This is a genomic window from Novipirellula artificiosorum, assembly GCF_007860135.1.
In the GTDB taxonomy this organism is placed as follows: Bacteria; Planctomycetota; Planctomycetia; order Pirellulales; family Pirellulaceae; genus Novipirellula_A; species Novipirellula_A artificiosorum.
This window is the reverse complement of the sequence record NZ_SJPV01000005.1, coordinates 225,227-282,897: the sequence shown is the minus strand read 5'-3', so window position 1 is coordinate 282,897 and position 57,671 is coordinate 225,227. Positions and strand designations below refer to the sequence as shown.

At 55.6% G+C, this 57,671-nt stretch carries 48 protein-coding genes, 1 tRNA gene and 1 other RNA gene (2 of these 50 running past the window's edge); 35 read left to right on the top strand and 15 right to left on the bottom strand.

Annotated elements, in window-relative coordinates; all coding sequences use genetic code 11:
• The 6 genes from Poly41_RS15850 to Poly41_RS15825 all read left to right on the top strand — a co-directional run.
• Positions 1 to 350, top strand: the 3' portion of a protein-coding gene (locus Poly41_RS15850) for a hypothetical protein (protein ID WP_146527530.1). The gene continues 19 nt to the left of window position 1, outside the view; only the last 350 of its 369 coding nucleotides appear in the window; the start codon falls outside the window, past its left edge; its stop codon occupies positions 348 to 350.
• 33 nt (positions 351 to 383) lie between these two features.
• The gene (locus tag Poly41_RS15845) at positions 384 to 1,484 is read left to right on the top strand and encodes a type I restriction endonuclease (RefSeq protein WP_146527528.1); all 1,101 of its coding nucleotides are present in this window, start codon (positions 384 to 386) and stop codon (positions 1,482 to 1,484) included.
• A gap of 87 nt (positions 1,485 to 1,571) precedes the next feature.
• Complete coding sequence (locus Poly41_RS15840; protein WP_146527527.1) at positions 1,572 to 2,453, top strand: BRCT domain-containing protein; 882 nt, start codon at positions 1,572 to 1,574, stop codon at positions 2,451 to 2,453.
• Between the two features lie 46 nt (positions 2,454 to 2,499).
• Positions 2,500 to 3,204, top strand: coding sequence for an ion transporter (locus Poly41_RS15835; RefSeq protein WP_146527525.1), 705 nt, complete (start codon positions 2,500 to 2,502; stop codon positions 3,202 to 3,204).
• An 84-nt stretch (positions 3,205 to 3,288) separates the two neighbouring features.
• Entirely contained in the window at positions 3,289 to 3,756 is a 468-nt protein-coding gene (locus Poly41_RS15830; RefSeq protein WP_146527523.1) for a hypothetical protein, read from the top strand.
• An 11-nt stretch (positions 3,757 to 3,767) separates the two neighbouring features.
• Positions 3,768 to 4,895: a tyrosine-type recombinase/integrase gene (locus Poly41_RS15825; protein WP_146527521.1), complete on the top strand. Its 1,128-nt coding sequence runs from the start codon at positions 3,768 to 3,770 to the stop codon at positions 4,893 to 4,895.
• A 130-nt stretch (positions 4,896 to 5,025) separates the two neighbouring features.
• Here Poly41_RS15825 and Poly41_RS15820 read toward each other — a convergent pair.
• Positions 5,026 to 5,099, bottom strand: a tRNA-Ile gene (locus tag Poly41_RS15820).
• Between the two features lie 631 nt (positions 5,100 to 5,730).
• Positions 5,731 to 8,385, bottom strand: coding sequence for an aconitate hydratase AcnA (acnA, locus tag Poly41_RS15815; RefSeq protein ID WP_231615688.1), 2,655 nt, complete (start codon positions 8,383 to 8,385; stop codon positions 5,731 to 5,733).
• 3 nt (positions 8,386 to 8,388) lie between these two features.
• On the opposite strand from acnA, the gene Poly41_RS34145 reads away from it, so the two are divergent.
• The 3 genes from Poly41_RS34145 (at position 8,389) to Poly41_RS15805 (ending at position 10,912) form a co-directional block, all read left to right on the top strand.
• Entirely contained in the window at positions 8,389 to 8,712 is a 324-nt protein-coding gene (locus tag Poly41_RS34145; protein ID WP_197231403.1) for a hypothetical protein, read from the top strand.
• Positions 8,663 to 9,475, top strand: a complete 813-nt coding sequence (locus tag Poly41_RS15810; RefSeq protein ID WP_146527517.1) for a hypothetical protein — start codon at positions 8,663 to 8,665, stop codon at positions 9,473 to 9,475. Before Poly41_RS34145 ends, Poly41_RS15810 begins: the two co-directional genes overlap by 50 nt.
• Positions 9,476 to 9,589: 114 nt before the next feature.
• On the top strand, positions 9,590 to 10,912 hold the full coding sequence (locus Poly41_RS15805) for a Gfo/Idh/MocA family protein (protein WP_146527515.1): 1,323 nt from the start codon (positions 9,590 to 9,592) through the stop codon (positions 10,910 to 10,912).
• A 246-nt stretch (positions 10,913 to 11,158) separates the two neighbouring features.
• On the opposite strand, the gene Poly41_RS15800 is transcribed toward Poly41_RS15805, so the two are convergent.
• Positions 11,159 to 13,915 (bottom strand): RecQ family ATP-dependent DNA helicase, encoded by a 2,757-nt coding sequence (locus Poly41_RS15800; RefSeq protein WP_146527513.1) that lies wholly within the window; start codon positions 13,913 to 13,915, stop codon positions 11,159 to 11,161.
• A 197-nt stretch (positions 13,916 to 14,112) separates the two neighbouring features.
• On the opposite strand from Poly41_RS15800, the gene Poly41_RS15795 reads away from it, so the two are divergent.
• The gene (locus Poly41_RS15795; protein ID WP_146527511.1) at positions 14,113 to 14,304 is read left to right on the top strand and encodes a CPXCG motif-containing cysteine-rich protein; all 192 of its coding nucleotides are present in this window, start codon (positions 14,113 to 14,115) and stop codon (positions 14,302 to 14,304) included.
• A 12-nt stretch (positions 14,305 to 14,316) separates the two neighbouring features.
• Positions 14,317 to 15,090 (top strand): 2-phosphosulfolactate phosphatase, encoded by a 774-nt coding sequence (locus Poly41_RS15790; RefSeq protein ID WP_146527509.1) that lies wholly within the window; start codon positions 14,317 to 14,319, stop codon positions 15,088 to 15,090.
• A gap of 759 nt (positions 15,091 to 15,849) precedes the next feature.
• On the opposite strand, the gene Poly41_RS15785 is transcribed toward Poly41_RS15790, so the two are convergent.
• The gene (locus tag Poly41_RS15785) at positions 15,850 to 16,209 is read right to left on the bottom strand and encodes a hypothetical protein (protein ID WP_146527507.1); all 360 of its coding nucleotides are present in this window, start codon (positions 16,207 to 16,209) and stop codon (positions 15,850 to 15,852) included.
• Positions 16,210 to 16,461: 252 nt separating this feature from the next.
• On the opposite strand from Poly41_RS15785, the gene Poly41_RS15780 reads away from it, so the two are divergent.
• Together Poly41_RS15780 and Poly41_RS15775 are read left to right on the top strand one after the other, a co-directional pair.
• Positions 16,462 to 16,905, top strand: coding sequence for a thioredoxin family protein (locus Poly41_RS15780; RefSeq protein WP_146527505.1), 444 nt, complete (start codon positions 16,462 to 16,464; stop codon positions 16,903 to 16,905).
• A gap of 104 nt (positions 16,906 to 17,009) precedes the next feature.
• On the top strand, positions 17,010 to 17,744 hold the full coding sequence (locus Poly41_RS15775) for a hypothetical protein (protein ID WP_231615719.1): 735 nt from the start codon (positions 17,010 to 17,012) through the stop codon (positions 17,742 to 17,744).
• Positions 17,745 to 17,759: 15 nt separating this feature from the next.
• Here Poly41_RS15775 and Poly41_RS15770 read toward each other — a convergent pair whose 3' ends face one another.
• From Poly41_RS15770 to Poly41_RS15745, 6 genes are all read right to left on the bottom strand, one after another.
• A complete protein-coding gene (locus Poly41_RS15770) occupies positions 17,760 to 18,353 on the bottom strand; it encodes a hypothetical protein (protein WP_146527503.1) in 594 nt (197 codons plus the stop codon).
• Between the two features lie 166 nt (positions 18,354 to 18,519).
• Positions 18,520 to 19,563: an ATP-dependent 6-phosphofructokinase gene (locus Poly41_RS15765; RefSeq protein ID WP_146527501.1), complete on the bottom strand. Its 1,044-nt coding sequence runs from the start codon at positions 19,561 to 19,563 to the stop codon at positions 18,520 to 18,522.
• 197 nt (positions 19,564 to 19,760) lie between these two features.
• Complete coding sequence (locus tag Poly41_RS15760; protein WP_146527500.1) at positions 19,761 to 20,189, bottom strand: universal stress protein; 429 nt, start codon at positions 20,187 to 20,189, stop codon at positions 19,761 to 19,763.
• A gap of 670 nt (positions 20,190 to 20,859) precedes the next feature.
• Positions 20,860 to 21,735 (bottom strand): fumarylacetoacetate hydrolase family protein, encoded by an 876-nt coding sequence (locus tag Poly41_RS15755; protein ID WP_146527498.1) that lies wholly within the window; start codon positions 21,733 to 21,735, stop codon positions 20,860 to 20,862.
• A gap of 11 nt (positions 21,736 to 21,746) precedes the next feature.
• The gene (locus Poly41_RS15750; RefSeq protein WP_146527496.1) at positions 21,747 to 23,204 is read right to left on the bottom strand and encodes a sulfatase-like hydrolase/transferase; all 1,458 of its coding nucleotides are present in this window, start codon (positions 23,202 to 23,204) and stop codon (positions 21,747 to 21,749) included.
• A gap of 62 nt (positions 23,205 to 23,266) precedes the next feature.
• Positions 23,267 to 24,550 carry a CCA tRNA nucleotidyltransferase gene (locus tag Poly41_RS15745; RefSeq protein WP_231615687.1) on the bottom strand — a complete coding sequence of 428 codons (1,284 nt, stop codon included), beginning with the start codon at positions 24,548 to 24,550 and terminating at the stop codon, positions 23,267 to 23,269.
• Positions 24,551 to 24,772: 222 nt separating this feature from the next.
• Here Poly41_RS15745 and Poly41_RS15740 point away from each other — a divergent pair, with 222 nt between their 5' ends.
• Positions 24,773 to 25,207, top strand: a complete 435-nt coding sequence (locus tag Poly41_RS15740) for an NUDIX hydrolase (protein WP_146527494.1) — start codon at positions 24,773 to 24,775, stop codon at positions 25,205 to 25,207.
• On the opposite strand, the gene Poly41_RS15735 is transcribed toward Poly41_RS15740, so the two are convergent.
• A complete protein-coding gene (locus Poly41_RS15735) occupies positions 25,204 to 28,035 on the bottom strand; it encodes a hypothetical protein (protein ID WP_146527492.1) in 2,832 nt (943 codons plus the stop codon). The genes Poly41_RS15740 and Poly41_RS15735 overlap by 4 nt on opposite strands.
• A gap of 373 nt (positions 28,036 to 28,408) precedes the next feature.
• On the opposite strand from Poly41_RS15735, the gene Poly41_RS15730 reads away from it, so the two are divergent.
• From Poly41_RS15730 to folP, 16 genes are all read left to right on the top strand, one after another.
• Positions 28,409 to 29,359, top strand: a complete 951-nt coding sequence (locus Poly41_RS15730; RefSeq protein WP_146527490.1) for a GDP-L-fucose synthase family protein — start codon at positions 28,409 to 28,411, stop codon at positions 29,357 to 29,359.
• Between the two features lie 59 nt (positions 29,360 to 29,418).
• Positions 29,419 to 30,438: a GDP-mannose 4,6-dehydratase gene (gene gmd, locus Poly41_RS15725; protein WP_146527488.1), complete on the top strand. Its 1,020-nt coding sequence runs from the start codon at positions 29,419 to 29,421 to the stop codon at positions 30,436 to 30,438.
• 96 nt (positions 30,439 to 30,534) lie between these two features.
• A complete protein-coding gene (locus Poly41_RS15720) occupies positions 30,535 to 30,864 on the top strand; it encodes a co-chaperone GroES (protein WP_146527486.1) in 330 nt (109 codons plus the stop codon).
• Positions 30,864 to 31,844 carry a UbiA family prenyltransferase gene (locus Poly41_RS15715; RefSeq protein ID WP_146527484.1) on the top strand — a complete coding sequence of 327 codons (981 nt, stop codon included), beginning with the start codon at positions 30,864 to 30,866 and terminating at the stop codon, positions 31,842 to 31,844. Before Poly41_RS15720 ends, Poly41_RS15715 begins: the two co-directional genes overlap by 1 nt.
• A gap of 54 nt (positions 31,845 to 31,898) precedes the next feature.
• Positions 31,899 to 31,993: signal recognition particle sRNA small type (gene ffs / locus Poly41_RS15710), an RNA gene on the top strand.
• Between the two features lie 72 nt (positions 31,994 to 32,065).
• A complete protein-coding gene (dnaX, locus tag Poly41_RS15705) occupies positions 32,066 to 33,961 on the top strand; it encodes a DNA polymerase III subunit gamma/tau (protein WP_146527482.1) in 1,896 nt (631 codons plus the stop codon).
• Positions 33,962 to 34,150: 189 nt separating this feature from the next.
• Entirely contained in the window at positions 34,151 to 34,504 is a 354-nt protein-coding gene (locus Poly41_RS15700) for a YbaB/EbfC family nucleoid-associated protein (RefSeq protein ID WP_146527480.1), read from the top strand.
• 8 nt (positions 34,505 to 34,512) lie between these two features.
• The gene (gene recR, locus Poly41_RS15695) at positions 34,513 to 35,142 is read left to right on the top strand and encodes a recombination mediator RecR (protein ID WP_146527478.1); all 630 of its coding nucleotides are present in this window, start codon (positions 34,513 to 34,515) and stop codon (positions 35,140 to 35,142) included.
• Between the two features lie 121 nt (positions 35,143 to 35,263).
• Positions 35,264 to 36,754 (top strand): RNA polymerase factor sigma-54, encoded by a 1,491-nt coding sequence (gene rpoN / locus Poly41_RS15690; protein ID WP_456237822.1) that lies wholly within the window; start codon positions 35,264 to 35,266, stop codon positions 36,752 to 36,754.
• Positions 36,755 to 36,892: 138 nt separating this feature from the next.
• On the top strand, positions 36,893 to 38,731 hold the full coding sequence (locus tag Poly41_RS15685) for a sulfatase family protein (protein ID WP_197231375.1): 1,839 nt from the start codon (positions 36,893 to 36,895) through the stop codon (positions 38,729 to 38,731).
• Between the two features lie 129 nt (positions 38,732 to 38,860).
• Positions 38,861 to 40,453 carry a citramalate synthase gene (gene cimA, locus Poly41_RS15680; RefSeq protein WP_146527476.1) on the top strand — a complete coding sequence of 531 codons (1,593 nt, stop codon included), beginning with the start codon at positions 38,861 to 38,863 and terminating at the stop codon, positions 40,451 to 40,453.
• 25 nt (positions 40,454 to 40,478) lie between these two features.
• Entirely contained in the window at positions 40,479 to 40,808 is a 330-nt protein-coding gene (locus Poly41_RS15675) for a tetratricopeptide repeat protein (protein WP_146527474.1), read from the top strand.
• A gap of 130 nt (positions 40,809 to 40,938) precedes the next feature.
• Positions 40,939 to 41,721, top strand: a complete 783-nt coding sequence (gene recO, locus Poly41_RS15670; RefSeq protein ID WP_146527472.1) for a DNA repair protein RecO — start codon at positions 40,939 to 40,941, stop codon at positions 41,719 to 41,721.
• Positions 41,718 to 43,058 (top strand): tetratricopeptide repeat protein, encoded by a 1,341-nt coding sequence (locus Poly41_RS15665; RefSeq protein WP_231615686.1) that lies wholly within the window; start codon positions 41,718 to 41,720, stop codon positions 43,056 to 43,058. The genes recO and Poly41_RS15665 overlap by 4 nt, the downstream gene beginning before the upstream one ends.
• Positions 43,055 to 43,612, top strand: coding sequence for an LPS assembly lipoprotein LptE (lptE, locus tag Poly41_RS15660; RefSeq protein ID WP_146527470.1), 558 nt, complete (start codon positions 43,055 to 43,057; stop codon positions 43,610 to 43,612). Before Poly41_RS15665 ends, lptE begins: the two co-directional genes overlap by 4 nt.
• 178 nt (positions 43,613 to 43,790) lie before the next feature.
• The gene (gene folP / locus Poly41_RS15655; RefSeq protein WP_146527468.1) at positions 43,791 to 44,582 is read left to right on the top strand and encodes a dihydropteroate synthase; all 792 of its coding nucleotides are present in this window, start codon (positions 43,791 to 43,793) and stop codon (positions 44,580 to 44,582) included.
• Here the strand turns inward: folP and Poly41_RS15650 are convergent.
• Positions 44,570 to 44,761, bottom strand: coding sequence for a hypothetical protein (locus tag Poly41_RS15650; RefSeq protein ID WP_146527466.1), 192 nt, complete (start codon positions 44,759 to 44,761; stop codon positions 44,570 to 44,572). The two genes, folP and Poly41_RS15650, sit on opposite strands and share 13 nt — an antisense overlap.
• 576 nt (positions 44,762 to 45,337) lie before the next feature.
• On the opposite strand from Poly41_RS15650, the gene ftsH reads away from it, so the two are divergent.
• From ftsH to Poly41_RS15625, 5 genes are all read left to right on the top strand, one after another.
• On the top strand, positions 45,338 to 47,395 hold the full coding sequence (gene ftsH, locus Poly41_RS15645) for an ATP-dependent zinc metalloprotease FtsH (RefSeq protein ID WP_146527464.1): 2,058 nt from the start codon (positions 45,338 to 45,340) through the stop codon (positions 47,393 to 47,395).
• The gene (gene rsgA / locus Poly41_RS15640; RefSeq protein ID WP_146527462.1) at positions 47,395 to 48,537 is read left to right on the top strand and encodes a ribosome small subunit-dependent GTPase A; all 1,143 of its coding nucleotides are present in this window, start codon (positions 47,395 to 47,397) and stop codon (positions 48,535 to 48,537) included. The genes ftsH and rsgA overlap by 1 nt, the downstream gene beginning before the upstream one ends.
• 140 nt (positions 48,538 to 48,677) lie before the next feature.
• The gene (locus Poly41_RS15635) at positions 48,678 to 51,476 is read left to right on the top strand and encodes a serine/threonine-protein kinase (RefSeq protein WP_146527460.1); all 2,799 of its coding nucleotides are present in this window, start codon (positions 48,678 to 48,680) and stop codon (positions 51,474 to 51,476) included.
• 246 nt (positions 51,477 to 51,722) lie between these two features.
• On the top strand, positions 51,723 to 52,121 hold the full coding sequence (locus Poly41_RS15630) for a hypothetical protein (protein WP_146527458.1): 399 nt from the start codon (positions 51,723 to 51,725) through the stop codon (positions 52,119 to 52,121).
• 119 nt (positions 52,122 to 52,240) lie between these two features.
• The gene (locus Poly41_RS15625; RefSeq protein WP_146527456.1) at positions 52,241 to 52,897 is read left to right on the top strand and encodes a 3-keto-disaccharide hydrolase; all 657 of its coding nucleotides are present in this window, start codon (positions 52,241 to 52,243) and stop codon (positions 52,895 to 52,897) included.
• Between the two features lie 19 nt (positions 52,898 to 52,916).
• On the opposite strand, the gene Poly41_RS15620 is transcribed toward Poly41_RS15625, so the two are convergent.
• From Poly41_RS15620 to Poly41_RS15610, 3 genes are all read right to left on the bottom strand, one after another.
• Positions 52,917 to 54,155 carry a DUF1559 family PulG-like putative transporter gene (locus Poly41_RS15620; RefSeq protein ID WP_146527454.1) on the bottom strand — a complete coding sequence of 413 codons (1,239 nt, stop codon included), beginning with the start codon at positions 54,153 to 54,155 and terminating at the stop codon, positions 52,917 to 52,919.
• Between the two features lie 64 nt (positions 54,156 to 54,219).
• Complete coding sequence (locus tag Poly41_RS15615; protein WP_146527453.1) at positions 54,220 to 54,447, bottom strand: hypothetical protein; 228 nt, start codon at positions 54,445 to 54,447, stop codon at positions 54,220 to 54,222.
• A 230-nt stretch (positions 54,448 to 54,677) separates the two neighbouring features.
• On the bottom strand, positions 54,678 to 57,671 hold the 3' portion of the coding sequence (locus tag Poly41_RS15610) for an alpha-L-rhamnosidase (protein WP_231615685.1). The gene runs 435 nt beyond the window's last position; only the last 2,994 of its 3,429 coding nucleotides appear in the window; its start codon lies beyond the right edge, outside the window; the stop codon is at positions 54,678 to 54,680.

Below are 57,671 nucleotides of genomic sequence, written 5' to 3'. Positions count from 1 at the left end.
TCGAGAACGAAGCAACAGCGGCGGCGTACGAACAAGACGCCCTTGAAAAGGGGTGGATCTTGCCAAAACAAAAGGGTGGTCGTCCGAAAAGCTGGTCACCCTTCCAAGAGTTAGCCCAGCGAATTCGCGAAGCTGCTGCGACATTGGATGACAAAAAGAAGCAAATGCCCCAGATCCCAGGCGTCACCACGGCTTCTGAGTCAGGGATCCCCGATGTAGAGCCAGCCGGCCCTGCGAATCCCACCCCCGTTGGCCGCAAGAAAGCGGCCAAGAAGAAACCGCCCACCCCTGCGGAAATCAAGAAGAAGTTAAAAGAAGCCAGCAATGACAAAAAGAAGAAGCAGGGGTAATCACTCACCACCACTATCTCGGAAGCCTGTTTGATGGATCTTTCTGACTCACTTCAGTTGCTCGCATCGCGACTCGATCAACTAATCCCCCGTCTCGAAACCGAAGAGGCAACCAAGAACGCATTGATCATGCCGATGCTCAATGCACTCGGCTACAACGTCTTTGATCCAACTGAAGTCGTTCCTGAATTCACTGCCGATGTTGGCACCAAGAAGGGGGAAAAGGTTGATTACGCAATCTTCCTTGAAGGTAAGGTGATGCTTCTTGTTGAATGCAAGCCGGTTGGTGGGCAATTGACGCTTAACCACGCATCGCAGCTTTACCGCTACTTTTCTGTCACTGACGCAAGGTTTGCGGTTCTAACCGATGGAATTCGATACAAATTCTATAGTGATCTTGAATCCCCAAACCGGATGGACGAGAAACCATTTTTTGACTTTGATCTCCGCGACTTCAACGAGAAATCCGTTTCTGAGTTAAAAAAATTCTCCAAGAATCTGTTCAACCTTGAAAACATTCTCAGCAATGCAAGCGAGCTGAAGTACGCACAGCAGATTCAGAAGTTAATTGGCCAAGAGTTTGATAGTCCATCTGACGAACTTGTGCGATTGTTTACGAGCCAGGTCTACTCAGGACGAATCACGTCTGGCGTGCAAGAGCAGTTTCGTTCTCTGGTGAAATCCGCACTAAAAGAGTTTCTGCGTGAGCGACTCAATACACGTTTGCGATCCGCCATAGACGGCGCAACTCATGCGGTAGCCGCTGCTAGCGATGAGTCAGCTGATTCATCTGAGGAAACCGACGAAGAGTCAGATGGCATTGTGACTACGATTGAGGAGATTGAAGGCTTTCATATCGTCCGAGCAATCCTTGCAAAGTCGATCGACCCAACGAGGGTGGTTATGCGTGATACGAAAAGCTATTGCGGAGTTCTTCTGGACGACAACAACCGCAAGCCGATATGCCGCCTCCGGTTTAACTTCTCAAAGAAGTATCTTGGTATTTTCTCAGCTGACAAAAGCGAGAGACGAGAGGCAATTGAGAATTTGACGGACATCTACCAGTACGCAGATCATCTGATGGGTACCGTGCAAGGATACGATCAGGTGGCGACTTCAACCATGGACGATTAAAACAGCCCCAACACCCACGCCGACGGAAATCAAGAAGAAGCTGAAAGACACAAAACCCGAAGACAAGCGAAAGCAAGGGTAGCGATAATGTGCGAACTTGAAGAGTACTTTCATTTCACCGGTCCTGCGAGACTCAGCCGCGCGCTACACACTCTTGAAGGCCTCCTTTTGGGCATCACGATCGATCAAAAGATCAACGATCAAGAATTGATTGCCTTTACGAAATGGACAGCCGCTCATAAGGAATTTTCCAATCGCCACCCATTCAATGAACTTTTTCCGTTACTGAAAGAGGTACTTGCAGACGGACGGATCACCGAAGAGGAACGTGCGGACCTGCTCTGGTGTTGCGAGAAATTCACAAACAGCGACGGCTATTACTCCGGTGCTACAGCCGATATGCAGCGGCTTCAAGGCATCCTCGGTGGCATCATTGCTGATGGCGAAATCACCGATAGTGAAGCAAAGAACCTCGCCGAGTGGATGGATGAAAGACGAGAGCTCCAAACCGTCTGGCCCTATGCCGAAATCGATGCGGTACTCACTCAAGTCCTCGCCGATCACGTCATAGATGACAAGGAGCGAGCATGCCTCCTGCAACTATTCACCGAGTTCTCTGGAACCTCTTGCCGACCTAGCAAACCGTCACGAGACGATGAACAAGCGACGGTTCAGGGGATTTGTGCCTGCAACCCGGAAATCGTCTTTGACGATCGTCTTTTCTGCATCACCGGAAACTCTGAGAAATGGACCAAGAACGAGTTTGCGGAGCTGATTACAGCTAATGGTGGAAAGTATCACCCGCGAGTCACCAAGGCGCTTGATTACCTCATCGTTGGTGGCGCAGGTAACCCCTGCTGGGCATACGCATGTTATGGCCGCAAGGTCGAAGAAGCAGTCAACCATCGACGCGAAGGATCGCCGATGTTAATAGTCCACGAGTACGATATTTGGGACGCACTAGACTGATTATTCCAAAACAAAAACACGAGCGAACAGAAGAGCGGTTGCAGACATGACGTCTTTACGATCCGTCATTGAGGAATCCGACACCCCCTCCGGAAAAGCATTTGATTTCGCGATTCAGGGTTTAATCGTTCTTTCGCTAGTCACGTTTTCAATTGAAACCATGCCTGGGCTATCGCCATCGTGGGTAAAAATCCTTCGCGTGTTCGAGGTCATCACGGTAGCTATTTTTACTGTGGAATACGTGATCCGCTTCTGGTTAGCCAAAAACAAGATCAGCTTTGCAACAAGTTTCTTTGGACTCGTTGATCTAATTGCGATCCTTCCATTCTACCTTTCGCTCGGGATTGACTTACGGTCAGTTCGATCGTTTCGTTTACTTCGTGTTTTCCGAATCATGAAGCTTGGTAGATATAGTGTCGCGGTTCAGCGATTCCACAGGGCGTTCATCATTGCGCGGGAAGAACTCGTTTTGTTTTTCTTCTCAACACTAATCATGCTCTTCATCGCTTCAGTAGGGATTTATCATTTTGAACACACCGCACAACCTGAAGCATTTGCATCAGTTTTCCATAGCCTTTGGTGGGCTGTCACGACACTAACGACCGTTGGTTACGGCGACATTTATCCAATCACTGTTGGTGGTCGATTTTTCACTTTCCTAGTTTTGCTGGTTGGGCTTGGGATCGTTTCAGTTCCGGCGGGCTTGGTGGCATCTGCATTATCTGAAGCGAGGAAACTAGAGGAAAAATAAACAATCTGGCTCGAGAGTGACCACACTTGTCAAATCGCTAGCAAAAAATGAAACCCTTCAACTATCACCAGTGAGGGCTATCGCATGTTTGAACGCAATGACCGAATCGAGTTTCACTACCCAATCACCACGCACGTCCGATATTTCACTAGCCAAATCGCCATGCGGCCACGTCGATTGGTTGTCTACCAGCTCCGGGATCTCGTGGCAGAGCCGCTGACGCCGATCGAATACCTTAATCGGCCGTATGTTCGCCGATCGCGTTGGCTTGTACGTGGAACGGAGACTGGAAAGGACCACCCCCAGCAGTTTTACCTTGGTTGCTCGCCTGAATTTCGAGCGCCGAGCCAACTGAGAGTTGCTTTGTACAGACCGGATGCAATTCGTCCGAGCAAGTTGCTACTGCGACCATTTGGACCAACCGTGCATGATCGTGACGCGCTTAGACGATGGATCCACCGGCACCACGATGATGACTTCGATGGACTGGAGTTACGGATTTTTGCGGATGACCTTTACTTGCATTCCAACTACGAAAAGCCGCCATTCTGAATGAGCCAATCATGGGAACCCTCTATCGCCGCACCAAGAAAGGTAACTGGCAAGCCGAGTACACCAACCACACTGGCGAGCGTATCCAGAAATCGACCAAGACGGCCGACAAACGTACCGCCGCTCAGATTATGGCCTACTGGGAAACCGAAGCGGCCAAGCGATCCAGCGGCTTCATTGACCATGCACTCGAGCGGATCCAGCAACAAGCAACCCGACCGATTGCCGAGCACAAGGCTGAATGGATCCGATCGATTGAGTCCAAAGGAAATGCCAAAGTCCACACCAAGCGTCATGGCGAACGACTGCAAGCGATCATCGACCATTGCGACTGGGCAATCGTCGCCGACATCACACCCGAATCCGTCGACAAATTCACTCAATCGCTGCGTGATCTCAATCGTTCCAACCAAACCGTTGCCCACTATGTCCAGGCCGTGAAGCAATTCACACGCTGGCTATCGCGCACTGGCCGCATACCACGGAACCCACTGGAAACTCTCACCAAGCCAAACCCAAAAGCCGACCGGCGACGTATTCGCCGGATGCTCTTGCCTGACGAATGGCACTGGCTTCGGCAAGCATCAACCAATCGAGCCATCCTGTACGAACTGGCCATCCAAACCGGTCTGCGGTCCAACGAGCTCCGATCACTTCACCCCAGCCATCTCAAGCTAACCGGCAAGCACCCCCACGTACTCGTCAGCAGCGGCAACACCAAGGACAACGAAACGGCTCGCCAGTACATCACCCGGGACTTCGCCAAGACTCTTGCGAACCTGGAACCCGCCAATCGTCAGACGGTTTTCGCCCTGCCGGATGCCTACTACATGGCCAGCATGCTTCGCGACGATTTGGCTATCGCCCGGGCGTCATGGCTCGAGCGACCGGACCACACCGATGACGACCTTGAAAACGACTTCTTGCTCGCCAAAAACGATGCTGGCGAAGCCCTCGACTTCCACGCCCTTCGCCACACTTGTGGGGCCTGGCTTGCGATCAAGAACGTCCACCCCAAAACGATCCAAACCGTGATGCGTCACGCGAGCATCACACTGACGATGGACACCTACGGCCACCTCTTCCCGAACGCCGAGCCCGAAGCGATCGAGAAACTAGGCTCACTATTATGTCAGTGATTATGTCAGTCCCTCGGAGCCTGAACGGCACTGGCAGAAACCCGGTTATAACTCATGCCGAAAACCATCAAGGAGAGAAATAGACTGCAAAACACGGCAAAAACAACTGTTCTCCCCGTGTATTCCGCAGTAGGGGTGGCAGGACTCGAACCCGCGACAAAGGGATTATGAGTCCCCTGCTCTAACCGACTGAGCTACACCCCCGATGGCGATTTACTTCATCAAAAATATCATGTTTCGCTTGGTCGTGAAATCGCTAACAGCCCGCGGGGCACCAAATGGGGCACCATGGCAGCGGACGAATGTGGAACCGATGTGAGTGATTTTAACCGCAAGGTCGCTTCTCAGCACGGGGACCGAATTGGCACTGTTACCGAGGCTGGACAGCGCCACTTTCCTCTTCCTACAAGCTCGAAGCGCAAGCGAGTAAATCACTGACGCCCAAAAACTCACTCGCTTGCGCTTCGTGCTTGTATTTGCAACGTTTCCGCTCCAGAGTTGGCCAACTAAGAGCACGGCAAACGCAAATCACCTGCCTTCGTGGGGATGTCGTGCGGGTTCGCGTCAGCGACTCAGAGGGTATTGGGGATCGACACCCGTCGCGCTGATGGATTCTGGCTCCCCTCGGCTCGCGTGGGGATGAGGGCGGGGGAGTGAGCGGGCTTTCCGCAGTGCCAGGTTTATCGCGGTTTTATCGGACAGGTGTTCCTGCTGAGCCCCCTCATCCCCGGCCCTTCTCCCCCGAAAAAGATCGGGGGAGAAGGGAGCCAGAGTGGACCCGAGATGAGTTGTGTCGATACCAATGCCCAAGGCTGCGGTAACTGTGCCGCAAATCCTACTCGGACAAATTTCGCAGCACCGTCGGCAGAATGCCACCATTTCGGTAGTAGCTCAACTCCACCGGTGTGTCGATTCGCACCACACAGGGGAACGTCTTGGTGTTGTTGTTGCTATCCGTTGCATGAACGATGATCGTCGATCGAGGCTCGAGTGCGTCGGATAGATCGGGAATGTCAATCGTTTCTTCTCCCGTCAATCCGAGTGATTGCCATGTGGCACCGTCGGCAAATTCGAGTGGCAGCACGCCCATGCCGACTAGGTTGCTGCGGTGAATCCGCTCGTAGCTGGCGGCGATCACCGCTTTGACGCCAAGCAACATCGTCCCTTTGGCGGCCCAGTCGCGGCTGCTGCCGGTTCCATATTCCGCTCCCGAAAAAACGACCAACGGAATGCCATCGGCTTGATACTTCATCGATGCATCGTAGATGCTCATCACTTCGCCATCGGGCAGATGACGCGTCACGCCGCCTTCGGTTCCCGGAGCCAATTGATTGCGGATGCGGATGTTTGCAAACGTCCCGCGTACCATCACTCGGTCGTTCCCCCGTCGAGAGCCAAAACTGTTGAATTCTTTGACGGGAACTCCGGAGGCTTGCAGGAATTTTCCCGCGGGTCCATCGGATGCAATCGCACCGGCTGGCGAGATGTGATCCGTCGTGACCGAATCGCCGAGCAGCGCCAACACGCGAGCTCCCTTGATCGGAGCAATCTCGGAAACCGCTTCGCCAGTCACCGCGTCCAAGAACGGTGGATGATGAATGTAGGTGCTGTCATCATCCCACGGATAAATCGCACTGTCGGCCACTTCGATCTCGTTCCAACGTTGGTTGCCGGAGACGGAGGATTCATATTGCTCGGTAAACATCTCGGGATCGATGGAACGAGACACGGTCTCGCGAATTTCTTCATTCGTCGGCCAAACGTCCTTTAAGTAGACGTCGTTGCCATCGGTGCCTTTGCCGAGGGGTTCGTTGATCAAGTCGATGTCGGTCGTACCGGCAAGAGCATAGGCGACCACCAAGGGAGGGCTGGCCAAATAGTTGGCCTTGGTCAGCGGGTTGACTCGGCCTTCGAAGTTGCGGTTGCCGCTGAGCACGGCGGATGCAACCAAATCCCCTGACTTGATCGCGTTCGCCACGGCGTCGGGTAGCGGGCCGCTGTTGCCAATGCAAGTCGTGCAGCCGTAGCCCACCGTGTTGAAGCCAAGCTTGTTGAGACTTTCCGTTAAACCGGCTTTGTCCAAGTACTCGGTAACAACACGTGACCCCGGAGCAAGGCTTGTTTTCACATGCGATGCGACCTTCAATCCTCGTTCGGCCGCTTTCTTGGCCAACAACCCTGCACCGATCATGACCGACGGGTTGCTGGTGTTGGTGCAGGAGGTGATGGCGGCGATGACCACCGCACCATGGGTGATCTCGGTGCTCTGTCCGTTGTTGTCGACTTTCGCGGTCCGTTTCAGGGCATCCGGTTCGAGGCCGAAACCGGTCTTGCCGACCGGGGCGGTCAACGATTTTTCGAACGCCTGCTTCATGTCCTTCAGTTCGATTCGATCTTGAGGCCGTTTGGGCCCCGCCAAGCTGGGACGCACCGTCCCAAGGTCGAGCGACAATGTTTTGGTGTAGTTCAATTCAGGCCCATCGTCACTGCGGAACAAACCTTGTTCTTTGCAATACCGCTCGACCAGCGTGACTTGCTGTTCGCTGCGACCGGTTTGCCGCAGGTAATCCAGCGTGACATCGTCAACGGGAAAGAAGCCCATGGTGGCGCCGTATTCCGGTGCCATGTTGGCGATCGTTGCCCGGTCCGCAACGCTCATCTTGTTCATTCCCTTGCCGAAGAACTCGACAAATTTGCCAACGACGCCTTCCTCTCGAAGGATTTCGACGACGCGGAGTACCATGTCCGTCGCCGTTGCCCCTTGCGGCAAGGCCCCGGTCAATTCAAAGCCGATCACTTCGGGCATCAGCATGTAGAGCGGCTGGCCGAGCATATTGGCTTCGGCTTCGATACCACCGACGCCCCATCCCAAAACTCCGAGTCCGTTAATCATCGTTGTGTGGCTGTCGGTACCGACCAAGGTGTCAGGCGCCGCAACCGGTCCGTCGGCGGTTTGCTGAATGGCAACGACGCTGGCGAGGTACTCGAGATTGACTTGGTGCACGATGCCGACATTTGGCGGGACGACACGAAAATTGTCGAATGCTTTTTGGCCCCAACGCAGAAACTCGTAGCGTTCGCGATTGCGCTGGAATTCCATGTCGACATTTTGGGGCAACGCATTGTCGGTGCCGAAGAAATCGACTTGTACCGAATGATCGATCACCAAGTCGACGGGAATCAACGGATTGATTTTCTCGGCTTCCCCGCCGATTCGCTGCATCGCGGACCGCATCGCTGCCAAATCGACGATGGCGGGGACACCGGTGAAATCTTGCAGCACCACACGATAGGGCTTGAAGGGCAGTTCCTGCTTTTCCGGTGCCGCCGCGTTCCAAGCGGCAAGGTTTTTCACATCCTGCTCAGTGACTGATAATCCGTCGCAGTTTCGCAGTACGGCTTCGAGCAGCACCCTTATCGAAAACGGCAGCCGACTGACTTGGCCAAGCCCCGCTTCTTCCAACCGGCTCAAGCGGTAAAGGCTGGCCATACCATGGCCTGTGTCAAACTGATCGCGGGCACCGAAGGGATCAAAAGTCACAGCAATATTCTCTATCAAAATGGATGTGAAGCGTGGTGGAAATCCGCCAAGAGGGACAGTTTAACGTTCCCTCGGCTTGTTGTCTGCAAGGATTCGCTGGACTTGAGCCAGAACAGGCGGGCTGGGGGGACTGGGTGGGGTGTGCCGCTGGTTCGGATTCTCTTGGTCATTCCGGTTCTAGCGGGTCGATACTCACAGACAACACGATCCCAAGAAGAGGTTCCCGATGAAGATCCATGCACCTATCGCCGTTCGCCGCTGCGTTTCACGGCATAGCGAACGTTGCTCGAAGGTTGTTTTCCGGCTGGCCCTTGCGGCTGCAATTTCGGTCGCTGCGTCCAGCCCTTCCTCGCTGTTCGCAGCCGACTGCGGGTGCAGTGCGTGTGACGCGATCACGGCGATGGATGAATGCGATTGTGGTTTCGATGCTCCGAGCCTTTGGAAGCCCAAGCACAACCCGATTTACAAGACGCTTGATGCGTTTGCGGGGGGCATCGAGAAATTACTTCGGCTTGATCAATGTCCACCGCCCCGTGGTTGTTGTGATGAATCGGTCTGCGACGGAGCCTGTGATTCCGCATTCCCGGGCGACAGGATGATGGCGATGCCGGAGCCGATGTGGGCACAGCCGATGCCGTCGGGGACGATCTATAACGAGTCCACTCCACCGGCTCCCGTGCTATCCCAGCCGATGGAGTCCGCGCCGGCGTACTCGGCGCCCCGAGTCACGTCACCTGCGGTGCGCTCGATCGAGTCCTCGCCGCAGCCTGCTCGGCAGACCACGCCCCGATCGCCCATGCACATGACGGAACCAAGAATCCAGTCGGCCCCCTTGCAGATGGTCCCGATGGAGCGAGCCGCACCCCGTACGGCTCCACGCGTTCAGCCTGGGCCCAAAAGAGAGGGGGGATCGCTGTTCGATGCGTTGTCGGATCCATCCAGCGACGGCGCCCAAACCTGGCGTCCCTCGCCGGTGCGACCCTCGGGATACACCGCGCCGTCTCGGCCAGCGTCCAGCCGCCGCACGGCGGTTCGCTAAGACCAGCACACACGATTCGCAGCTGCTACAATCGAAGCCACTTGACGATTCGTTCTTTTCGAAGGATGAATCGTCAAGTCGTTGTCCCCCACCCTCCCCTGCCGAAAGCGGATCATGAAACGCCCCACCGACGCATCGCCTCAACCCGTGACTCGCCGTAGCCTTCTGCAATCAGGCACGGCCGTTGCCATTGCCGGTTCCCTCTCTTTGGCCCGCAGCGCTCATGCGGCTGGTAGCGACGAGATTCGCGTGGCCTTGATCGGTTGCGGAGGTCGAGGTACCGGTGCTGCGATGCAGGCGATCAAGAATGCTGCGGGTGCGAAGGTCAAATTGGTCGCGATGGCCGATGCGTTCAAGGACCGCTTGGAGCTTGCTTACAAGAGTTTGAAGGCTCAGCAACCCGATCAAGTGGATGTTCCGGAGGAACGTCGATTTGTTGGATTGGATGCCTATCAGAAAGCGATCGATTGCGGTGTCGACATGGTGTTGTTGTGCAGCCCTCCGGGTTTTCGCCCCGATCAGTTCGAAGCGGCGGTGGATGCTGGCAAACACATCTTCATGGAAAAGCCGGTTGCTACCGATGCCCCCGGTGTCCGACGCGTGATTGCCGCGAATGAAAAAGCGAAACAGAAGGACTTGCTGGTCGCCGTCGGCCATCATTTGCGCCACGAGATCAAGCATCTGGAGTCGATTGATCGCATTCGCAGTGGGGAGATTGGCGATGTGTTGTACATGCGAGCCTATTTCAATTCGGGTGGCGTGTGGGTGATGCCCCGCAAAGAAGGGCAAACCGAGATGGAGCACCAAACTCGCAATTGGTATTACTTCACTTGGGCGGGTGGCGATCACCTAGTGGAACAACATGTGCATGACTTGGACGTTTGCAACTGGATGATGGACGGTCCGCCGGTCGATGCGCGTGGTGCGGGGGGACGCCAGTTCCGGATTGGGCCACAGTATGGTGAAATCTTCGACCATTTTTCGATCGAGTACACATACGCCAATGGTGCGAAGTTATTTAGCTATTGCCGGCACATCCCGAATTGCTGGGGCAGCTTTTCCGAGCACGCGCATGGCACCAAGGGATCGATTCATATCGAGGGACATGGAGCTGCCGACATCAAGGTGAACGGTGCCGACCCGGTTCGAATCCCACGTGGTCCCGATGGACATCAACTCGAGCACGATCATTTGTTTTCCGCATTGCTCGAAGGTCGTTCGTACAACGAATGCGACTATGGCGCGAGTAGCACGATGACCGCTATTCTTGGCCGAATGGCAGCGTATTCGGGCCAAATTGTGACCTATCAGGATGGTTTGAATTCGCAGCGTGATCTGACGCCCAAGCCATTGAGCTGGGATGCCGACACGCCAGTGAAGCCTGGCGAAAACGGACTGTACGCCTGCGCCATGCCGGGTGTCACCAAGGTGCTGTAAGGTACGAACGGACCATCGATTTCGTCGTGCAGGTTGCCAGGGTGCAACACAGGCTGGTCGACGTCGATTGTATTACTGAAAGACTTGGCATTGGATCTTGTGAAAGATCCCTGGCGATAGGGTCATTGACGGCTTGTTGATTTAGCGATTTCGAGACCACCGGCTACCCTCTGCGATGCCCAGCCCGACTTATTCGTTGGAGTGGTAGGCTTTAGCCGATTGCGTGCTGGACCCTTGCTGAATCGGCTAAAGCCTACGACTCCAACGTGCGTCCACCGGATGCCCCGCATCGGCGGCGATGGCGAGATGCTGGATCAGTGTTTCACGCGTGGTGTGGCGGATCAGCGAGATTTGGTCGATGCTGTATCCGTCGCGGAACAATCGCCAAGTCCAATAGGCTTCGGTTGTCTGCGCGTCCTCTGCAGGCTCGGGTGCGGCAGGCTCTGGCTTTGCGATCGCGCGCGTTGCTTCGTCATGCGTCTCTGTGATGGGGCGATCCTCCGTCGTGGTCTGGCCACTCTCTTCGGTGGGTGTGTCGTCGACGTTCGTCAAAATTAACTCAACCAGATCGTAGCCAAATTGTTCGATGGTTCCTGGGCCGACCCCCGAGATGGCCTCAAGCTCCGTCGTTGTTCGTGGTGCGGCGTCGGCGATCCGATCCAGGGTCGCATTGGTCAGCACTCGGTACGCGGGGATCCCCAACGCGGCCGCATTCTTATGCCGCCAACGCTTAAGTTTCGCCGCCAATTCGTCGCGGTCGTGCAGCCGTTTTGGGGTCTCGTCGTCTGGTTGGATCGCGGATTCCCCTTGAGCTGCGTTTGGCGTCGTTCGACGTGACTTTTCACTCACGTCGCCGGATTCAAGCCCTTTGGCCGCAGCCGCCAATCGTTTGATCAGCGGGAATTTTAGACCCAGCGTGTCGTTGAGCGGGTCGATCGCATGCATCACACGGTTGCCGGGGTCACTCATGTGAACGGTGGGCCGTCGCTCATCGACTTCCTGTTGAAGCAGGAGTCCTCGTGCAATCAATGCATCCATGACCGCGACGACTTCACTCTGCTTTAGATGCGACAGCATTCCGTAAGTACTCAGGCCTTGAAGTTTCCACTGTTGCAACTTCTTGTTTTTCGATCCGCAAAGCATTTGGGCGACCAGGTTCTTTCCGAATCGCCCATGCATTCGCGTCACCCCGCTGAGTACGACTCGCACACCGCGTACAAAGTCATCTCGGTCGACCCCCGCAAAGTCGTCGACTCCGTCGTCTACGCGAACCAAATTGGTGGAATTTTTTCCTGTTGGGTCACAACGATCACAACGCTCGCAATTCTTGCTCTCGGGGTCGCCAAAGTAGTCCAGGATCACACGTTGACGGCACCCGTTGCTACGAGCGAAACCGATCACGGCATCCATCTTGACCAATTCCGCTTCGCGCCGCCTCGCCAGTTCGTCAAAATCGATTTCCAGTTGGCTAAAGGGAATTCCATGTTCGATCAAATGAACCGCGCGACCGCGAAACGGTGGCACATAGTCAAACGCTTTCAAGCGGCGTAGTTCACGGAGCGTTCTCGCCAATTGGTCTCGGTCGACATTGGCCAATTCGCACAGTCGTTTCGGAGTCACGTAAACATCTTCGCCACGTTGGCGACCCACCACTTTTTCAACTGCGGTCATCACGCGGCGACGGACCTTGGCTTCCTTGGGTAAGAAATCCAGCATCGTCGGAGCGTCACTGTCGATTCGCACGACGGCGTTATTGGCCGTGTTATCAAGACGTTTCAGCACTCCGGCTTTCGCTAACAAGGTCAGCGAGGTGCCGATGGATTCCGTTCCATCTTTGACTTCGATGGCTGCCCGGATTTCTTCGAGCGTTAACTCAATCGGGTCTTCCTCGCACGACAGCAAGAACTCGTAGACCTTGCAAACGGTGTCGCGTGATGGGTAGCGGTTTTCAATAAAGAATTCTTGGATGTAGCGGTCGCTGTAGGAAAACAGCAACAAGCACTCGCTGTCCTTTTCGTCCCGTCCCGCTCGGCCCGCCTCTTGATAGTAGGCTTCCAAACTGCCAGGCATGTTGTAGTGAACCACGTAGCGGATGTCGGACTTGTCGATCCCCATCCCGAAGGCGTTGGTTGCGACGATTCCAGACAACTTGCCTGACATGAAGTCGTCTTGCACTTTGCGACGATGTGCCGGTTCCAATCCGGCATGATAGACTCCGATGGGACGTCTTGTTTTTTCCGGTAGCCAGCTTGCCAACTCTTCGCATCGTTTACGCGTTGCTGCGTAGATGATCCCTGCCCCGTCACGCTGCTTCAGGAAGCCGATGAGCTGTTCCGCTTTGTCCTGTTCGTTGTTGGAGTGGGCTACCGAAAAGCGCAAGTTGGTCCGAGCGAACCCGGTCACAAACGTCTTGGGTGACCGTAGCCGGAGCAAATCGATGATGTCTTGGCGAACCGTTGGCGTGGCCGTTGCGGTCAGTGCAATCGTTTGCACATTGTTCAGGTAGCGATCGCGGAACCGCCCCAGTCGTGAGTAATCGGGGCGGAAATCATGCCCCCACTCACTGACGCAGTGAGCTTCGTCGACTGCCAACAAGCTGACGTTCGCCGTCGAAACCGCTTCCAGAAACCGAGCATTGCGAAGGCGTTCCGGAGCCACGTAAACGAGGTCCAGCACGCCGGCAGCCATTTCTTGCATCACGCCCATTTGCTCGGAGGCACTCAGGCTGCTGTTAAGCAATTTTGCGTTGATGCCGAGCGACGTCATCGAGTCGACTTGATCCTTCATCAGGGCGATCAGAGGTGAAACAACGATCGTCGTTCCGTCGCGGGCAAGGCTCGGCAATTGATAGCACAAGCTTTTTCCTCCGCCGGTTGGCATCACGCACATCACGTCTGCACCGCTATCGAGCGCATCGACCACGTCGCGTTGACCGGGGCGAAAACTTGATAAACCGAAACGGGCTAGCAGCGTGGTCGGATCGACGGTGGCTGGTGACATCATCCTTCTACATCAGTTGTCGTTAAAATTGATGGGATCGCGACACGATTCTGGAGACCAACGGGAGCGGGCCAACGTGTACTTGAGCCGTTGCTGGCTTCGCTCGTTCCTAAGCTGCGTTGGAGTATAGGGGATCCTTCGCTAAGCATCGAGAACCGTTATACTGTTCGTATCCCGTCGAGAAATAGAGGAGCATTCACATGGACAGCGAAGGTCAATACGTTTGCGATAGCTGTGGTGAAGAAATTGTCATCCCGGTCGATCCCACTTCAGGGACGCACCAGCAATTTGTCGAAGATTGTCCCGTTTGCTGCAACCCGAGCGTGATTCACGTTGATTGGATTGACGAGGAAGTGCGGGTTTGGGCTGAACCCGAGCAGGACAGGTTCTAGGAAGGCAAACGGATGCAATTGACCACCTCACTGGTGCCCGGAGCCCTCGGTGCGGATGCTGAGAATCTTGGTGCGGATGCTGAGAATGATGACAGGGTCGACGCTGCGATCGTGATCGATGTGTTGCGAGCGTCGAGCGTGATCGTGACGGGATTGGCCAGCGGGGCGCGGCAGGTCATCACGACTCGTGGGATCGACGAAGCGGTCGGCATCGCATCCCAACGCTCCGAGAAACCGCTGCTTTGTGGCGAGCGTGGATGCGTGAAGATCGAAGGGTTTGATCTTGGCAATTCGCCGGACCAATACACTCGTGAGATCGTGTTTGGGCGAGACTTGGTGTTGACAACGACCAACGGGACCCGTGCGATCGAATCGGCAACGCAGGCTAAACGGGTGCTGATTGGCTGTTTTCTGAATTTGTCCGCCGTCGTGCAGCGGCTCGATCCCGATTGGCACGTCCGCTTGGTGTGTGCCGGCACAGCCGGAGCGGTCACGCTCGAAGATGTCTTGTTCGCCGGTGCGGTCGTCACGCTGTGTGAAACACGTTGCGCTGTGCAAAGCGATGATGCCTCGGTCGTGGCACGCCAGACGTGGGAATCGTGGTTTGGCAATGCGGGGATGCCGTCGGCGCCTGCGTTGGAGAGGTCGCTTCGGGAATCGCTTGGCGGACGCAACTTGCTCAAACTAGGGTTTGGGGCCGATATTCGTCGATGTGCCCAAATCGATGTGATGGGGGTTGTTCCCGAGCGGTTCGCAGAATCCCCTGCCCTGTTTGCGTTGCCGTAATCCCGTTTACAGGTACATTCCCAGCGAAAGAGGTTGTGCAGTTTCTAAGTTGTGACTAATACAGTGTTTAGGTACCCATCCACCCCTGCCCGCTGCGCGGCTCGTTGTACCCCACATCCTAATCCGGTGATTTTTTTTTGGCTCCTGGCCCGAATGTGTTCCATGCGTTGGACAGGTCGTGGCAGCGTTGCATTCCGATCCACAAGGTCCTCGTCGCTTGTCCGATTTTTGCGAAGGTGTAAGCTTGCTGAGGCTCTTGCGCACCTAGGTTTTTTGGCTCATCCGGTGGAAGCGTGCGCAGGAGGTTTTCGAGGCATCTCTCCGGTGTCCCATGATTGCTGGCAGGAGCTATTTTCACTGGTTATCGTGCAGTTGCCGGTAGAAACGGAGTCGAGCTCTGCAGAGGTGCAACTTNCGCAGCACCAGCGCGAACCGCAAGGCAGCAATCATTCGCAGCGGTTTGTCGAAAGTCCAGAGCGAAATCTCGTCACCTACCCCGCAGATGTATTAGACACCACCCGAGATGCGCGGTACAACGAGCCGCGCAGCGGGAGGGGTCGAGCGCAGCGAGGAGGAGGGCCGGCATAGAAACAGTGCTGGAATTTCATGCTGTCATCGCAGCCCGCTTTCCCTCTCCCTCGCTTAGGCTCGCACAGGGGGCAGCAACCGAAAACCCTCTCCCGGCTTTGAAACGCCGACCTCTCCCAAAGGAGAGGTAACGGTACCGAAACTGCACGACGCCGAAAACTGGATGACGCATTAACGATAGTCCGAGAACAACGTATCAGGTCCTTGCGTGGGTTTTGCTGTATGGGTCGCTTCCGCGCCAGCGGACTCCTCCACAGGCTCCGTGGTTTCGCCAGAAACTTGCTCAATGGCATCCGTTTCATCGAGCGGGATCCCGAAAATGTCTGCTGCGTCTTGATCCAGCGACGACGCGAGGGACTCGTTCGGAGACGGCTCGTTGTCACGATCCTCGATGCTAGCAATGGAAACGGGCATCACCCAGCTCGGCAGCACACCAATCGTTGCCCTGCAACCCGACAATGCAATGCAGAGAACGGCAAAAAGCGGGACAAACGAAAGGAGTCGCGGTTGGATAGGGGATCTGCGATTCATGATCAACGATATCGGTAGGTGGGATTCTGTGGGCATCGTTTCGGTGGGACGACGTCGAGAAACGTCGTCTCACTTTTATCGGCAAAAGGGGGCACAACGCAATCGAAACTTCTCGGAAATTCGGTTTTTCGAGCTGCGGCGGATGAGGCAGCCACTCGTCCATTGCACAGTAGATGTCGTCTCCCTCAATGCATCCGCCATCGACAGGAAAGTCGGTAGCAGGGACGGCTGAACTTTTTGGAAGGAACCCAGATGATCAAATACACCGTTTTGACTCTCGCGGCGGGTAAGGTTCGCGGACTCGTTTTTTTCGCGACGATCGCTCTGATCAGCGTATCGCTGACGCAGCAGGTGTCGGCTGAAATTCGTTGGCAACGCTCGATTGAATCGACGATCGAATCGGCCAGAACGTCGCGGAAACCGATTCTCGTTTTTGTGACGACCGATTGGTGTCACTATTGCAAAAAGATGAAGCAAGAGACTTGGTCGGATCCAAACGTATCGGCTCCGGTTTCCCAGCATTTCGAAACGCTGGTCCTTGATGGCGACCGCGACCGAGCCATCGTGACGAAGATGGGGCTCAAGAGTTATCCGGTGACACTCTTGTACACTGCCGATGGCAACTTTGTTGATTCTCAAGACGGCTACATGTCGACGGCCAAAGTCATCGATTGGCTCGGCAGCCAACCTCGCTAGCGGAATAGGGCGTGCCGAACTCGACTTGCGTTGACCTTGCCGCCGTTGCTATCGGTCGGTTGGACGTGATTTGAATGGCTGCAAGAAAGAGAACTGTTGGTGTGATGCGATTTTTCCCTTCGAGCTTCGGGTACGCATTGTTGAGGCGATTGTCGGTATGTCGGCCAAGAATCCTCGTCGCCGCGCTCGCGGTGACGACACTTTCGGTAGCGGCATCGGCTCAGCTTCCCAATGGCATGACGCGATCTCGCTGGGCCATGGAAGATCCGGTTTACCAGGAAAAGTATGCCGACGGAGCCGACAAGACCGATATCGCTGGCAAAGTGAAACAGGCGTCGGATGCTCGTTTTATCAAAGATGCATTCGGTTACTATGGATCGGCTGGACTGAGCGTGCTAGGTGATTCCGCCAACCCGATGGCCAGTGCAGAGTTGGGTGCGACCGGTTATTGGACCAGCTACATGACCAATCGCGTCGGGCTCGTCGCGGCGGTCAATACCGATGACATTTACATGGGCGGTGAAGCTGGATTCCGCTTGCAAACACCGACTCGTTTGGCGCCGTTTGCTGGCCTCGGGTTGTTTGCGGGATACGCATCGCATACCGAGCCCGCCGAGAACGATGGCGTCGACAATGACGACAACGGTTGGATCGATGAGCGTGGAGAAGAAGAGGAGATCGGCGGAGGCTTAGCGGCCATTTATCCCGAAGTCGGCGTGCATTTTTGGTGGACGCCGAAAGTGCGGCTGAGTGTTTTCGGCCGCCAATTGATCACCACCGAAGGCCGCGATGCCGATTCGACCTACATTGGCGGATCAATCGGTATCTTTTCACGGTAACTTGCCGCCGCAAAATCAACTTGCGACTTCTTCGATCAAGTCAAGACGTTTGCGGAGCGTAGGAAATCGAACCCCCATCGCGAAGATGCAAACCGTGATCACCGCAAGGTGCAGAGCGAGGTAGCCATCAAGGAGCATCAAGATTGCGTTGAAAACGGCAGCCCCTTCGAGGATTGCCAAGGCGACAATCCGTGTTGCACTTGCCGCTCCGACCAATTTGCGTATCGCCGGTGTCATCGTGATGTTCTCGTCAATTGGGCGAGGGACGTTCTCCTTCGAGGCGATAAACCGATTGATCGATGCCTGACGCATGATCTTGGAGACCAGCATGGACGCCACTAAGGATCCCGCGCCGAGCACGGCACCCATCAGCGGCAAAACGAGATCACCGGCACCGGCAGGCATCGCGACGGGTGCTGGGTTGGCATTGGGTGCCGAACGGAGGGTCATGAAGGCAAGGATTGCGGTGATCAACAACACTCCTTGAATCAAAGCAATGGCAATGATTTGATTGGTCCGCAGCGTCGTCAAAAGGGTGCCGGTGGACTCGGTTGCAGCGGCGCTGGCCGCCGTTGGGCTGAGATAAGGATTTTGGACCGGATCGCTCAAGTTGATCTCCCTTCGATTTCCGCACCGGTACTTAGAACCTATCTGAAAAGGGACTGACCCTCTCTTGGTCTGAGCGTATCGGCAGCGATTCCATTGGAAAACAAACAGTTTTTGAGCAATCGAATCGTAGGTCGACAAAGGGTCAGACCCCTTTTCGGTTAGGTTCTTAGTTCGACATGCATTCCAATAGATCAATCAGTGCTTGTGGCAACTGTTTGTGTTCGGTGAATGTTTTTTCAAATGGAGTCAGCACGCATTGGCTGTTGACCTCGCCAGCCATCACTCCGGTCGCTCCCGCACCAATCGACTTGACTGCAAAATCACCAAGTCGAGTCGCCAACATTCGATCATCGGGTGAAGGGGAACCGCCTCGTTGAACATGGCCAAGAATGACGGTGCGGGTGGCAAACGTGCATTCAGCTCGCTGTAATTTTTCTGCCAACATCAACGCACCCCCTTCTTCGTCCCCTTCCGCGACAACGACGATGATCGATTTCTTTCCGGTCTGCTGTAACTGACTAAGATGTGCCACGATCCCTGGGATCTCCGTGGGGGTTTCGGGGACGCAGGCGATCTCGGCTCCGGCAGCCAATGCGGTGTACAGCGCTAAGTAACCGCTGTGCCTTCCCATCACTTCGACCAAGAAGAGTCGTTCGTGGCTCTCGGCGGTATCGCGTAATTTGTCAATCGCATCGACGGCGGTTTCTACGGCCGTCGAGAAACCGATCGTGAAGTCGGTTCCAATTAGATCGTTGTCGATGGTGCCGGGGCATCCCACCACTTGTCCGTCCCAATGTTTGACCAATTCGGCGGATCCGCGAAAGGTCCCGTTGCCACCGATCGGGACCAAGGCATCAATCTTGTGTTGACGAAGGTTCTCTGCTGCGGTGCGGACCCCCTCGTCGGTCATGAATCGTTGGCAGCGAGCACTTCGAAGAATCGTTCCGCCTCTTTGGATGATGTTCGAGACATCGCGAGCCCCCATGATGGGCTGCTGCTTGGCGTTTAGAAAAAAATTCTGGTCGATCAACCCTTGGTAGCCACGATTGATTCCAACGACTTCGTGACCCGCCGCCGTCGCACTGCGGACGACCGAACGGACACAAGCGTTCATGCCCGGAGCATCTCCACCACTACAAAAAACACCGATACGCACAGCTAGGTCTCGCTTTGAAAACCACGATAGAATGTCACAGGACGATGACAACATGGTACCTCGAATTCTGCTTGACGGGAAAGCCCGCCGAGTGGCGTCTCGCCTCGCTTACGTTCGTAGCGAACCAGTGGGCCGTCAAGGTTAAAACTGCGAGTTGGGACGTAGTGGACTTCGCCAGAAGTCCCTGAGAACATTTGAGTTACGGATTTCTGGCGAAATCCACTACCCTAACACTTAATGCTGACGGAACACTAGGAACGCAGCACCAACACGGGGCAGTGGGCCAAGCGGACCACTCGTTCCGCAACCGATCCAAGCAGCATGTGCTTGAAGAATCCGTAGCCATGCGACGCGATCACGATCAGGTCCGCTTCTTTTTTTTCGGCGAACCCCGCCACCTCATGGCCAGGGTCACCGATCAAGACCACCGAGTTCACCTTTGCAAATCGTTCACCGGCGAGGCGATTGCGAAGTTGCTCTTCGACCTGTTCGACACGTTGTTGATCGGAGACACCGGTGTACATCATGCCCGGCTCTGCAAAGTTCAGCTCCGCCAGCACATGAACGGCATAGACGGCTCCTTCGTCGCCAGCAATCTCAACGGCCTTTTCAATCGATGCAATCGAGAAATCGCTAAAGTCAATGGGCGCAACCACCCTGTTTGCGTGAAGTCCAGCCATGAGGACACTCCCTAGTGGTTAAGAGACGTGAGTGGAGATGACGCGTTCGGTAGGATGTAGCAAACGCAATACCGAACCGCCGTTTTATGCGGATTTCGGTCGCGGGCGAAGGCAAGGGACTCCATTCTGCATTGACTTGGCGACAACATGGCGATGATGGCTACCGCTACCCTGTGCGTGGACGCTCATGTTTTCGTCGTAGCGCGACAATTCGGCACGCTTTTGTGCAGTCTTGCGGCCATCCGATGTCACTGGGTGAGCAGCAATCTCTCAAGCGTCGTTCCGAGATCGGGATTGTGTCGGCGCCAGTGGCAATTTGGTTGTGGGGCTTGCGAGCAGGTGCTTCGTTTGAAGACGATCTCGATCCCCCTGCGACGGTATGTCAGCGCATTCAGAGCTGGTGTCTGTGCGGTTTTGGCGCAAACGTTGCGCACGCTAGCTTTCCCACCCTTCAAGTTCGACTCGTGAAGCGATCGGTTGATTCGGCAGTTTGCCGAACTGGTTAGGATGCGGAGGTTGGGGCGCGTTTCGGGCTGAGTTTCGTTTAGGTCGCTTCGGCTTCTCGTATTCCGCCGCAGCTCAATTCTCGGGAGGGCGGTTTCCTACCGGCCACACTCTCAAGTGATTTGGCCGGTGGGAACCGGCCCTACCCCGAACGCCTACTCGCAATTCAAGCTGAGTCGGAATACTCGCTTCCTTCGGCAACGCAGGGGTTCGTCAACGTACCGATTCCTTCGACTTCAACGCTGCACGTGTCGCCCGGCGCCAAGAAGACCGGTGGCTTTCTGGCTGCCCCCACGCCTGGTGGTGTTCCTGTAAAGATGATATCGCCTGGTTTCAACGTGACGATCTGCGACAGATGCGTGATCAGCTCTGGGACGGAGAAGATCAATTGTTTTGTCGTGCTGTCCTGGACGACCTCCCCATTGAGGTGCATCCGAACACGGAGGTTACTGGGGTCGGGTAACTCGTCGGTTGTGACGATGCAGGGTCCGAGCGGAGCGAAGGTATCGAACGTTTTGCCCAGCAACCATTGGCCGCCTGGGCGACCATTTTGCCAATCACGCGCGGAAACATCATGCCCGCAGGTGTAACCCAAGACATGGTCCATGGCGGTGTCGATCGAAACCTGTTTCGCTGTTTTGCCAATCACAACCACCAATTCGGCCTCATAGTCAACCTGATGCGCGATTCGCGGTAAGCGAATGGGTTCACCATGACCGATCAATGCCGTATCGAACTTGCTGAAGACGACCGGTTCGGTGGGTATGTCGGCACCGGTTTCAATCGCGTGATCGCGGTAATTCAAACCGATGCAGATGACCTTGCCTCCGTGGGCAACCGGAGGCAGCAATCGCTGGGGCGCCGGTTGCCACTGAGAATCGGTTGGCTGCGGTAGCTTCGCGAGCCAATCCGAGTTGCCAGCCAACAGGCTCCACTCGTTGGGGGCATCATGGGCGAACGAAGACAGCGGACAAAGTTGATGGTCGCGGTAGAAGGCGTACTCGGCTTGTCCACGAGCATTGGTGAATCGGCAAATGGCCATCGTCAACGGTCCTACGGTTGCAATTGTGATTTGTATTCCCAGCGGTTTTTCCACTCCGGGAAGAACGTCTTGTACCCATCCACTTCTCTCCAAAACCGTGGCTGAGGTTCGCTGGGGTCAACGCTTCGCTCCGGGTAGTCGAGTCCGGCGACACTGTTGTCGACCGACTCACTCCAGGCGATCAATTCGGCCTGCAACTTCGCTGCAAGCTCGGGTTGGTCCGCAGCGATGTCGTGTGTCTCACCGGAATCCGACTGCAGATCATACAACGAGAACGTTCCCTCGCCGATGTCTTGAGTGAGCAGTTTGTATTGATTGTCGATCCACGCAGCGCGTCCAAGGTGACGGAAAGGAATCGGCTTTTCACGACGCTCGAGGTTCTGGGTGAACAAGGGTTTCAGGCTGACGCCGTCGATTGAACGGGAGGGCTGCGGCGGATCGATCTGAAGCAGATCGAGGAGTGTCGGCAGAATATCCATCGTACAGGCGGGGTAGTTGGTCACGCGACGTTTTACGTGCTGGGGCCATTCGATGATCGCAGGAACGCGTAGTCCGCCCTCAAAGAGGGTCCCTTTGTGGCCTCGCAGTCCCGCGGTGGTATCCGGTTGGATTTTCGGCAGTCCCCCATTGTCGCTGCAGTACCACACCAGCGTCTTTTCGGCGATCTTCGATTCTCGAAGTCCCTGCCGCAGCATCCCGATGCTACGGTCCATCGCCACCAATTCGCCATGGTGTTGTTGCGAGGCCGCGTTCAGCGATTCAAACGGTTCGCAATCCGCGTCACTGGCCCGCCAGGGTTGGTGGGGCGTGCCGTACCAAATGACAGCGAAGAAGGGTTGACGCGAGCTTGATTGCCGGTCGATAAATTCCAGTGCTTCGCTCACAACGATCTCCGATGAATCTCCTTGGAACTCTTCGAACTTGCCTCGCCGACTCAGCAAGGGATCCCTGTCGAAAAAGTTGCTGACCGACAACCAATGATCGAATCCAAAGTGGCCGGGATGGTGCGAGTCGGAATCCAGGATAGGAACGCCTGGTCCGCGCAGGCCGTTGAGATGCCATTTTCCGAAATGCCCCGTCACATAGCCGGCCTTTTTCAAGATTTGTGCCAACGTCGTCTCTTGCCGGCGGAGCGCATAGCCGTGACTCTCGACGCCGGTGCGATCGTTCGATCGGCCGGTCAGCACGCTGGCACGCGTCGGCGAACAGACCGGGGCTCCTGCATAGAACCGATCGAAACGCAGCCCACCGGCTGCCATTGCATCCAAGTGAGGTGTTTTGAGGATGGGGTGGTTGTAATAACCCGTTTGCCCCCAACCTTGATCATCTGCCATCACCAACACAATATTGGGCCGAACCGTTGGATCGGCTGCGGTCGAAGTACGGCAGGCAGCAGAGGCAACCAGCAAGGTGGGGGCGAAGCACAAGCAGCAAGGCAACGTGAGAGCTGCGGGAAATCGATTCGCCATTCCAAGCCTGCCTTTTCGAGTCGTTAGGATTCGGGAAGAGTCGTTAGGATTCAGGAAGTCGTTCAGTCCGACGCATCGTGGGCGGTCATCCAATCGATTGCGTCTTGCCGCGATTGTAGCTGGCCATCGAGTTGCATGTCGCGGACCTGCTGCAAAATCTTTGCGTATTCGGGACCTGAGGGGATCCCCAAATCGGCGAGGTCTCCGCCGGAGATCAAGGGCGTTGGATCCAGTTTCTGTGTTGGCCACGTGATTGCCTGCTCCACCAGACGCAGTCCCTCAGGATCGGCACCTGTGGATTGCGCCAACACTCGGCTGACCGCCACAATCGTGGCGGCATCGCGGTGGACCAAGCTGGGTTGAACTTTGGACCAGGGATGGGTATTGGCCGTCGCCAAGACCGGAGCGTGCTCGATCGCGGCAGTCACCTTGCGAACCTCTTCGTTTGACAATCGCCACCGCCGAGTGATTTCGCGTAGCCCCGCTTGGTGGCGCTGAATCGAGAACAGAAAGCAGGCCAGCGTTTCAACAAACGTTCTTGTCCGCTTTTCTGCGAGCAATTGAGCGAGCTGCTCTTGGTCAGCTTGGTCGAGTTCTGGCAGGACATAGGGTGACAGCCCTAGTGCCGACAGGTGGCTGAGACCTTCGAGCACATTGGGCGAGACCATCGTACGCCGCATTTCGACACCAACTCGTTCGCCGCTGACCACAACGATCTCCGCTGCGCTTTTGCAGATTGCCATCGCCGTTCGCTGGTCGACTTGAAATCCGAGCGTGGTCGTAAAGCGTACGGCGCGAAGCATGCGCAGTTTGTCCTCGGCAAACCGCTGGCCCGGATCACCGATGGTGCGGAGGATTTGGCGATCCAAATCGCGTTGTCCCGAAACGAAATCAATCACTTGGCCCCTTTTGGGATCATAAAACAGTCCGTTGATCGTAAAGTCGCGACGCTGAGCGTCCGCTTCGGCACTGCCGAAATGAACGCTATCGGGTCGTCGACCGTCGCTGTAGTCCCCGTCACTTCGGAAGGTCGCCACCTCGGTGGGTTCCACCGGTTGATCACGATTTTTGGAGAGTGATCGTGGGGGCAACACGCCGATGACTCCGAAGCTGGCCCCAAACGCTAGCGTTTGTCGCTTACCGAACACCTCGCAAATGGCTTCCGGCGTCGCATCGGTCGCCACGTCGTAGTCCTTGGGTGTTTTGCCGAGCAGCGCGTCGCGGACACAACCGCCTGCCAAGTAAGCGGTAAAGCCAGCGGCGTCTAAGCGATCGATCACTCGCAAGGCCTCGCTCGCCGGTGCCGAGGAGAAATCAAAGTCGAATGGGGTGGCAATCGGATTCAAGGGGTTTATGTTGTTGGCGAGTAAAGTGGCGTGGTGGCCAAACAGGGGCGGCAAAGATGATTGTGTCGTAGTGGACCGTCAAGGTTGACACTGCGAGTTGGGACGTAGTGGACTTCGCCAGAAGTCCCTAAGAACATTTGAGTTACGGATTTCTGGCCAAATCCACTACCCTAACATTTAATGCTGACGGTCCACTAGGGATCCATTCGATAAAAGCAGTCGATGAACAGGCAACAACCAAGATTTCGGAATAAACGCGGCGTCGTGGGAGTGATTTTTCGCGAACAGAAGTTGCTGGTGATCCGCCGTTCGTTAACGGTCCCGGCGCCTGGGAAATTGTGTTTGCCAGGCGGAACGATCGAAAAAGGGGAAACCGAAGAGTTCGCTTTGGTTCGCGAAATGCAGGAGGAATTGGCCATTGACGTCTCCCCGATTCGGCTTTGTTGGCGCAGCGTCACCCCCTGGGGCACCACATTGGCTTGGTGGTTGGCATCGCTGGCGGAGGACAAAACGCCCGTGGCAAACCCGGCCGAGGTGTCGGAGGTTCACTGGATGACCCGCAGCCAAATTCGATCGACGTCCAACATGCTGCCAAGTTTGCCAGAGTTCCTTGGTGCATCCCAGTCGGGCGAAATCGAATTGGATGTCGCCTTCTAAGGACGCGTTGCGATTCTCGCTCCATCGGATTCGCTGACGGACATCGCCACCCAACCCTCGCGCAGTTCCAATTGGCTGATGACAAGGTTGTGGGCTGCTGGGTGCGATTGAAGAGCCTTGGTGGTCAACGGGAAGCCGTGCGTGGTCGAGAGGACCTTGTTGAAAATGGCGCGGATCGGCAACCGTTCCCGCATCGACAAACTAGGGCCGCTGATCTGGAGGTGGCCCTCGCGAACCAGTTTTGCATTGAGTCCATTGACCTCGGGGACGTAGGCGCCGCGGACGATAAATCGTCGCAGATCGATTTGATCGCCACGCGTCATGCGGACAATGCGAAGGGTGAGCCACATGCAGTTGTCTTCGATTTCGACGGTGATCGGACGTGTTTTCGCGAATTGGATCATCACGTCATCCGGAATGTCGTCAGGCAAGGTCGCTGTGTCTTGGTTGAACAGGATTGCCGAGTCGAAAACCATATCGCGGATCAGTCGAGGTTGATCACGAGGCACCAATTGTTCAAGCATGTTGTTCATGACCGATTGATGCACTTGAATGCTCATCAAGCTATCTCGCAACGCTCGCGGCCGAGGCGTGAAAGCCCCCAATTGCCAATCGCCAGCCAGCCGATAGCGGGCCAAGAGCCTGGATGGTGTCGTTTGCATGTCGACGACGCATGGATCCAGTCGAAGTGCCCCGAGCGGCCCAAGCATGACTTCGGACAATTGCTCGGTTGCTCGGTCCAATTCCGTCTCGACGCGTCCGTCGACTTCGGTGCTGACCTGTTCGCGAATCCGTTGGCTCGCCAATTGATTGGAAAGGGGTTTCAGCGATTCGTATCTTGACGTGGCGATGCTTCGAACCAGAGGCCCGAGTAACGGCCAACGGTCGTAGTCACTCTCAATCCCACGCAGTCGATTGGAACCCTCGACGTCGACCCATGATGTTCCCTTGCGTACCCCATTTGCGCTGATCTCAATCGGCGTGAAGGCTGCGAATCCAGACTCGCCATCGGTTCGAATGGCAACGGGGCCCTTCAGCCCCACTGAACGTGTCCGGACATTGCCGGAGGTTTCGAGTTCGATTTGCCAGCGATCTGGTGAGGGCTTCAAGTGAATTTGAAGATCGCTCTCGACATGACTGACACCGGTGACTCGGCTGCCAAGCATGTGCGTGCTGAGCGGAACCGTTTTGGCTTCCACGTTCGGCAAGACCCGCCCAAGCATTGATTCACTCATTGCAATTCGGATATTCGCATTGCGATAGTAGGTGTCGATGGCCGATGCGACAGCAACCGCTTGGGGGCTTTCTGCGTGTTGGAGCGTTTGTACGGCTTCTGCGATCTCGACGGACACGGTATCAATTTCATTTGATTCCTGATGCTCGATTTGATTGAGCAAGCTGGCATAGTCAATCACACTCCGCGTCCAAGGGCGAACAGCGGCGGCGAGTTGTTCCACCGCATCGTTGTCAAGCCATTCGCGGTGTTCGGGATGCAGGCCATGCCATCGCAACCGCGAAAGAAATCGCTTGGCCAACAACGCACGATCCTCGCCTGGGAGCCCCTGCGAAGTCCGTTCGATTTTGTCGAGCAGCAAGTATTGATTCCATCCCTCCAGATCGTTCGTTTCGGGAAGAAGCTGACGAACTTGATCAACAAAACGGTTCACATCGCCGAACGATTCGGCATCCACGCGGACCAAAGTCGTTTGCGAATCTCGCATCGTTGCGAGTTGCCAGATGGGTTTCCATATCGCCACTCGGCGTTCCACGGCATAGCAAGCGTGTAGCCAACGGATTTGAGCCTCGCGGTCTTGCATCGCTTCGGCGGCTTCGTGACCTTCGTTGAATCGTTGGTCTAGTTGATCAATCAATCCACCTGCTTCGACTTGTCCGAGACGCGGCAACATGCGGAGTTGTTCGAGTGTTTGTCGAACCTGCTTCGTCCAAGTGCTCACCTGTTGCATCGGAGTGGGGGCGAAGGGAACCTGGTCATCCTCCGTCTGCGCGGCCGTCCGTCCGTTGATTTTGCTTTCCGCCATCTGCTGCAATTCGATCAGCTGCTGGTCCAAACGATGGGTGACGGGCCAGCCGGCGGGACTGAATTGTGGAGTCTTTCGACCGGGATCGAGCGAGGACTTTGTCGGTGCGGGTTCGTCAGCAAGGGGGCTCGGGTCGTCGCAGAGCAAGTCGCGATCATGGAGATGGGACTCATCGAGATGTGGTGTCTTGATCTTGGCGAGCACGGAAATCGATTTGGGCAGAATGCTCTTGTGCCCCTCGTCGGGTCGACGATTGTCATTCGCTGCGCTGAGCGACATTGGGTCCGCATTGGCGAAGTCGGTGCTTGACGTCGCGTCGAGGGTTCGTTGTGTTGGCAACGACGGCTCCAGTTGCGGCAAGACCACCGACGCAGCCGATTCATGGCCTGCCAGTTCGTGAGCTTCATTACGAAACGGCGCGGGCACGGTTGTGCGGACTTTGGATGCGTCCACCAGTTCACGTGCGAGTCGTCCCGGCAAGCGAATTGCCCGCGACCCATGCTCGGTTCGCTCGACAGCCGCGACGAGGTTTTTCGGTGGCGCGATTCGTGGGTGCATCACCGCCATGTTGTCGACACCGACCAGGCGTGGATCCCGATCGACAAAATCGCGGTTGTTTCTTGGGTAGGACTGCAACGGATTGGCGACGGTGATCCCAACCGATTGTTGGGTTCGAGCCACCAGTGCCATAAAGGATTCGTTGTGGCTGCCCAGCCACGAAAGCCCCATCACGATCGCCGAAGCGGTCAATGGCCAGAGAATAAGCGATTTTTTAACGTCCTTGAGCATCCCGTTCTCGTCTATGAATTGGGCGGGCGTGGTAGAATAGAATTGCCGCTCGATTGCTGTACGCCTTCCATGGCAACACGCACGGTCCTTGTTTGGATCGGTATTCGATCCGCCGAAAATCACCGGGGCTTGGTGGTCCCTCTAAATGGGGTGAACTCGTTCTCCCTGCCCAGCCGGCAAAGTCGGTTTCGGGGTTCGCAAGACGGGACGTTTTTGGTACGAACGCGGCGCAATTTACCTGGAAATGCGTATTATCCGGACGCAGAATCACAAACCATGCAAATCTTGGCGGGACCGGTCGCATGGATTGGGCAAGCGTTGACCATGATGAGATGCGAGCTCCCCCCTTATCAAAGGATGATTTTCACCGTCCATGAGTGCACTTTCGGGAAAAATCTACGTTGCCGGCCATCGCGGAATGGTCGGGTCTGCGGTTTGTCGTCGGTTGGCGACCGAATCGTGTGAGGTTGTCACGGCGAGTCGCGATCAGTTGGATCTGACTCGACCGGCAAGAGTCGAGGAATTCTTTCGCGACGAAAAACCGGATGCGGTCGTTTTTGCCGCCGCTCGCGTGGGAGGCGTGCTGGCCAATGATACGTACCCGGTTGATTTTTTGTCGGACAATCTTTTGATGTCGACCGCCGCGATCAATGGGGCCTTTGCCGCCGGCGTCAAGCGATTCCTGTTCCTCGGCAGCACTTGCATTTACCCCCGCGATTGCCCTCAACCGATCCGCGAAGATTCGCTGTTGACGGGGCCGCTGGAAAAGACCAACGAGGCTTACGCGTTGGCGAAGATCTGCGGATTAAAACTCTGTCAGTATTACCGGCGTCAATTCGGAGTGATGTTTCATAGCGCGATGCCGACCAACCTTTACGGTCCGGGTGACAACTATCACCCCGAGCACAGTCATGTGTTACCAGCGTTGATTCGGCGATTCCATGAAGCGAAGCAGCAGGGTTTCTCGGAGGTGAGGATCTGGGGCACCGGAACACCGAGGCGCGAGTTTTTGTATGTGGATGACTTGGCCGATGCGATCGCGTTCTTGCTCAAACAAGATCAACCGCCCGATTGGGTTAACGTCGGGACTGGCGTGGATCTGCCGATTTTGGCGTTGGCTTCGCTGGTCGCCGAAACGGTTGGCTACACCGGTCGTATCGTCACCGATCCGTCACGTCCTGACGGCACACCGATCAAATGCACCGACATGTCGTTGCTGCACTCGCTCGGTTGGAACCACCGAGTGCCATTGGCCGATGGGCTGCGAATGACCTACGAACACTTTTTGAGTGAGCAACGCTCTGGCCAACTTCGGTCGGTCTGATCGTTTATTCCTTTTATCTTGCTTTCCCTTTTCTACCGAAAAATCAACAGCAGATTCTCATGTCCAAAACCGCTCTGATCACCGGAATCACAGGTCAAGACGGCAGCTACCTTGCCGAGTTGTTGTTGGAGAAGGGCTATCAAGTCCATGGTTTGGTTCGACGTAGCAGTACGTTCTCCACTCAACGCATCGAGCATATCTATCAGGACGTCCATGAGCACCCTCAGCTTTTGCTTCACTACGGTGATTTAACCGATGGCCAAGCGTTGACCAATTTGGTGTTAGAGATTGAACCGGATGAAGTTTACAATCTGGGGGCTCAAAGCCACGTTCGGGTTTCGTTTGACCAACCGGTTTACACGCTGCAAACCGTGGGGGTCGGAGCATTGAATGTCTTGGAAGCGGCTCGGTTGTTGAACACCAAAAAGCAGGTTCGGGTTTATCAAGCCAGCAGCAGCGAAATGTATGGCGACGTTTTGGCGGTGCCTCAATGCGAAACGACGCCGTTCAATCCACAATCACCGTACGCCTGCGCGAAAGTGTTTGCTTTTCATCAAACGGTCAATTACCGCCGCAGCTATGACATGTTTGCGAGCAACGGGATCCTATTCAACCATGAATCGGAAAGGCGGGGCGAAACGTTCGTGACTCGCAAGATCACTCGAGCGGCTGGACGGATCAAAGTGGGGCTACAACACAAGCTTTACCTTGGGAACTTGGATGCCAAGCGTGATTGGGGATACGCCAAGGATTACGTGGAAGGGATGTGGCGCATTCTCCAGCACAGCGAGCCCGATGATTTTGTGTTGGCGACGGGGCGAACCGAAACGGTTCGCGATTTCGCCAAGCTGGTCTTCGCAGAGCTCGATCTCGACTACGAGGATTATGTCGAAATCGATCCGCGGTATTTCCGTCCCGCAGAGGTGGATTTGTTGCTAGGCGATCCTAGCAAGGCGAAGCACACGCTCGGCTGGGAAGCATCCACCGATCTGGAAGAGCTGGCCCGAATCATGACCCTGCACGACCTGGAAATCGCCAAACGCGAAGCTCATGCCAAGAGTTTTGTCCCAACGAAGTAGCCTGTTTCGATTCGCTACCCTCGACGAAACCGCCTGCAGCGACGAAAATGGCGGCTCGTGAAACGCTGTCCGTCGAAAAACCTAGTCAGGAAAACTATGGCGAAGAAGAGCTCGAGCCAAACTTTCGAGTATGTGGAGCCGATTGGTGATCGGGTCTTGGTGCGCAAAGACGAACCGAAGCGAGAGACTCGCGGCGGGATCGCGTTGCCGGATGCTGCCGAGATACCGACCATCACGGGCCGAATCGTTACGATTAGCACCGTGGTCGAAAACGACGAGGAGTTGCCGCTGCGGCAATACGATAAGATTCTGTTTCACCCCAAGAACTCGATCCCGGTCGATCTGGAACATGACAACCAACTATTTGTCGTGCCGGTCGATGACATTGTCGCCGTTTTCCGCAAAGAGAAACCGAAGTCCACGTGATGGCTGAATCTTGTCAACACGGCAAACCTTACCCTTGGGCACAACTCGTTCGCTTGCCCAATGTCTTTACGGTTGTTGCCGACGTCAGTGCCGGTTTCTTACTTGTCGCTCGAGGGGCGGACCCGGTGGCGCGTTGGGCGGTTGTTCTGCTCGCCGGCATCTCGCTCTATTGGGCCGGGATGATCTTGAATGATGTGTTTGACCTTGAAATCGACCGAAAACAACGACCTACCCGACCGCTGGTGGCAGGCCATATTTGCCCCAAGTTCGCGAAATGGGTTGGCGCAACCTTGCTGGTTGCTGGAATCCTGCTGGCGACCCTTAGCGGCATGGTCTCCCCCACCGACACCGCACCGACTTGGTTGCCGGCAATTTTGGGGATCGTTTTAGCGGGGATGATTCTGGCCTATGATGGCCCGCTAAAAGCGACCCCCCTTGCGCCGGCCGCGATGGGGATGTGCCGGATGCTGAGTTTCCTGCTGGGGGCGTCACCGGCGTTGATTTTGCCCGCTGCAGGCGATCCGTTTACCGACAAGTATGTCGTCGCCATTGCCTTAGGTTTCGGCCTGTACGTGATGGGGATTACGACAATGGCTCGAAACGAGGCCGCTCGTGATGTGGCGGTTAGCGATTGGTCGCATAACCTGAAGGTGGGTTTGGTGGTGACCATGATCGGCGCAGGTGTGTTGGCGTTCGCCCCGCAAACGGCGCCGCGGGCGGTAACGTGGTATTTGTCGCCATGGACGCATTTTCCTCTTTTGATTGGCATGATCGTCTACCCGGTGGCGCTTCGCGGGTACCGCTGTATCCAAAAGCCAAATCCGCAGCGAATTCAAATGACGATCCGGAGCGGCATTTTGACCATCATTCCGCTGTCGGCGGCCGTGGCCCTGTTGGCGGCCGGCCCGTACTTTGGGTTGGCGGTTTTCGCATTGATTGTTCCCGCAATGCTGCTCGGGGCAAAGTTGCCCGTGACGTGAGGGTTCCAATCGCCATCGGTTTCTGTCAGAATACCGACGAACGTCTTGCTTGAGGGTGGTGACCCTTGCGATTGTGAATCGTGAACCTGGTCAGGCCTTAACTGGAGCAGCCATAAGCGGTGTAGCTCTGTGCGAGGGTCGCCTCCCCCAAGCAAGAAGGAAACATCTTGAGGGTGATTCCGCCCCTATTTCTTCTTCGCTCTGACCTTTGCGCCCACTGTATGTCTGAGTCTATCGGCCCCCAGGACGCCAAGAAAAACTCCTACGTTGTTGTCGCACGTCGCTACCGTCCACGTGGGTTCAATGAGTTGGTCGGGCAAGACCACGTGGGCCGAGCGCTCAAGAACGCGATTGAAACCAATCGCGTAGGACATGCGTATTTGTTCACTGGTGCTCGTGGGGTCGGTAAAACCAGCACGGCGCGGATCTTTGCCAAGGCGCTCAACGATCCGTCGGGGCCAACCGCATCACCGGACAACGAGTCGGATGTTGCGCAGGCGATCGATTCGGGTGAAGACGTCGACGTGATCGAAATCGATGGTGCGAGCAACCGAGGGATTGATGAAATCCGCTCGTTGCGGGCCAACGTCAGCGTGCGGCCGAGTCGTTCTCGCTACAAGATCTACATCATCGACGAAGTCCACATGCTGACCGGCGCGGCGTTCAATGCGTTGTTGAAGACGCTCGAAGAGCCGCCCGAGCACGTGAAATTCATTTTCTGCACGACCGATCCGGAAAAAATGCCGATTACGGTTCTGAGCCGATGCCAGCGATTTGACTTCGCTCCGGTGGAAGTTCCCAAGATTGTCGAGCGGCTTCGTGACATCGTCGAGAAGGAATCCGCCGAAGCGGATGCGGATGCGCTGGAACTGATCGCACGGCGCGCGTCGGGGTCGATGCGGGATAGCCAATCGCTGTTGGAGCAGGTGCTCAGCTTCAGTAACGGCAAATTAACGGTCGAGCAGGTCCACGCGATGTTAGGGACCGCCGACGACGAGCGGCTACACGCGTTAGCCAAAGCGATGGCCCAGCGTGATGCGGCGGAGGTGATCCGGCAAATGGATGCCGGCATCGATGCGGGGGTCGACGCGGGGCGGTTGGCCGAGCAATTGTTGGCCTATTTTCGAGACCTGATGGCCGTCACCGTCGGATGCGAGGCAACGTTGATGCGCCACACGTCGGTTGCGCTGTTCGACGAACTGCATGCGTTGGGCCAGCGATGGGGCTTGCAAACGGTTTTGGCGGTCGTTGGTTTGTTGGACCAAACCCTGGTGCGGATCCGCCACAGCGTGTATTCGCGAGTGCTGTTGGAGGCGACCGCGATCCAAATTTGTCATCTGCCCGATTTGCAGCAAATCGTCAATTTGGCAGCCGCTGCCGATTCGGTGACGGCCAGTTCGCCTTCCCCGGCTCGGGTGAGTCCGCCGCCAACGGTGCAGGAAAAAAAAAACAGTGAACTAAACTCGCCGCACTTCGATCGGGCTACTCAACCGATCCCTGAGCCTGTATTGGCTGCGGCGATCTCGCCCTCATCGGCCCCCCCTTTGTCGGGTTTGCAGCTAGATTCCTCCGTCGCGCCAACGCTCCGGGTGGATCGTCCCGTTGCAGCGGAGCCGAGTGCAGCGGAAACGTCGCCTGCACCGGCGCGTTCGCAAACGCCGTCCGGCGAAGCGGATGCAGAAGCGGATTCAAACGGGAGCCCATCGCTCTCAGGCCTGTCCTGGAACCCGCAAAACGCAGCGCAGTTTTGGACAGCGGCTATCGACCTGGTTGAGCCGATGACCGAGACGCTCGCACATGCGGTCGATCGCGTGGTCGCCGAGGGAAATCGATTGCGTTTGTTCTTTCCGGGGGAATCGAAGCTGGCGTATTCTCGCTGCGAACACGCGAATCACAAAAACGCGCTCACCGAAGCGATTTCGAAGTTGGCGGGGCGCGAAATCACCTTGGAATTGGTTCTTGATCCGCCGAAAACGGTGGCGGTTGCCCCCGTGGCTTCGGCTTCGCCAGGCCGGTCGCGAATGCAGCGGATGAAAGAAATTGAGAACCATCCACTCGTCAAGTCGTGCCTTGAAGTCTTCGATGCGGAGATCGTCAAGATCGAGAAACCGCGATAGAGATAAAGATCGAGAAACCGCGACAGATAACGTGCCAACTCGAATCGAGGGCCGTTTGATCTTGGCAAGCCATGATCCGCGCAGCGAGCGGAAAACCGCATTAGTTGCGGCAAGCCTGGTCTGCCGGTATACAATCTGGTCGTCAACTCCCTGTTTCAGCCCCTTCTTGATAGCATCCAAGGTCAATTCATGTTCAAAGGACTCGGAAACTTAGGCAACATCGCATCGATGATGGGGTCGCTGCAGCACTTGCCGGGGAAAATGAAAGAGCTGAACGAGCGGATGAAGAGTGAAACGGTCAGCGGGTCCTCATCATGTGGCGACGTCTCGGTGGTGATGAACGGGGTGGGGGAAGTGCAATCGATCCAAATTGGCGGCCAGTTGTCGGGATCTGACGCGGAAGCTCCCGTTTTGGAAGCGACCAACGCAGCTGGGGCGTCAGCAAAGCAAATGTATGCGGATGCGATTAGCCAAATGGTGAACGAGATGGACCTGCATATCCCCGGTTTAGATAACATTCTGACTCACTTCACTGGTGGTTGATTCGATTGATGAGCAAGGATGTTGGTAGCAATGCTGGTGGTGGCAATCATGCCGGCGCCGTCGCAGATTTGGTGGATCAACTTGGCCGCTTGCCGGGAATTGGCCGCAAAAGTGCTGAGCGTTTGGCGTTCCATCTGCTGCGAGTGAGTGAACAAGAGGCGTTGGCCTTGGCCGATTCCATTCGCCGGGTGCGGACCGATGTACGGTACTGCGCCGATTGCTTCAATCTGGCGGAAACGAATCGCTGTGCGATCTGCTCAGATCCCGGCCGCGACACCACACGGTTGTGTGTGGTGGAACAACCGCGTGATCTGATGAGTCTTGAACAATCGAGTGCGTTCAAGGGACTTTATCATGTCCTGTTGGGGCGAATTGCTCCACTCGATGGAATCGGGCCCGATCAATTGACGATCGATGCACTGGTCGAGCGGGTCCGCCAAGGGGCGTTTGTCGAAGTGATCATGGCGACCAACCCAACGGTCGAAGGGGATGGTACTTCGCTGTACATTTCTAACCTGCTCAGCGAGTTTCCGGTGCCGATTACACGGCTTGCGCGAGGCATCACTGCGGGGAGTGTCCTGGAATATGCAAATCGCGAAATGATTGCCGATGCCCTGATTGGACGACAAAAGCTATAATTCTTTGTGCTCTGGCACGAATCGTGCTGTAAGATGAAAGTTCACCGGAGCCGTAGTCCCAGGAAGCGGGAAGAGCGGCGGCGATCACGTTACTCTTTTTGTTGAGAATGCAGCGATGCGGATGTCGATGGGCCTTCAGGCCCGGCAAATGCAGGTCCAAAAACTGGCTCCACGGATGATCCAGTCGATGGAGATTTTGCAGCTTCCGATGCTTGCCCTCCAAGAGCGGATCGAGCAGGAGATGAACGAAAATCCACTGCTCGAGCAGCAAGACGTTGATCCCTCGGAGCCGGACCATCCGGACGACGATCCCCCTTCGGCCGACACGCGGAGTGAGAACGAAAAGGAGTTGGTGGTCGACAACGATCACGACAACCAAGAAGATTTCGAACGACTGCAGAACATGGTCAATGATCTGCCGAGCACGATTGATGACTCGTTTCGTCGTTCCGCCAACCGAGTGCAGGACGATTCCGATCGCCGTCACGATTTGATGGCCAACGCTCAATCGCGTCCTGAATCGTTGAACGATTTTCTGTTGCACCAGCTTGCCGAGTTGGACATTGATGATCGCGTCGAGAAGATCGCCGAGCGAATCATCAGCACGTTGGACGCGCGCGATGGTGGTTACCTGCGAACGCCGCTGTCGGATTTGTTGCCGGCTGGGCATACCGACGAAGACCTCAAATTGGCCGAAAAAGCACTCGTGATCGTCCAGTCGCTCGAGCCCACGGGGATCGCCGCGCGGGACTTGAGCGAGTGCTTGCTGAACCAACTGTCTCCGACGGCGCCCTTTCACGACGAGATGGTGACGTTGATCCAATCGCATTTGATCGACTTGGCCGAGAATCGGTTGCCCCAAATTGCGAAGAAGACCGGCTTCACGATTGAACAAATTCAAGTTTTGCGAGAAGAACTCCACACGCTGAACCCCAAGCCGGGCGCGGCGTTCATGGAAACCTACGTTCCCAACGTGACGCCCGACATCATTTTGGAGCAGGACGAAGAAGGGGAATACAAAGTTCGTCTGGATGACGACCGCGTTCCAACCCTTTACATCAGCGACTACTATCGCAGCCGATTGCAGGATCCCAAGGCGACGGCTGAAGAGCGAGAGTTTATCAAGCAGAAAATCAGTAGTGCACAGTGGTTGATCGATTCCATCGAGCAGCGACGTAGCACGTTGACGAAAGTGGCCGAAGCAATCGTTGAACATCAAAAACGTTTTCTTGACGAAGGCCCCGAGGCGATCGAGCCGTTGAAGATGCAGCAGATTGCAGACAAAGTTGGCGTCCATGTGACGACGGTCAGCCGGGCGGTTGACGACAAATGGATTCAAACGCCGCGAGGCATCTTACCGTTAAAACGTTTCTTTGTCGGAGGCACGCAAACCGAAGATGGTGACGATGTGGCTTGGGATACGATTCGCTTGAAGCTGCAAGAATTGATCGACAAGGAAGACAAAAGTGATCCATATAGCGACGAGCTGTTGGTGGATGAACTGAAGAAGGCAGGGATGAACGTTGCACGGCGAACGGTCACCAAGTACCGCAAGCGAATGGGGATCCCCAGCAGCCGCCAACGACGAGATTGGTCGCTCGTTAAGAAGTAGGCGGCGGCAGGAAGCCCTTTCGGTGACTTGTCTCAACACTCAAGTCACGGAAATTCGGTGTCCACCACCCCGGCGAGAAGAATGCTTGTAGAATAGGGGGCCACTTTCCTCCCTCCCTTTCTGAGGACAAAACTCCCGATGAGATCACTTCTTCCGCTGTCACTGCTCGCCATGGGCATTGCGCTGGTTTCCTCTGCCACGGCTGCTGATCGCCCGAATATTCTCTGGCTCACTTGCGAAGACAACAACGTCAATTGGGTCGGCTGTTATGGAAATCCGTACGCGGAAACCCCCAACATCGACCACTTGGCGAGCGAGGGCTTCCAGTACATGCACTGTTACTCGAATGCGCCCGTTTGTGCGCCACAGCGAAGTACCTGGATCACCGGTGTGCATGCAATCTCGATGGGAACCCATCCGATGCGCAGCCGCTATCCGATTCCCCACGAGACGATTCGCTATTATCCCGACCTGCTAAAGGATGCGGGCTACTATGTCGGCAACGCCAAAAAGACCGACTACAACATCGGTGGTCGCGAGGATGACAGTGCTTGGGACACGATGAAGGTGGATTGGGCAGAACTGAAGCAGCAGCAGCCCTTCTTCATGGTGATCAATAGCACCAAGTCGCACGAGTCCCAAGCGTTTGGAGACGTCGACCATACGACGCACAGCCCCGACGACGTGCAGCTGGCGAAGTACCATCCTGACATCGACGACATCCGTAAAAACTACGCGCTTTACCATGACAAGATGAAGGCCATGGATGCCGAGATTGGCGATGCGTTGGCAAAGTTGGAAGCGAGCGGCATGGCCGAGAACACGATCGTGATTCACAACTCGGATCATGGTGGTGTGATGCCACGCAGCAAGCGGTTCCTGTTCAACAGCGGGACGCATTGCCCATTGATTATCCGTATCCCTGAAAAGTTCAAGCATCTGCGTCCTGCGGAGCCCGGCAGCAAGATCGATGATTTGGTCAGTTTTGTCGACATGCCCAAGACATGGCTAAACCTTTGCGGGGCCGAGACGCCCGAATACCTGCAAGGCAAGGTTTTTCTCGGGCCCGACAAAGAAACGCGTGATTATCACATTAGTTTCCGGGGCCGAATGGACGAGCGCTGTGACAATGTTCGCGCGATTCGTGACAAGCGTTTCTTGTACATTCGCAACTACATGCCGTATGCGCCGTGGGGCCAACATCTTGATTACCTTTGGAAGATGAAGGCGACCCAAGCGTGGGAACAGCACCACTTGGAAGGAAAAACCAACGCGATCACTGGCCGCTTCTTCCAAACCAAACCGATGGAAGAGCTTTACGACACCTCGGTCGACCCCGACAATGTGAACAACTTGATCAAGGATCCGGGTTATACGAAACAAGTTGCGACGCTGCGCAAGGAACTCGATCAGTGGCAGCTCAATATTTGTGATGCGGGATTGCTGCCCGAAAGTGAAGTCGCCAAACGATCGGAAGCGTGTGGAAAGACCATCTATGAAATGGTTCGGGATCCGGCACTCTACGACCTGAAAGCGTACCAGCAAGCAGCGGCACAGGCTCTCGCACAAGATCCCGACAATTTGTCGATCTTTTACAACAATCTGAATGCTGCCGATGCGGGCCTGCGCTATTGGGCCATTGTCGGATGTTTCCATTTGCAGGGAGAAACCCCGCTGGATCCCAAGATCATTCATGCCGCTCTCGAGGATTCCTCGCATCATGTCCGCATCATGGCGGCGTGGATCTTGTATCGCGATGGCGAAAAAGCGGTGGCCCAAAAATGCTGGAACGAGTTGTTGCAAGAAAGTTCCTATGCGTCACTGAAGATTTTCAACATCGTGGATTGGATTGGTGATGGGTATGAGCCCTATCTGGATTCGATGCGAGCGTGTCAATTCAGCCATCAAGGGTATGTCAGTCGGATGCAACAAACCGTGGGTGTTGGCAAGAAGAACGGCAAGAAGGCCACGAAGTAGGGCGTTTGTGCACCCTCAAGGGTGCCTGGCCTTTCACTCGGGTCGAACCTGAGACGCTCCTCTTGTATCATCTCTGGTCTCACTCGGTTGGCTTCCCAACGCCTGGCACCTTCATCCCCTACGATTCGAATGACCTCCAAATCCATCCTGATTTATGACACCACGCTGCGAGATGGCTCGCAGGGTGAAGGCGTTAGTTTTTCGCTGCAGGACAAGCTGAACATTGCAGAGCGTCTCGCCGAGATTGGCGTCGATTTCATCGAAGGTGGCTATCCGCTTTCGAATGAAAAGGACGTGGCATTCTTTCAGGAAATCAAGAAACGGGATCTCGGCAAGACCAAGGTCTGCGCCTTTGGGATGACGCGGCGCAAGCGTGTGAAGGCCGAGGAGGATCCTGGCATGAGAGCGCTCGTGGCCGCCCAAACGCCCTGCATTACCTTGGTTGGCAAGACCTGGGACTACCACGCCACGGAAGTCCTGAATGTGACGCTCGACGAAAACCTTGCACTGATCGGAGAGAGCGCCGAGTTTCTCGGTCGCAGTGCGGAGGTGATTTATGATGCCGAACATTTCTTTGATGGATTCAATGCAAACCCCGAGTATGCGATCAAGACGCTTCAAGCGGCGGCCTCGGCCGGTGCTGTTTGGTTGTCGTTGTGTGACACCAACGGCGGCACGTTGCCCGATCGGATTGCGGAAGTGACGGCGATCGCGATCAAGGAACTTGCCGACTACAACGTTCAATTCGGCATCCACTGCCACAATGATTGTGAACTCGCGGTTGCCAATTCGATCGCGGCGGTTGACGCCGGTGCGACTCAGGTACAAGGAACGATCAACGGGATCGGCGAACGCTGCGGAAATGTGGATCTGGTCTCGGTGATGGCCAATTTGGCCCTCAAAAAGCAGGGCTACTCCGTCTTGGGTGGCCGATCGCTGCAGCCGCTGACGGAGTTGAGTCGGTTTGTCTATGAGACCGCGAACTTACAGTGGCGCAACAGCCAACCGTTTGTCGGTCAAAGTGCGTTTGCTCACAAAGGGGGCATGCATGTCCATGCGATCAACAAAGCAGCCAAAACCTATGAACATATCGATCCCGTCTTGGTCGGCAACGAACGACGTATTTTAGTCAGCGAGTTGTCAGGCCGCAGCAACATTGTGGCCGTGGCAAATCGTTACAACATCAAAAACGACCGCGAGTTGATGGACAAGGTTTTGGCGGAAGTCGTACGGCTCGAGAACCAAGGCTACCAGTTTGAAAACGCGGGCGCTTCGTTTGATTTGCTGGTCAAACGGCTCGCGGGAACATTCAAACCGCACTTTGAAACGATCAAGTATCGGGTCGTTGCCGGCGATCGCGACAGCGAAGCGAGTGCGGTTTATGCCGAAGCGATCATTAAATTGAAGGTCGGCGATCAGCTCTGGTTTGACGCAGCCGAAGGTCATGGGCCGGTCAACGCGCTCGATGCGGCGCTTCGCAAAGCACTTGCTGATGACTTTCCCCAGCTCAACCAAATGCGATTGATCGACTACAAGGTCCGCGTCGTCGATTCGGGAGCCGGCACGGCAGCCTCGACGCGCGTGAACATCGAAAGCTGTGATGACAAAGAATCATGGGGGACGATCGGCGTCAGCGAGAATATTATTGAGGCCAGTTGGCGAGCCCTCGTGGATGCGGTTGAGTACAAACTACACAAAGCAGAAATCAATTCGGGGCCGTGATGGTCAGGCCAAAGGAGACGATTCAATGAGCCGGCGTGAAAAGATTGAAGCGATGCTAGCCGAGGAACCGCAGGACACGTTCTTGCGGTATAGCTTGGCGATGGAGTTGAAGAACGAGCAACGTTATGACGAAAGCTTGTCGCGACTTGAGCAGATGACGCATGACACGCCGCCTTACGTTCCCGCATTCTTTATGGCGGCGCAAACGTTGGCGGATCTCGACCGGGTCGATGAGGCAAGGACCTACCTGCGTGCGGGGATCGACGAGGCGAGAAAACAGGGGGACCACCATGCCGCGGCCGAAATGAGCGATTTCTTGACATCGCTTGGGGACCGTGGTGAGTCCGCCTTGTAGAGGGGGGCCTGTTCTCAAAATCTCTGAAACGGCGAAATGCGTCTGTAGCCTATCCCACGTGCGCTTCCGTCGGGTGAACCATTTATTTCCTCATTTTTTCGCGCGTGAAACACGTGTTTCAGGAGTCGTTGTGTCGGCCGAGCAGACCGTGGCCATTGTGCTTCGAACGATCGAATTTAGCGAAACCAGCTTGGTTGTGACGCTGTTCACTCGCGACTTCGGGCGGCTGTCGGGGCTGGCCAAAGGGGCCCGGCGGCCGAAAGGTCCCTTCGAAGGATCGCTTGACCTGTTGAGCGTTTGTCGTGTAGTCGTTCTTCGTAAGAGTACCGATGCGCTCGATTTGTTGACCGAAGCGAAGTTGCATCGACGTTTTCGCGGGGCCGAACGTTCGTTGCCTCGCGTTTACGCTGGATATTATGTCGCCGAGATTTTGCGGCTTTTGACCGATGACCATGACCCTCATGCAGATGTTTACGATTTGACCCTCGCCACGCTGAATCAAATCGATGGGGTTGGCGACGTGGGTTCGTCCATCCTCTACTACGAAGCTCAGTTGCTGCGGTTGCTCGGCCATGCGCCGGGGATCGATCGCTGCACCGAGTGTGGGGCGGACGTGGAGATGTCGGTACCGCGGATCCCGTTCGCACTGTCCACGGGCGGTGTGGTTTGTCGTCGTTGCGCTTCACGGCACACCGGCGTGATTTCGGTCCAGCGTTCGACGCTCGAACAACTCAAACAGCTGCTTGACACGGAAACGAGGCCCGATGTGCTGGTCACCAGCCGCCTTTATGGGGAGCTTCGTGCGGTGATGAGCCGATACATTCAAACGATCGTGGGCAAGGTGCCCCGAACGCAGCATTTATTGCCGCAGTCGATCTTGACTGCCTCGACAAGGACGGAACCGACCGCATGATGCGATACGCCCCCAAACCGAATGATCGCGTGCAGCCACCATTTGCTGACGCCGCGAAGTTTGCTGACGCAGCAAACTACGTTGGCGTCGTGGCGATGATTTCGACGGCGCTGCTTTTTGCGGGATGCCAAACATTCCGTGGGCTGCCGGGCCCCTTCGGTTCGACACCGGAACCGGTCGTGCCCAATCCACCCAGCGATTTCCCCGTCAAGCAAGCATCCTTTGGCGATTCCGCAAGAAAGACAACGAATCAAGTTGTCAATTTCGTCACGATGCGAGAACAAGAGGACACCTCCAAGGCGAAAACGCTGTATCAGCAAGGAGACGTGCTTTTTCAAGAAGGTGGGGAACAGTACGAGCAGGAGTCGGAGCGAGGTCGCGCCGAAAGCACCTTCTTCAAAGCGGCGAAGTTGTTTCGGCGGGCCGGCGAGGCGGCGCCAGGCACGGCGTTGCAACAGGACGCGATGTTCATGCAAGCCGAAAGCCTGTTTTTCGCCAATCGATTGCCTGACGCTGCGGAAGTTTATGGAAAGCTGCAAAAGCAGTTCCCTCGCAATCGGCACAACGATCTGGTCACCGCGCGCCAATTCAACATCGCTCGCTATTGGATCGACACCGAAAAGGCAACCGAAGGCAAATGGAGGCTGCCAAATTTAAGCGACTACAAACGCCCCGTCCTCGACGCGGATGGTCATGCCATTCGTTTGCTGGATCAGCTGCGCTACGATGATCCGACCGGCCGGCTAGCGGATGACGCGACGATGGCTGCAGCCGCGGAGCAGATTCGTCAGGGTAAGTACGACAAAGCAGACGAGTTTTTGACCGATTTGCGAGAAACGTATACCGACAGCGATCACTTGTTTTTGGCCCACTTGATGGGAATCAATTGCAAGTTGGAAATCTATGCGGGGCCACAGTACAGCGGTTTGATTCTCGACGAAGCCGACAAGTTGGTTCAGCAAACTCGCACACGGTTTCCGGACAAGATGCAGGACCCCCAATACGCCGACCATGTCGCTCGGGCCGCAGCCAAAATCGCGTACCACCAAGCCGAACGGTTGGCCTATCGTGCCGAGTATCGTGAAAAGAAGAAGGAGTATGGTGCCGCCCGCGTTTATTACAACGAATTGTTAACCCTGCATCAGAACACGCCTCACGCCGACAATGCACGAGAACGGCTGGCGGCCATCGAAGATTTGCCTGCTGTGCCCCAGCAGCGGTTGTCGTGGTTGACCACCGTCTTTCCTGACTCCAAGGCATCCACGCCGTTGGAGGCGACCTTTCGTACCGACGGGGATCCGGATGTGGAACCCGAAAGCAAGACGTTGCTACGATGATCGCGGCCACAAAACCGATTCGCCGAAACGTCGCTCACGGGTTCTCGTTTGCTGTGGGTTGGACGCTACTGATGCTCAGCGGATGCGCGATGTACCAGTACGGTCCGTCGTCGCTGTATCGTTCCGACATTCGAACCGTTCATGTCCCGATCGTTCGGAATATGACCTTTCGTCACGATCTTGGGGTTCGGCTGACCGAAGCGCTCGTCAAAGAGATCGAAGACCGCACCCCCTACAAAGTAACAGGCGACCCAAATGCCGACAGCACGTTGGTGGTGACCTTGGTCAGCGAAAACAAAACCGTGTTGACGGAGACAAGTTCGGATGACCCGCGAGCACTCGATGCTTCGGTCACGGTCGAGGCGAATTGGATGAACCGCCGGGGTGAACTGCTGCTGCAGAACTCGGTCGTACCGAATAGCGGCACGATGATTTCGTTTAGCCAGGCGTCAAGGTTTGTTCCGGAAGCGGGACAATCGATCGACACGGCCACGCAAGCTGCTATCGAGGATCTTGCCGAGCGAATTGTATCTCAAATGGAATTTCGCTGGTAAGAAACGACAGATTACCGCGATGGGCGCTATGCGACCGCTGTTCCGCAGCTAAGATACCTCGGCAGACGATGGAGAGTGGTCACCGAGGGATCGCGTTGCGTTTCTTGTTAACAGGACTCTGACACTGGATTGGGATATTGGACGGCGCCGGCTGAACCTGCGATCGCGGCCGCTGGTGATGGGGATCTTGAATGTGACTCCCGACAGTTTTTCTGATGGCGGGCGACATGTCGCGATTCATGACGCCGTCGAAACCGCTCTTCAAATGCAAGCCGACGGTGCCGATATCATCGACATCGGTGGTGAAAGCACGCGTCCCTACAGCGAGCCGGTCAGCGCCGACGAGGAACGGTCGCGGGTGATCCCGGTGATCGATCAATTGTGCGGCAAATTAACCATTCCCATCAGCATTGACACCTCAAAAGGCGACGTGGCCCGCGCGGCGATCGCGGCGGGCGCCGAGATCGTCAATGATGTGACCGGCCTGGAAGGCGACTCGACCATGCCCAGCGTCGTTGTCGATCATGGCGTCGGGGTTTGTGTGATGCACATGCAAGGCAGCCCGCAAACGATGCAAGATGATCCGCTGTACGAGGACGTCGTCAGCGAGATCGAAAGCTACTTGGTTGCCCGCCGGCAATTTTGTGAAGCTTGCGGGATCCCGAGAAACCGGATCTGCCTGGATCCGGGGATCGGTTTTGGAAAGACGCACGAGCACAACCTAAGACTGCTTCGCGCCACGCGCCGATTCGTTGCGCTGGGTAGCCCGCTGTTGATTGGGCATTCACGCAAAGGCTTTATTGGCAAAGTGCTTGGTGACCAACGAGCCGATCGGATGGCGGGAACCTTAGGGGTGTCGCTGGCGGCCGCCGCCGCGGGAGCGAACATCCTTCGAGTCCACGACGTGAAACCCTCCGTCGAGGCGCTGAAGCTGTTTGAAGCCGCAGGAGGCTTGGATCAGCGAGCCTGAATTGGCTTCTTGTTCTTGGCGAGGGCGTCGCGGCTGCTTTTCAGCTTCACCGGCGGAGTCTCATGTCGCGGAGTGTCGACGCACAACTGGTGCGTCTCAATCGTTCCATTGGCACTGACTTGGAAGGTTTCCTGCAGACCGTGAACGGATTGGACCGTGTAAGTGAGAAGATTCATCATTGTCGTGTTCCTGCTGGGAGTAGCAGAGGAAAGGCACTGAACGTTGCCAGCACCGTGTTGCCTTGGTTCTTTAAGTATTCGCCAATTTGGATTTGTAATTGTGGACAAATCAGCCACGAAGGCCCAAACTGTCGCACCTTGCTTCGGTTTAGGACGGATATCCTGATCGTCGCACGAAACGCGTTCGCGTTGCAATGCGAAAAACATGCCTGTAAGGCGTTTAGGACGCCGCTGAGGGAATTCAGGGAGGATTGTTTTCTCTTAACGATCGAGTTGACATGGTAATGGTTTCGACCGAAATAAACGGAGACTTCGGCAAATCGGTTTTTCTTGCGAAAAGATCTTCGATCGGTCTGTTTCGTGATCGGCTTCAGCGTCCCTAAGTGGCTCGAGTCGCTGTCAGATTGGCCGGTTAGTCATCGGCTGGTCCAGTCGGTACAATCAGTGCGGCACAGGCATTGCAGCGTCTGCTTATCAAACCGTGCCACTGCCAGACCCCGCATCCGTCGGGCCCAACATGCAGCGAAGCCCAACAAGTGAGTGAAGCCGAAAGAAGAAGGCTGAAAAAGGAAACCAATGGATAATCGGTCCGACGATCACGATTCTGAAAAAAGCGACGCGCCGCAGAACAAGCGAGGGAACAATACGTTCTTGATTGCGCTGGTGGTTGCTGGCCTAATCGCGATGCTGTTTATGAAGAGCGGTGATGAGGCGACGACCATCCAGAAAAGCTTCTTTTTGGATCAGCTTGAGAACAACAACATTGAATCGGTCGAAATCGCCGAGCGGCGTGTTTATGGAACGTTTAAGGTTCCCCCAAACGCACCGGAGGTGATCGACGATGGTGTACGCAAGCGGCCCACCGACGAGGATGGCAAACCGGTGAAGTTGCCGAAGGAATTTGTGTTTATCCAATCGCTTGACGCGGGAGCGACGGTGCAATTGGAGCAGGAATTGCGAGCGGCAGATGTGCCGTATCGTAACATGCCCCCCGACAACACTCAGCAGATCATCAGCGCGATCGCCTTCATCGGCCTGCCGTTGGCGATTTTGTTCTTTCTGTTCATGATGCTGCGGCGAACGCGTAGTGACATCATGGGAGGCGGTTTTTTATCTGGTTTCAGCAAGAGTCCGGCGAAACGTTTCGAAGCAAATGAAAAGATGATCACGTTTAACGAGGTCGCGGGCCTCGAAGGCGTGAAGGCTGATTTGCAAGAAATCGTGGATTACCTGAAAACGCCCGAGAAGTTTCAACGGCTCGGCGGTTTTGTCCCCAAGGGGGTCCTGCTCAATGGACCGCCGGGTACAGGCAAAACGTTGCTGGCACGTGCGGTCGCGGGTGAAGCGGGCGTCCCGTTCTTTTCGGTGAACGGTAGTGAGTTCATCCAGATGTTCGTCGGGGTAGGTGCCAGTCGCGTACGGGACCTTTTTCGCACGGCAAAAGAGAACAGCCCGTCGATCATCTTCATTGATGAAATCGATGCGGTCGGTCGTCAACGGGGTGCGGGACTTGGCGGCGGCAACGACGAACGCGAACAAACGCTGAACCAGATTCTCGGTGAAATGGATGGATTCAGTTCCAACCAAGCCGTGATCGTCGTCGCAGCCACGAATCGTCCGGATGTGTTGGACCCCGCGCTGCTGCGGCCGGGACGGTTTGATCGTCATATCACCGTCGGCCGACCGACGATGAAAGGACGCGAAGAGATCTTCAAGGTCCACGTCCGTGATGTGCCGCTAAGCGAAGATGTTGACCTGAAACGGTTGGCGGCTGGAACGGTTGGGCTGACCGGAGCCGACATCCGAAACATGGTCAACGAGGCGGCATTGTGGGCAGCTCGGCAGGATAAGAAAGTCGTCCAGATGGTCGACTTTGAGTACGCTCGTGACAAGATTCTGATGGGGGCGAAACGAGAAGAAGTGCTGCAGGAAAGCGAAAAGGAGAAAACCGCTTACCACGAAGCTGGCCATACGTTGACTGCTTGGCATCTTGATGGTGCCCATGTCGTTCATAAGGTGACGATCATTCCGCGCGGGCGGGCACTGGGGGTGACACAATACGTGCCGAGTGAGGATCGGCTGAGCATCAGTAAACGGGAGTTGGATCACCAATTGATCGTTTTGCTTGGGGGCCGTGCGGCCGAGAAAATCATCTACAACGAGACGTGTGTAGGGGCCGAAAATGACCTCGAACGAGCGACCAGCATCGCTCGGCGAATGGTTACGCATTGGGGGATGAGTCCCAAAATTGGACCGGTTAGCTACAAAACGAGCGACGAAGATCCCTTTTTGGGACGTGAGATTCATCAGCAACGCAACTTCAGTGAGCACACCCAGGAATTGGTGGATGAAGAAGTCGCCCGCATTCTGCTCGAGGCGGACCAGAAAGCGGAACAATTGCTCCGCGAGCACCGGGAAGAATTAGAGACGATCACGCGCGCCTTGCTCGAGCATGAAGAACTGGGCGAAGCCGAATTGACGGAGTTGATCGGGCTCTCGATCCAAGTTCGCAACCGCAAGGAAGGCGACGGGATGGCTCCTGGACAATCGATCGCACCTGAAAGTAGTGCCGCGCATAGTCCTGGCTCCGCCGTGGGGGGCCAGTCATCGTCGAGTGAATCGGTCGGATCTTAATGGGAAAAAAAAGGCAAGCAAATCAACGAGCCGATTTTCGCAAGAAGTACCAAGGACGTGTACGCAATGGCGATATGACGCGTTCGTTCCAAATGGGGGACGAAGAAAAGCTTGCCGATGCTCTCCATGGCGAACGGGTCAGCGGAAAAGGTGACCTGACACGTAAACGAACCGTGGCAAGCCAAACGCTCGAAAAAAGCGGCAGCGACGTTGCCTTTGACGAATCGCTACGCTGTGGTCGCGTGATCAGCGTCCACGGTTTGAAAAGCAAGGTCCTCGGTGAGGATGGGCGACGTTACGAATGTGCCATTCGGCAGGTGCTGAAATCGCTCAACATCGAACAGCGAAACGTGATCGTTGCGGGGGATCGCGTTCGTTTTCGAGCCGATTCGCCGAGTGACGGCATGATCGAGAGCATCGAACCTCGCGCGGGGGTGATTAGCCGTACCAGCCGGAACCGCCAACATGTGATCGCGGCGAACGTCGACTATTTGCTTGTCATCACGAGCGCGGCGCAACCCGATTTGAAGCCCGCCTTGATTGATCGTTTCTTGTTGACCGCGGAACATTGTGGTGTCGAGCCGGTGGTTGTGATCAACAAGATGGATTTGGTCGACCCGGTGTCGCTGCAACCGATGGTCGGTGTTTTGTCATCCATGGGTTATCGAGTGCTGATGACATCGGCAGAGACGGGCGTCAATGTGCCGTACCTGAAGGCACTGATGACCGGCAAGCAGACGGCACTCGCGGGCCAAAGTGGTGTGGGCAAGAGCAGTCTGCTGAACGCGATTGAGCCTGGGCTTGGATTGGCCGTATCGGAAGTGAGTCTCGACAACGACAAGGGGCGTCACACGACGACGGCGACCACGCTCATTCCGCTCGCCGTTGGGGGGGCTGTCTTTGACACGCCTGGTATCCGGCAATTTCAGCTCTGGAATATTGCAGCGGGCGAGGTTTCGGGGCTGATGCCCGATTTGCGGCCCTATGTGAGTGCCTGCCGGTACCCCGATTGCTTGCATTTAAACGAGGATGCGTGTGCGGTGAAAAATGCCGTCGCGGACGCTCGTATCGATGCCCGTCGATACGATTCTTATTGCCATTTGATCGAGGAATTGCTGGTCGAAGAAGGATCGAGCCGATGAGAACACGCGAGCAATTTCGTTGACCAAATCCACAGCAGAAACTAGACTGGACCGAGCGGCGAGCGTTTCCTGCTCGCGGCCGCCTCTTCTTCTCTCTGCGGCTCTTGACGCAAGCTTCCGCGACGATCGCTTTAATTTTCATGTCTTCTCACGAATCAATCCGAACCGATGCTTCGACGGTTCATCGTGGCGACGATGAGAAGGCAGTTAGCGGGAACTTGGAAAGTCCCCCCTCGTCGGGTTCCTCTCGAATGGACGAGATTGCCCAATCCGCGACCGTCATCCGCGGTTCATCGCGGGCGAACTCTGGCTCGAACGGCTCGTATTGGAACGCAGGCGATCGGACGCCTGCCTCGGTCGCAGGCGTGCTGCTCGGTCAGCGGTTGAACCATTTTTTGCTTGAAGACTTCATCGGTGGCGGCGGGATGGGAGCGGTTTTTCGGGCTCATGACGAGCAGCTCGACCGTACGGTGGCAATCAAAGTCATTCCCTTTGTCGGCGACGATGCGGATCTAAAACGTCGATTTCGCAATGAGGCTCAAAGCGCCGCAAAGTTGGATCATCCGCGAATCGCAAAGGTGTTTGACGTCGGTAGCGATGACGATTGGCATTACATCGTTTTTGAGTACATCGAAGGAATCAACATTCGCGATTTGGTTTCTCGCGATGGGGTGTTGCCGATTGACGAAGCAGTTTTCTACACCTGCCAACTTGCTGACGCGATTCAACATGCTGCGGATCGGGGGATTGTCCATCGTGACATCAAGCCCTCCAACGTGCTGATTGGCAGTGGCGACACGATCAAATTGGTGGACATGGGGTTGGCCCGTTCAGAGAGTTTGGATCTCAGCGAGGACATGACCGCAAGCGGTGTGACCCTCGGCACCTTTGATTACATCTCTCCCGAACAAGCCAATGATCCTCGCGATGCGGACCTTCGTAGCGACATCTATTCGCTCGGATGTACTCTTTATTTCATGTTGGTTGGCGAGCCGCCCTACCCAGGTGGCACGATGCTTCAGAAACTGATCAATCACGGCAAAACGCCGCCGCCCGATGTTCGCCTGTTACGCACCGAGGTCAGCGAGGATTTGGCTGCCGTGATCCAGAAGATGCTGGCGAAGCGTCCCGAAGATCGCTTTCAACATGCCAATGATTTGATTGCCGATTTGCAAGAAGTGGCCCATCGCGAAGGCTTGCAACGTGTGCAAACACTTGGGCCGGTGGCCGTCCAATCCTTGCCTCCGTTGGTGTTGCTGATGCAACGTCACACTCCATGGTTGGTTGCTTTTTCCATTTTGCTACTCGTTGCCGGCGTGTTGGCGATTAGCGGTGGCATTGCGAAAGACGATTTTGCGATCAGCGTCCCCGAGCGTGAAACGGTGATGAATTTGTTGCCAGATTCGGCACGTCCGTTGCCGAAGGTCGATCCCAATGACGACAACAATCTTCCTCCGACAAACATGATGCCGGATCGTGGCTCAAATGGCGCGGGTTCCCAAAACGAGGGCAGTCAGCGGGCAACCGAAGGTGAAGGGGCAGGTGATGCCGATACTCTGCAACGGTCCGCTGCTTCGTCTCCGCGAATCATCAATCTGCCGGTGCCCAAGGAATTGAAGGATGATTTTCAGATCGGCCCCACGCTCAGCGCGAACGGCGAGGCTGGATCGGCCGCTCCGCCAAGGACGGAGGCAGCCATGACCGAGGCCGGCGAAGTTTCTTCGCCACCGATGAGCAGCGAAGGGTTTCCTCGGGCCATTCGCGTCACCCGTTCCTATTCTTCGGACCATGACTTCGAGGAATACGCCTATACCCGTTCTTTGGATCAAGCGATCGAACTTGCAAATGATTTGGAGGTCGACCGGATTGAGCTTGCGGAACCACTGATTCGCAGCGCACCGATCAAAATTGATCGAGACGGATTGGTGATCACATCGAGTGTGGGTGGAAGTGTCGTTGTCTTCGAATCCGAGGAAGCGTCGCCGATGCAACGTGTTGAGCTTATCGATTTGGGCTCCAATCGAATTGAATTCGAAGACTTGCATTTTGTTTGGACGGTTCCCGTAGGGTCGATGGGTGGCGGTTGTCTGATTTCGAGCAGTGACAATCGGCTAATTCGAATGATCGATTGCAGTGTGACGATCAACAATCCGGTCCGCCACTTGGATGTTTTTGCATTTGATATCTCGACCGAGCGAACGATGAATCACGATGCGATGTCGCCAGGGATTGAATCAACGAGCGGTTTGCGTTCGTTGCCGATGGTGTCGATCGAGATGTACAACGTGTGCATTCGGGGACAAATGACAATGCTCAGGATGGATGTTGCTGCGGAGCTTCAACTGCGTTGGGAGAACGGTTTGTTGGCGGTGTCGGGACAGATGATTCAAACGGCCGGGGCGCTCGTGGAGCCGCTGCCGTCGGCACGTCCGATTCAGTTGTCTCTTGAGCGACTGATTGCGATGGCACCCCGCGGCCTGCTGCGAATGCGTTTGGATCCACTGCACCCGTACCCGCTGCAGATTGATCGCGAAGCCAATAATTGCGTCTTTTTGGTCAATCCGGGTGTGCCGATCGTCGAAGTGAGTGGACTCGATTCGCTGCGGAACTCACCACCCGTTTTGGTGTTGCGTGGCGAAGCCAACGCCTATGATACGGCGGCCGATTTGTCCGATTGTATGCTTCGGTTGGTCGATACCGAGGGCAAGGAACAATCGGTGTTGATGGTGGATGTCACCAAGGATTCGCCCGCTTGGGCGAAAGAGCAGTCGCCTCGTTGGGCGGTCGACTGGACCACCGAAAACGTCCAGGCCTTGCCAGCCAATCAACTGAAACCTGCGGATTTTCGGCAATATGGTGCTGTGATTAGCGGTTTTAGCGAACCCTCGTTGACGATCATGAAGCCCTCCGAATTGGACGGATCGAAGGAAGAAATTTAAATCGTATTTGACTTTTGCGCTCGATTAAGACTTAATAGAGACCGAAAAGGCTTCATTGGGTACCTGTTCCAACAAGTTGGGTGCCTCCTACCTTGATCAGTTAGCGGGCAAATGTTTGTTGTCTCGCGACGTCTCGCCATTGAGCAGCAACTCGCTCAGGGTGGCTGCGCCGCCTGACGCCAATTTTCCTGCACCTGCCCCCGTTTACGAATCCCCCCTTTTTTTTCGATTTTTCGGAGAAGTGAAATGAAACGATTGATTGTCTGCCTCGGTTTGTTGGGTTTGCTCGTTTCGCCAGCGATGGCCATTAGTGAATTTGGTAAGCAGTGGAAAAGTGAATACCTAGGCGAAGGGGCGAATGAAGACTTCGTGAAATTGGGCCGCAAGGCAGGTTGTAACGTATGCCATGTGAAGGACGAAAAGAAAGAGGAAGCACGCAACGAATACGGGAAAGCGGTCAACGAGTTCTTGAAGAAAGAAGATTTTCCGAAAGACTACGTGAAGGAGAATCCGGAAGAAGCCAAGAAAAAGATCATCGAGGGCTTCAAGAAAGCGGGTGAGAAGAAGAGTGCAGACAAACGAACGTTTGCGGAAAAGATCAAGAATAACGAACTTCCTGCGGTCGATGCAAAGCTCGACGACTGATCGGCTCGTTCGCCAAACGATTTGAGATTACAATTCGCTTGTCAATGTTTGCGTTGACAAGCGTTTTTTTTGCCGCGATTTCCCCGCCCCCCTTTCCCCTCCCCCACTGGAACCCTGCTATGAATTGGAAGTTTGTCTTTGTTGGATCTCTTTTGGCTTGCCTTACCACTTCGTCCATCGTTCGTGCCGAGACCCCTGCGTCGAAAACGGAAGCTGACTTCGTGTCGTTGTTCGATGGCGAAACGATGAAGGGATGGAAAATAGCGGAAGAGAATCCTGATAGCTGGGTGATCGAGGATGGATCGCTCGTTTGTCAAGGCGACCGTTGCCACTTGTTCTATGTTGGCGATTTGGCTCCCTTCAAGAACTTCCATTTCAAGGCCGATGTGATGACCACGCCTGGAAGCAATTCAGGGATCTATTTTCACACGAGTTACCAACCCGAAGGTTGGCCGAAGCAGGGTTACGAATGCCAGGTGAACGTGTCGCATAAGGACCCGAAGAAGACCAGCAGCTTGTACAACGTGGAAAACGTCGCGGACCCCGGAGTCAAAGACAACGAGTGGTACACTCAAGAGATCATTGTGGAAGGTCGTCACATTGTTTTGAAAGTAAATGGCAAGACGATGGTCGATTACACCGAACCCGAAAACAAACAACCTGAATCCGAACAGTTTGCACGGCGGCTCGGCGAGGGGACGTTTGCATTGCAGGCTCACGATCCGAAAAGTAAAGTCATGATCCGGAACTTACGAGTGAAGAAGCTCGCGGAATGATCGCGACACGATCGCGGCATTACCATGCGTCATCGATCGTTTCGCTCGAGGCTCGTGTTCCAAGGGATCCCCATAGACCAAAGGGACTGGGGGATCCCGGCGGGGTCGGGCTGTTGGTTCGGCTCGACAAGGCGTCGCAGTAAACACAGGGTACACGCGGGTTGCCCGCTTCGATGGAATCGGTGATGAATTTCGTTGCGCCATCGACCATCAAGACATGAACGCCGCCCGCATGGCGACTGCTCGGGGGAGCGACGCCGTACGTGTCGCTGTGGCCGACCAGACAAATCTCGGAATTGGGGGGCAAGATCGTGTTGACCTGCGATTGAAGCGTATGGAAATCGGCCCAACGGAATCCGCGTTGGGAAATGGGCGCGTAGACGTTGACGTCATGGGTCCAAAACCTTGGACGCTTCGGATCAATGAAGCCAAGGTCTTCACAACGTTTCGCATTGTTGGCGACTTGAAAAAAACCACCCTTTGGGTTGGTAAAACCGATCGATCGATTGTCACCGTCCCCAAGGCCCGTCATGATTTCGGCGATGGCGATCGTATTCGATAGTCCGTCGGTGATATCGCGAAAACGCATGCTTTTGCGGGTCACGAATACCCCTCGCATGCCACATTGAGCTCGGCGCATCGCCAAGCGATCGCACTGGTACAACCAACGCGTTCCACTCCAAACCGTTACCCCGTGTTCGGATTCATAGAAGCCGTCACCGGTACAGGCGGCATAGTTGATTCGCCCAAGTCCGGGGACCCCGAGACCGGGATCGCTAGGACATCGAAACGTGGGAACCTGCGTCGCCCATGGCGGGTAGTTCCCATTCCACGGTCGCGGGCCAAACGCAGGCCAGATGTCGCCATCGTCTTCCACCATGGGCCGGCTGAGCTGTTCCCAGAGCGCTTGCTGCTCCAAAAACGGTAACAATCCAACGAGGTAAGTCAACTCGATGCGTGTGAAGCCGCGACCGGTGTTGTCGTCGGCGAGAAACGGGCTGTTGGTCGTTTCGTTCGTTGGCCCGACGCCATGAATCGGCAGTTGACGGAACGCAGAATGGTAATGGTGCATCGCCAGGCCAAGTTGCTTGACATTGTTTCCGCAGCTCATCCGTCGCGCTGCTTCGCGAGCGGACTGGACCGCTGGCATCAGTAAACCCACCAAAACCGCGATGATGGCAATCACCACCAAGAGTTCGACGAGCGTAAACGCATGGAGTCGCTGGAAAGCGATGCGGGGTTTGAATGAAGGCTTCATGGGCAAGTACCTTTCGATTCGGATCACGTCGGTACAGGATGCATTAGGCCATCCTTGGCGAGGGTTACTCCTCCCGCTCGGCGGCGGAAGCCGCCTCTTCCGCAGCGGCCTGAGCTCGGATCTCGTCGAAGCTGTATTCGTCGGTTTCCGTGACGACGGAGGCAGAATGGCTGACGCAGCCAGCCAGCAAGCCGACGAGAGCCAGCAAGCCAACAAGGAGGAACAACCCCGTGGCGATCTGCCCAAGTCGCATTGGATGATGGGCTTGCCGTTTGGAAAAGAAGAATCTCATGGGCCACCTTTTTCCAGGACGCGATGGCCCCAGTAAAAAGTCATCGCGTCGATCAGAATGAAGAAGGTTGGATCGTGCTCCATGCTTCGCAGCAAGAAGCAGGGCACCTATGGCCCCATGCGTCCACTAGGCCACGGGTGTTCCCTGGTTTTTAAACTCCAAGTGACAGCCGATCAACTGATTTTTTGGAAGTTTTGAAGAAAAATAAGAAATGCATGGGTCGCAAGCTCTCAACGACTCAACTGATACAGCGTGATCGAATCGATTTTGATGGTCCCCAGATTCGCAAACGGATCGATTCGAAGCTTTTGCAGCGGTGTTCCATCGCCAATTCGATACAGGTACGAATGGAATTGATCCGAGCCGGCGAGCGATCGGCCGACATGCTGGGTTCCGTTGAAGTTTCCATTCGGGGAGGCCCAGAACAGATCCATTTCCGTTCCTTTCGAAACCATCGCTTTGATTTCGACGACGATTTTCCCCTCAACGGCTGAGTCCAACGTGGTGCTCAGTTGTGGATCCTTTCCCTCTGATTGCACGACGGCATGGTCGTCACCGATTTGGATTTTCAGGTTGTGCTGACCGGTCCATCGCTGGACATCCTCTGCCTTCGAGAAATTCCAACTCGCCAAGGGGGTTGCATCGGTCAGATCAATTTGATCCGGGTTGATGGTCATGTCGGCTGGCTGCGACGTTTGCAGCGCGCTGGTCGCGGATCCAATGGCCTGCTTGGAAACAAACTTGTAGGTCCCCGATTGAATCTCCAACACGATGCGGTCCGCTTCGTTGCGAACGAAACGAACGCCGTCGACCTGATGTACCGGTTTTCCGCTCTCGGTCACATTTTCCAATCCGGATCCTGGCAAGTGGACCCATGCCTTCGTGTTCGCTGGAATCGTCGTTTCAAGCGTGAATGTATCACCGTCGACGGCCCAATTGCTTTGGATTTTTCCGCGAATCGAATCGTACGATGCCGAAGTCCAATCAATCGCCGGATGTTGCGCATTGCTTCCCGGTGAAGGGGGCGTGGGCCGAATGACAATGGTCTCGTAGCCTGGGGCGGCAGAATCGATCCCTGCGAGTGTACGGAACATCCATTCGCAAACCGCACCGAATGAATAGTGCGAAAAAGAATTCATCGCGGCATTGTGGCGGCCAAACGCATCTTCTTTGGTGTAGCTGTCCCACCGTTCCCAAATCGTGGTGGCACCATTGTCGATTTCGTAACCCCACGAGGGAAACTCGTGGCTCTGCAACAAGAACGTTGCCAAGTCGTGTTGGCCAGCAGAACTTAGGACGGGTAACAAGGGACGTGTGCCGAGAAAGCCGGTTGACATATGATTGCCGTTCAGGGCGATCTTTTCGGCTAAACGCTTGGCCGTTGCTTCACGCATCGGTTCGGGAACCAGATCGGCGAATAGTGCCAACGCATGGGCGGTTTGCGTGTTCACCGAGATGCTGCCATCGTCCTCCAGGTAGGTTTCGCCGAATACTGCCTTGGTTCGTTGAAACTGCTGGTGATAGGCTTCTGCTTCTTCATGTCGCCCGGTGGCCTCGGCCATTTCGGACATCATCTTTGCCGAAATAGCGAAGTAAACCGTATCGACATACTCCAACGGCGTGGTTGCACCTTGTGCGAGCCAGTCGCCCCACGCGTTGCCATGGGCGATGCCAAGTTCACCTTGGCTTGTCCCTTTTCGCCATTGCATGAAACGCGTCATGGGCTCCCAGCAGCGATCGATGACGCGCGTATCACCGTAGGCTTGCCAGATCGTCCAGGGGCAAATCACACCGGCATCGGCCCACGCCGAACCGAAGTCCCAGCCATGCTGAAATGGAAACGGCGCATACCCAGGGAACGCTCCACTGGGACGCTGCGACTCCATCAACTCGCGCAACCACTTGGTGTAGAAGGCACCGATGTCGGCGTTGTACGCAGCCGTGGCCACATAAGCTTGAGCGTCACCGGTCCAACCCATCCGCTCATCCCGTTGAGGGCAATCCGTGGGCAGGTCTAAGAAGTTGGCTCGCTGCGTCCAAACCACGTTGCGAAACAACTGGTTCACCATCGGATCCGAGCATTCAAAAGTACTGACCAGCGGCGTGTCGCTGTGCATCGCCAATCCCGTCACCGTTTCGAGGTCCGCTTCCCCGGGGAAGTTTGACAATTGAACGAACTGAAAGCCATGGAACGTGAAGCGTGGTTGGAAGGTTTCGCCTTCGGGGGCCCCTTTGCAGGTGTAGAAATCTTGGCAGCGAGCTTTACGCAAATTTTCGGTCATCAAACGGCCATCGGGATACAACATTTCGCCGTAGCGGATTTTGATCCTTTGCCCCGCCTTGCCCTTGACCTTCAATCGGATCGCGCCAGCGAAGTTCTGCCCTAAGTTCACCATGAAGACCCCTGGCTCTCGCTCGATCACTTCGACGGCAGGGATTTCCTCAATCACTCGCACGAGCACGCCAGGGAATGATTCGAGCCGCGGTCGATTGAAGCCGAGATTTCGATCATTCCCCTCAATGGTAGGGTTCTTGCCTGATTCAAGCGGATTCTCTGCTTGATAGAACGTCGCGACAGGAGAGCCGTTTTCTGACGCGTGGATCGCCTGATCCCAAGGTCCGTCATCGAACCCCGCCAAAGTCCAACCCGCTTGCTCCCTGCGCGCATCGTAGGCTTCGCCCATCAACAAATCGGCTTCGGTGATGGGGCCGTCGCCCGTCACCTTCCAACTCGAATCGGTCGCGATGGTTTCGGTCGTGCCATCCGCATATTCAATTTCTAACTGGCCCATCCATGCGGGTGTTTTTCCATACGTGTAGCGGCCGATTTTCTCCGTCCCCATCCCCGTCAACAATCCGAACCCGACGTACCCGCTATACCAACCGTCGGCGACCCAAGAACCAAGGGCGTTGTCACCTTCGCGAACCATGTCGGTGACATCGAACGTGTTGTAGTAGGCTCGTTGCCGATAATCGGTCCAACCCGGCGTGAAGTAGGCATCGCTGACGCGCTGGCCATTGAGATGCAACTCATAGATTCCAAGCGCGGTGGAATAGATCGTGGCTCGGCGAACACGTTTCTCGCTGCGAAACTCTTTGCGATATTGCCGAGCAGCCGGCAGAAAGAGTGTTTCTCGATCGTCATGAATCGGTGTGTCGTCGAGGTAGCTGATGTATTGGCCCGACCAATCGGAATCGTCAAGCAAGCCCATGGTCCAATGGGC

Excerpts from the sequence above, each read along its gene's own strand:
- gmd (WP_146527488.1), top strand. The coding sequence starts at position 29,419 with ATGTCCAAAACCGCTCTGATCACCGGAATCACAGGTCAAGACGGCAGC.
- Poly41_RS15700 (WP_146527480.1), top strand. The coding sequence starts at position 34,151 with ATGTTCAAAGGACTCGGAAACTTAGGCAACATCGCATCGATGATGGGG.
- Poly41_RS15795 (WP_146527511.1), top strand. The coding sequence starts at position 14,113 with ATGGACAGCGAAGGTCAATACGTTTGCGATAGCTGTGGTGAAGAAATT.
- Poly41_RS15625 (WP_146527456.1), top strand. The coding sequence starts at position 52,241 with ATGAATTGGAAGTTTGTCTTTGTTGGATCTCTTTTGGCTTGCCTTACC.
- Poly41_RS15800 (WP_146527513.1), bottom strand. The coding sequence starts at position 13,915 with ATGATGTCACCAGCCACCGTCGATCCGACCACGCTGCTAGCCCGTTTC.
- Poly41_RS15740 (WP_146527494.1), top strand. The coding sequence starts at position 24,773 with ATGAACAGGCAACAACCAAGATTTCGGAATAAACGCGGCGTCGTGGGA.
- rsgA (WP_146527462.1), top strand. The coding sequence starts at position 47,395 with ATGGGAAAAAAAAGGCAAGCAAATCAACGAGCCGATTTTCGCAAGAAG.
- Poly41_RS15755 (WP_146527498.1), bottom strand. The coding sequence starts at position 21,735 with ATGGCCATTTGCCGATTCACCAATGCTCGTGGACAAGCCGAGTACGCC.
- Poly41_RS15635 (WP_146527460.1), top strand. The coding sequence starts at position 48,678 with ATGTCTTCTCACGAATCAATCCGAACCGATGCTTCGACGGTTCATCGT.
- Poly41_RS15665 (WP_231615686.1), top strand. The coding sequence starts at position 41,718 with ATGATGCGATACGCCCCCAAACCGAATGATCGCGTGCAGCCACCATTT.
- Poly41_RS15765 (WP_146527501.1), bottom strand. The coding sequence starts at position 19,563 with ATGTTGTCATCGTCCTGTGACATTCTATCGTGGTTTTCAAAGCGAGAC.
- Poly41_RS15810 (WP_146527517.1), top strand. The coding sequence starts at position 8,663 with ATGAAGATCCATGCACCTATCGCCGTTCGCCGCTGCGTTTCACGGCAT.
- Poly41_RS15650 (WP_146527466.1), bottom strand. The coding sequence starts at position 44,761 with ATGATGAATCTTCTCACTTACACGGTCCAATCCGTTCACGGTCTGCAG.
- ftsH (WP_146527464.1), top strand. The coding sequence starts at position 45,338 with ATGGATAATCGGTCCGACGATCACGATTCTGAAAAAAGCGACGCGCCG.
- folP (WP_146527468.1), top strand. The coding sequence starts at position 43,791 with ATGGGGATCTTGAATGTGACTCCCGACAGTTTTTCTGATGGCGGGCGA.
- Poly41_RS15715 (WP_146527484.1), top strand. The coding sequence starts at position 30,864 with ATGGCTGAATCTTGTCAACACGGCAAACCTTACCCTTGGGCACAACTC.
- Poly41_RS15840 (WP_146527527.1), top strand. The coding sequence starts at position 1,572 with ATGTGCGAACTTGAAGAGTACTTTCATTTCACCGGTCCTGCGAGACTC.
- Poly41_RS15760 (WP_146527500.1), bottom strand. The coding sequence starts at position 20,189 with ATGGCTGGACTTCACGCAAACAGGGTGGTTGCGCCCATTGACTTTAGC.
- recR (WP_146527478.1), top strand. The coding sequence starts at position 34,513 with ATGAGCAAGGATGTTGGTAGCAATGCTGGTGGTGGCAATCATGCCGGC.
- cimA (WP_146527476.1), top strand. The coding sequence starts at position 38,861 with ATGACCTCCAAATCCATCCTGATTTATGACACCACGCTGCGAGATGGC.
- acnA (WP_231615688.1), bottom strand. The coding sequence starts at position 8,385 with ATGGCCAGCCTTTACCGCTTGAGCCGGTTGGAAGAAGCGGGGCTTGGC.
- Poly41_RS15615 (WP_146527453.1), bottom strand. The coding sequence starts at position 54,447 with ATGAGATTCTTCTTTTCCAAACGGCAAGCCCATCATCCAATGCGACTT.
- Poly41_RS15780 (WP_146527505.1), top strand. The coding sequence starts at position 16,462 with ATGATCAAATACACCGTTTTGACTCTCGCGGCGGGTAAGGTTCGCGGA.
- Poly41_RS15775 (WP_231615719.1), top strand. The coding sequence starts at position 17,010 with ATGCGATTTTTCCCTTCGAGCTTCGGGTACGCATTGTTGAGGCGATTG.
- Poly41_RS15630 (WP_146527458.1), top strand. The coding sequence starts at position 51,723 with ATGAAACGATTGATTGTCTGCCTCGGTTTGTTGGGTTTGCTCGTTTCG.
- Poly41_RS15750 (WP_146527496.1), bottom strand. The coding sequence starts at position 23,204 with ATGGCGAATCGATTTCCCGCAGCTCTCACGTTGCCTTGCTGCTTGTGC.
- Poly41_RS15825 (WP_146527521.1), top strand. The coding sequence starts at position 3,768 with ATGGGAACCCTCTATCGCCGCACCAAGAAAGGTAACTGGCAAGCCGAG.
- Poly41_RS15720 (WP_146527486.1), top strand. The coding sequence starts at position 30,535 with ATGGCGAAGAAGAGCTCGAGCCAAACTTTCGAGTATGTGGAGCCGATT.
- rpoN (WP_456237822.1), top strand. The coding sequence starts at position 35,264 with ATGTCGATGGGCCTTCAGGCCCGGCAAATGCAGGTCCAAAAACTGGCT.
- lptE (WP_146527470.1), top strand. The coding sequence starts at position 43,055 with ATGATCGCGGCCACAAAACCGATTCGCCGAAACGTCGCTCACGGGTTC.
- Poly41_RS15685 (WP_197231375.1), top strand. The coding sequence starts at position 36,893 with ATGAGATCACTTCTTCCGCTGTCACTGCTCGCCATGGGCATTGCGCTG.
- Poly41_RS15845 (WP_146527528.1), top strand. The coding sequence starts at position 384 with ATGGATCTTTCTGACTCACTTCAGTTGCTCGCATCGCGACTCGATCAA.
- Poly41_RS15620 (WP_146527454.1), bottom strand. The coding sequence starts at position 54,155 with ATGAAGCCTTCATTCAAACCCCGCATCGCTTTCCAGCGACTCCATGCG.
- Poly41_RS15730 (WP_146527490.1), top strand. The coding sequence starts at position 28,409 with ATGAGTGCACTTTCGGGAAAAATCTACGTTGCCGGCCATCGCGGAATG.
- Poly41_RS15675 (WP_146527474.1), top strand. The coding sequence starts at position 40,479 with ATGAGCCGGCGTGAAAAGATTGAAGCGATGCTAGCCGAGGAACCGCAG.
- Poly41_RS15835 (WP_146527525.1), top strand. The coding sequence starts at position 2,500 with ATGACGTCTTTACGATCCGTCATTGAGGAATCCGACACCCCCTCCGGA.
- dnaX (WP_146527482.1), top strand. The coding sequence starts at position 32,066 with ATGTCTGAGTCTATCGGCCCCCAGGACGCCAAGAAAAACTCCTACGTT.
- Poly41_RS15830 (WP_146527523.1), top strand. The coding sequence starts at position 3,289 with ATGTTTGAACGCAATGACCGAATCGAGTTTCACTACCCAATCACCACG.
- Poly41_RS15790 (WP_146527509.1), top strand. The coding sequence starts at position 14,317 with ATGCAATTGACCACCTCACTGGTGCCCGGAGCCCTCGGTGCGGATGCT.
- Poly41_RS15805 (WP_146527515.1), top strand. The coding sequence starts at position 9,590 with ATGAAACGCCCCACCGACGCATCGCCTCAACCCGTGACTCGCCGTAGC.
- Poly41_RS15785 (WP_146527507.1), bottom strand. The coding sequence starts at position 16,209 with ATGAATCGCAGATCCCCTATCCAACCGCGACTCCTTTCGTTTGTCCCG.
- Poly41_RS34145 (WP_197231403.1), top strand. The coding sequence starts at position 8,389 with ATGGCCTGTGTCAAACTGATCGCGGGCACCGAAGGGATCAAAAGTCAC.
- Poly41_RS15735 (WP_146527492.1), bottom strand. The coding sequence starts at position 28,035 with ATGCTCAAGGACGTTAAAAAATCGCTTATTCTCTGGCCATTGACCGCT.